Origin of the sequence: Rhizobium sp. CF142, from assembly GCF_000281145.1 — a bacterium.
GTDB lineage: Bacteria > Pseudomonadota > Alphaproteobacteria > Rhizobiales > Rhizobiaceae > Rhizobium.
Map to the genome: position 1 here is coordinate 1 of NZ_AJWE01000031.1, position 46,656 is coordinate 46,656.

Annotated in this window: 44 protein-coding genes and 1 pseudogene; 23 read left to right on the plus strand and 22 right to left on the minus strand. The window is 61.2% G+C overall.

Annotation, left to right across the window (positions count from 1 at the left end):
* The 11 genes from PMI11_RS09015 to PMI11_RS09065 form a co-directional block, all read left to right on the plus strand.
* Nucleotides 1-788, plus strand: a 788-nt coding sequence (locus PMI11_RS09015; RefSeq protein ID WP_007815804.1) for a sugar ABC transporter substrate-binding protein, incomplete at its 5' end; no start/stop codon positions are given.
* A gap of 60 nt (nucleotides 789-848) precedes the next feature.
* Complete coding sequence (locus PMI11_RS09020; protein ID WP_037071024.1) at nucleotides 849-2,399, plus strand: sugar ABC transporter ATP-binding protein; 1,551 nt, start codon at nucleotides 849-851, stop codon at nucleotides 2,397-2,399.
* Entirely contained in the window at nucleotides 2,389-3,408 is a 1,020-nt protein-coding gene (locus PMI11_RS09025; RefSeq protein ID WP_007815807.1) for an ABC transporter permease, read from the plus strand. The genes PMI11_RS09020 and PMI11_RS09025 overlap by 11 nt, the downstream gene beginning before the upstream one ends.
* A gap of 1 nt (nucleotide 3,409) precedes the next feature.
* Nucleotides 3,410-4,387: an ABC transporter permease gene (locus PMI11_RS09030; protein ID WP_007815810.1), complete on the plus strand. Its 978-nt coding sequence runs from the start codon at nucleotides 3,410-3,412 to the stop codon at nucleotides 4,385-4,387.
* Nucleotides 4,388-4,421: 34 nt separating this feature from the next.
* Nucleotides 4,422-5,822: an LLM class flavin-dependent oxidoreductase gene (locus tag PMI11_RS09035; protein ID WP_007815812.1), complete on the plus strand. Its 1,401-nt coding sequence runs from the start codon at nucleotides 4,422-4,424 to the stop codon at nucleotides 5,820-5,822.
* 124 nt (nucleotides 5,823-5,946) lie between these two features.
* Nucleotides 5,947-7,557 (plus strand): ABC transporter substrate-binding protein, encoded by a 1,611-nt coding sequence (locus PMI11_RS09040; protein ID WP_007815813.1) that lies wholly within the window; start codon nucleotides 5,947-5,949, stop codon nucleotides 7,555-7,557.
* Nucleotides 7,558-7,597: 40 nt separating this feature from the next.
* The gene (locus tag PMI11_RS09045) at nucleotides 7,598-8,587 is read left to right on the plus strand and encodes an ABC transporter permease (RefSeq protein WP_007815815.1); all 990 of its coding nucleotides are present in this window, start codon (nucleotides 7,598-7,600) and stop codon (nucleotides 8,585-8,587) included.
* Nucleotides 8,584-9,414, plus strand: a complete 831-nt coding sequence (locus tag PMI11_RS09050; protein ID WP_007815818.1) for an ABC transporter permease — start codon at nucleotides 8,584-8,586, stop codon at nucleotides 9,412-9,414. The genes PMI11_RS09045 and PMI11_RS09050 overlap by 4 nt, the downstream gene beginning before the upstream one ends.
* Entirely contained in the window at nucleotides 9,411-10,193 is a 783-nt protein-coding gene (locus PMI11_RS09055; protein WP_007815820.1) for an ABC transporter ATP-binding protein, read from the plus strand. The genes PMI11_RS09050 and PMI11_RS09055 overlap by 4 nt, the downstream gene beginning before the upstream one ends.
* Nucleotides 10,190-10,969, plus strand: coding sequence for an ABC transporter ATP-binding protein (locus PMI11_RS09060; protein ID WP_007815822.1), 780 nt, complete (start codon nucleotides 10,190-10,192; stop codon nucleotides 10,967-10,969). The genes PMI11_RS09055 and PMI11_RS09060 overlap by 4 nt, the downstream gene beginning before the upstream one ends.
* Nucleotides 10,970-10,980: 11 nt before the next feature.
* Nucleotides 10,981-12,075 carry a pyridoxal-phosphate-dependent aminotransferase family protein gene (locus tag PMI11_RS09065; RefSeq protein WP_007815824.1) on the plus strand — a complete coding sequence of 365 codons (1,095 nt, stop codon included), beginning with the start codon at nucleotides 10,981-10,983 and terminating at the stop codon, nucleotides 12,073-12,075.
* 4 nt (nucleotides 12,076-12,079) lie between these two features.
* Here the strand turns inward: PMI11_RS09065 and PMI11_RS37260 are convergent, their stop codons facing one another.
* Nucleotides 12,080-12,244 carry a hypothetical protein gene (locus PMI11_RS37260; RefSeq protein WP_007815826.1) on the minus strand — a complete coding sequence of 55 codons (165 nt, stop codon included), beginning with the start codon at nucleotides 12,242-12,244 and terminating at the stop codon, nucleotides 12,080-12,082.
* A gap of 259 nt (nucleotides 12,245-12,503) precedes the next feature.
* Here PMI11_RS37260 and PMI11_RS09070 point away from each other — a divergent pair, with 259 nt between their 5' ends.
* Nucleotides 12,504-13,358 (plus strand): glycerophosphodiester phosphodiesterase, encoded by an 855-nt coding sequence (locus PMI11_RS09070; RefSeq protein WP_007815828.1) that lies wholly within the window; start codon nucleotides 12,504-12,506, stop codon nucleotides 13,356-13,358.
* Here the strand turns inward: PMI11_RS09070 and PMI11_RS09075 are convergent, their stop codons facing one another.
* From PMI11_RS09075 to PMI11_RS09105, 7 genes are all read right to left on the minus strand, one after another.
* On the minus strand, nucleotides 13,359-14,174 hold the full coding sequence (locus PMI11_RS09075) for an inositol monophosphatase family protein (protein ID WP_007815831.1): 816 nt from the start codon (nucleotides 14,172-14,174) through the stop codon (nucleotides 13,359-13,361).
* Nucleotides 14,174-15,181, minus strand: coding sequence for a LacI family DNA-binding transcriptional regulator (locus tag PMI11_RS09080; protein ID WP_007815833.1), 1,008 nt, complete (start codon nucleotides 15,179-15,181; stop codon nucleotides 14,174-14,176). The genes PMI11_RS09075 and PMI11_RS09080 overlap by 1 nt, the downstream gene beginning before the upstream one ends.
* On the minus strand, nucleotides 15,165-15,938 hold the full coding sequence (locus PMI11_RS09085) for a glycerophosphodiester phosphodiesterase (protein ID WP_007815835.1): 774 nt from the start codon (nucleotides 15,936-15,938) through the stop codon (nucleotides 15,165-15,167). The genes PMI11_RS09080 and PMI11_RS09085 overlap by 17 nt, the downstream gene beginning before the upstream one ends.
* 3 nt (nucleotides 15,939-15,941) lie before the next feature.
* Complete coding sequence (locus tag PMI11_RS09090; protein ID WP_007815837.1) at nucleotides 15,942-16,991, minus strand: ABC transporter ATP-binding protein; 1,050 nt, start codon at nucleotides 16,989-16,991, stop codon at nucleotides 15,942-15,944.
* Nucleotides 16,991-17,833 carry a carbohydrate ABC transporter permease gene (locus tag PMI11_RS09095; RefSeq protein ID WP_007815839.1) on the minus strand — a complete coding sequence of 281 codons (843 nt, stop codon included), beginning with the start codon at nucleotides 17,831-17,833 and terminating at the stop codon, nucleotides 16,991-16,993. The genes PMI11_RS09090 and PMI11_RS09095 overlap by 1 nt, the downstream gene beginning before the upstream one ends.
* A gap of 3 nt (nucleotides 17,834-17,836) precedes the next feature.
* Nucleotides 17,837-19,138 carry a carbohydrate ABC transporter permease gene (locus PMI11_RS09100; protein ID WP_007815841.1) on the minus strand — a complete coding sequence of 434 codons (1,302 nt, stop codon included), beginning with the start codon at nucleotides 19,136-19,138 and terminating at the stop codon, nucleotides 17,837-17,839.
* Between the two features lie 69 nt (nucleotides 19,139-19,207).
* Nucleotides 19,208-20,554 carry an extracellular solute-binding protein gene (locus PMI11_RS09105; protein ID WP_007815843.1) on the minus strand — a complete coding sequence of 449 codons (1,347 nt, stop codon included), beginning with the start codon at nucleotides 20,552-20,554 and terminating at the stop codon, nucleotides 19,208-19,210.
* Between the two features lie 582 nt (nucleotides 20,555-21,136).
* Here PMI11_RS09105 and PMI11_RS09110 point away from each other — a divergent pair.
* Nucleotides 21,137-21,325, plus strand: a complete 189-nt coding sequence (locus PMI11_RS09110; protein ID WP_037071021.1) for a hypothetical protein — start codon at nucleotides 21,137-21,139, stop codon at nucleotides 21,323-21,325.
* A 98-nt stretch (nucleotides 21,326-21,423) separates the two neighbouring features.
* On the opposite strand, the gene PMI11_RS09115 is transcribed toward PMI11_RS09110, so the two are convergent.
* The 6 genes and pseudogenes from PMI11_RS09115 to PMI11_RS09140 form a co-directional block, all read right to left on the minus strand.
* Nucleotides 21,424-22,254: a sugar phosphate isomerase/epimerase family protein gene (locus tag PMI11_RS09115; RefSeq protein WP_007815846.1), complete on the minus strand. Its 831-nt coding sequence runs from the start codon at nucleotides 22,252-22,254 to the stop codon at nucleotides 21,424-21,426.
* Nucleotides 22,251-23,456, minus strand: coding sequence for an NAD(P)/FAD-dependent oxidoreductase (locus PMI11_RS09120; RefSeq protein ID WP_007815848.1), 1,206 nt, complete (start codon nucleotides 23,454-23,456; stop codon nucleotides 22,251-22,253). Before PMI11_RS09120 ends, PMI11_RS09115 begins: the two co-directional genes overlap by 4 nt.
* A 60-nt stretch (nucleotides 23,457-23,516) precedes the next feature.
* Nucleotides 23,517-24,450, minus strand: a pseudogene (locus PMI11_RS09125) (substrate-binding domain-containing protein).
* A gap of 73 nt (nucleotides 24,451-24,523) precedes the next feature.
* Nucleotides 24,524-24,835 carry a MocE family 2Fe-2S type ferredoxin gene (locus tag PMI11_RS09130; protein WP_007815854.1) on the minus strand — a complete coding sequence of 104 codons (312 nt, stop codon included), beginning with the start codon at nucleotides 24,833-24,835 and terminating at the stop codon, nucleotides 24,524-24,526.
* The gene (locus tag PMI11_RS09135) at nucleotides 24,832-25,866 is read right to left on the minus strand and encodes a sterol desaturase family protein (protein WP_007815855.1); all 1,035 of its coding nucleotides are present in this window, start codon (nucleotides 25,864-25,866) and stop codon (nucleotides 24,832-24,834) included. The genes PMI11_RS09130 and PMI11_RS09135 overlap by 4 nt, the downstream gene beginning before the upstream one ends.
* A 169-nt stretch (nucleotides 25,867-26,035) precedes the next feature.
* A complete protein-coding gene (locus PMI11_RS09140; protein WP_037071026.1) occupies nucleotides 26,036-27,037 on the minus strand; it encodes a LacI family DNA-binding transcriptional regulator in 1,002 nt (333 codons plus the stop codon).
* Nucleotides 27,038-27,262: 225 nt separating this feature from the next.
* Here PMI11_RS09140 and PMI11_RS09145 point away from each other — a divergent pair, with 225 nt between their 5' ends.
* Nucleotides 27,263-27,721: a YbaK/EbsC family protein gene (locus PMI11_RS09145; protein ID WP_007815860.1), complete on the plus strand. Its 459-nt coding sequence runs from the start codon at nucleotides 27,263-27,265 to the stop codon at nucleotides 27,719-27,721.
* Between the two features lie 81 nt (nucleotides 27,722-27,802).
* Nucleotides 27,803-28,816, plus strand: coding sequence for a Tim44 domain-containing protein (locus PMI11_RS09150; protein WP_007815862.1), 1,014 nt, complete (start codon nucleotides 27,803-27,805; stop codon nucleotides 28,814-28,816).
* Here the strand turns inward: PMI11_RS09150 and PMI11_RS09155 are convergent.
* Entirely contained in the window at nucleotides 28,813-29,844 is a 1,032-nt protein-coding gene (locus tag PMI11_RS09155) for a hydroxyacid dehydrogenase (RefSeq protein WP_007815865.1), read from the minus strand. The two genes, PMI11_RS09150 and PMI11_RS09155, sit on opposite strands and share 4 nt — an antisense overlap.
* Nucleotides 29,845-30,089: 245 nt before the next feature.
* On the opposite strand from PMI11_RS09155, the gene PMI11_RS09160 reads away from it, so the two are divergent.
* The 7 genes from PMI11_RS09160 (at nucleotide 30,090) to cydX (ending at nucleotide 37,868) form a co-directional block, all read left to right on the plus strand.
* A complete protein-coding gene (locus PMI11_RS09160) occupies nucleotides 30,090-30,689 on the plus strand; it encodes a HupE/UreJ family protein (RefSeq protein ID WP_007815867.1) in 600 nt (199 codons plus the stop codon).
* 249 nt (nucleotides 30,690-30,938) lie between these two features.
* Nucleotides 30,939-31,514, plus strand: coding sequence for a GbsR/MarR family transcriptional regulator (locus PMI11_RS09165; protein ID WP_007815869.1), 576 nt, complete (start codon nucleotides 30,939-30,941; stop codon nucleotides 31,512-31,514).
* A gap of 4 nt (nucleotides 31,515-31,518) precedes the next feature.
* Entirely contained in the window at nucleotides 31,519-33,225 is a 1,707-nt protein-coding gene (gene cydD / locus PMI11_RS09170; protein WP_007815871.1) for a thiol reductant ABC exporter subunit CydD, read from the plus strand.
* The gene (locus PMI11_RS09175; protein ID WP_007815873.1) at nucleotides 33,222-34,913 is read left to right on the plus strand and encodes an amino acid ABC transporter ATP-binding/permease protein; all 1,692 of its coding nucleotides are present in this window, start codon (nucleotides 33,222-33,224) and stop codon (nucleotides 34,911-34,913) included. The genes cydD and PMI11_RS09175 overlap by 4 nt, the downstream gene beginning before the upstream one ends.
* Before the next feature lie 78 nt (nucleotides 34,914-34,991).
* The gene (locus PMI11_RS09180; RefSeq protein ID WP_007815875.1) at nucleotides 34,992-36,572 is read left to right on the plus strand and encodes a cytochrome ubiquinol oxidase subunit I; all 1,581 of its coding nucleotides are present in this window, start codon (nucleotides 34,992-34,994) and stop codon (nucleotides 36,570-36,572) included.
* Nucleotides 36,573-36,578: 6 nt separating this feature from the next.
* Entirely contained in the window at nucleotides 36,579-37,733 is a 1,155-nt protein-coding gene (cydB, locus tag PMI11_RS09185; RefSeq protein ID WP_007815877.1) for a cytochrome d ubiquinol oxidase subunit II, read from the plus strand.
* A 12-nt stretch (nucleotides 37,734-37,745) separates the two neighbouring features.
* Nucleotides 37,746-37,868 (plus strand): cytochrome bd-I oxidase subunit CydX, encoded by a 123-nt coding sequence (gene cydX / locus PMI11_RS36155; protein WP_007815879.1) that lies wholly within the window; start codon nucleotides 37,746-37,748, stop codon nucleotides 37,866-37,868.
* Between the two features lie 60 nt (nucleotides 37,869-37,928).
* On the opposite strand, the gene PMI11_RS09195 is transcribed toward cydX, so the two are convergent.
* Genes PMI11_RS09195 through PMI11_RS09205 form a run of 3 tightly spaced genes read right to left on the minus strand, consistent with a single transcriptional unit; the run spans nucleotide 37,929 to nucleotide 40,468 of the window.
* Nucleotides 37,929-38,339, minus strand: a complete 411-nt coding sequence (locus PMI11_RS09195; RefSeq protein WP_007815881.1) for a VOC family protein — start codon at nucleotides 38,337-38,339, stop codon at nucleotides 37,929-37,931.
* Between the two features lie 10 nt (nucleotides 38,340-38,349).
* Nucleotides 38,350-39,447, minus strand: coding sequence for a Gfo/Idh/MocA family protein (locus PMI11_RS09200; RefSeq protein ID WP_007815883.1), 1,098 nt, complete (start codon nucleotides 39,445-39,447; stop codon nucleotides 38,350-38,352).
* 10 nt (nucleotides 39,448-39,457) lie between these two features.
* Nucleotides 39,458-40,468: a Gfo/Idh/MocA family protein gene (locus PMI11_RS09205; RefSeq protein WP_007815885.1), complete on the minus strand. Its 1,011-nt coding sequence runs from the start codon at nucleotides 40,466-40,468 to the stop codon at nucleotides 39,458-39,460.
* Between the two features lie 370 nt (nucleotides 40,469-40,838).
* Between PMI11_RS09205 and PMI11_RS09210 the strand changes: the two genes are divergently transcribed.
* Entirely contained in the window at nucleotides 40,839-41,999 is a 1,161-nt protein-coding gene (locus PMI11_RS09210; protein WP_007815887.1) for a fumarylacetoacetate hydrolase family protein, read from the plus strand.
* Between the two features lies 1 nt (nucleotide 42,000).
* On the opposite strand, the gene scpA is transcribed toward PMI11_RS09210, so the two are convergent.
* The 4 genes from scpA to tauA form a co-directional block, all read right to left on the minus strand.
* A complete protein-coding gene (gene scpA / locus PMI11_RS09215) occupies nucleotides 42,001-44,136 on the minus strand; it encodes a methylmalonyl-CoA mutase (protein ID WP_007815889.1) in 2,136 nt (711 codons plus the stop codon).
* Between the two features lie 99 nt (nucleotides 44,137-44,235).
* The gene (locus tag PMI11_RS09220; RefSeq protein WP_007815891.1) at nucleotides 44,236-45,066 is read right to left on the minus strand and encodes an ABC transporter permease subunit; all 831 of its coding nucleotides are present in this window, start codon (nucleotides 45,064-45,066) and stop codon (nucleotides 44,236-44,238) included.
* Nucleotides 45,063-45,857, minus strand: a complete 795-nt coding sequence (locus PMI11_RS09225) for a taurine ABC transporter ATP-binding protein (protein ID WP_007815893.1) — start codon at nucleotides 45,855-45,857, stop codon at nucleotides 45,063-45,065. The genes PMI11_RS09220 and PMI11_RS09225 overlap by 4 nt, the downstream gene beginning before the upstream one ends.
* A 62-nt stretch (nucleotides 45,858-45,919) precedes the next feature.
* The coding region (gene tauA / locus PMI11_RS09230; protein WP_007815895.1) for a taurine ABC transporter substrate-binding protein at nucleotides 45,920-46,656 on the minus strand (737 nt) is incomplete at its 5' end.

Here is a 46,656-nt window from a genome sequence, read left to right on the forward strand (position 1 = left end):
GGCTCGGCGGCGAGCCGATAGCCGTTGATGCCGGCCGTAACGACGGCAAGCTGATTGCCCAGCTTCAGACACTCGTCGCCCAGAAGCCGGATGCGCTCGTCCAGATCCTCGGCACGCTTAGCGTCATCGATCCCTGGCTGAAGAAGGCCCGTGACGCAGGCATTCCGGTGCTGACCGTCGACGTCGGTTCGACCAATTCGATCAACAACACGACGTCGGACAATTGGGGCATCGGCAAGGATCTCGCCCTGCAACTCGTCTCCGATATCGGCGGCGAAGGCAATATCGTCGTCTTCAACGGCTTCTATGGCGTGACACCCTGCGCCGTCCGTTACGACCAGCTCGTCAACGTCATCAAGTATTTCCCGAAGGTGAAAATCCTCCAGCCGGAACTGCGTGACGTCATCCCGAATACGGTCCAGGACGCCTTCGCGCAGATCACCGCGATCCTCAACAAATATCCGGATAAGGGCTCGATCAAGGCCGTCTGGTCGGCCTGGGATATTCCGCAGCTCGGCGCCACGCAGGCGATCGCCGCTGCCGGCCGCAACGAGATCCGCACTTATGGCGTCGATGGCAGCCCGGAAGTTCTCCAGCTCGTTGCCGATAAGAACTCGCCGGCTGGCGCCGATGCTGCCCAGCAGCCCGCAGAGATCGGCCGTGTCGCAGTGCGCAACGTCGCCCAGCTGCTCGCCGGCCAAACGCTGCCGCGTGAGACCTATGTTCCGGCGCTGCTCGCCAACAAGGAAAACGTCTCCGAGATCATCAAGAAGCTCGGCATCGGCTGATATCAAGGCGGACCTTGCGGCTAGCGCCGCAGAGTCCGCATGTCCCTGGAAAGCGGCATCATGACTGAACCCGTCCCGACGCAAGCGACCGACAATGACGATGTCATCATTCGCTTCGATCACATCGTCAAGCGCTTCGGCGGCGCCCAGGCGCTCGCCGACGCATCGCTCGCTATACACCGCGGCACCGTCCACGGACTCGTCGGACAGAACGGCGCCGGCAAATCGACACTGATCAAGCTGCTCGCCGGGTTGCATGTTGCAGACGAGGGCGGGATTGAAATCGAAGGCAAGGCCTATGATCGGCTGACGCCGCATCTCAACGAAGAGCTCGGCATCCATTTTATCCATCAGGAAAGACTGCTGGTGCCGACATTCACCGTTGGCGAGGCCTTGTTCCTCGGCCGTGAGACGCGGCTTGCGAAAACTCCCTTCCTCGATCGCCGGGCGATGCAGAAGCGCGCCAGCGAGCTCCTTGCCAACTATTTCGGGATCAATCTGCGGAAGAACGCCCTTATCGGCGAGCTCTCGACCGCCGAAAGGCAGATCGTCCAGATCACCCGCGCACTGCTTCACCAGCCGAAAGTTCTCGTCTTCGATGAGCCTACCGCAGCCCTGGTGCGGCGCGAGGCCGAGATCCTCTTTCGCCTGATCCGCCGACTGCGCGACGAAGGCGTGACCATCATCTACATCTCGCATTACCTCAACGAGATCGAAGAACTCTGCGATCACGTCACCGTGCTGCGCAACGGCCGGGATGTGGCCTCGCTGCCGATTGGCGAAACTTCGGCCAAGGCGATCGCCAGCCTGATGATTGAGCGCGACATCGCCGAAATGTTCCCCAAGCGCCAGGTCGATCTCGGCGAAGCGATCCTGAACATCCGCGGACTTTCAGCGCCCAACCGGTTTGACGATGTCAGCTTCAGCCTGCGCCGCGGCGAGGTGCTCGGCATCACCGGTCTGCTCGGCTCCGGTGCCAAAGATTTGATCCGGACACTCTTCGGCCTGGAGCAGGCCGCAAGCGGCGAGATCGAAATCGAGGGCCGAGCAGCACAGCCGCGCAGCCCGGCAAAGGCCGTCGACCGTCGGCTTGCACTTGTTCCTGAGGATCGGCGCGGGCACGGCGTCGGCCTCGATCTCAGCGTAACAGAAAATGTCACGCTCCCAAGCCTTGCCCGCTACAGCCGTTTCGGTTTCCTCGATCGCAAGCGTGAACGCTCCGATACCGATGACCTGATCAGGCGGCTGCAGATCAAGACGGCCGGGCGCGATGAGCTGGTCCGCACACTCTCGGGCGGCAATCAGCAGAAAGTGGCGATCGCCAAATGGCTGAGCCGCCAGTCGGAAATCTACCTGCTGGACGAGCCGACCGTCGGCGTTGATATCGGCTCGAAGGTCGAGATCTATGCGCTGATCGGCGAACTTGCCGCCCGCGGGGCCGGCGTCATCGTGCTCTCCTCCGACCTGCCGGAGCTCGTCGGCATCACGGACCGGATCCTGGTGTTCTTCCGCGGCAGGCTGATCCGGGAGCTAGACTCCTCCAAAACCACAACGGATGAAGTCCTGTCGATCTCGACCGGCGCTTCGGAAGGATTGCGCCATGTCGGCTGACGTTCACTTCGCTCCTCTTTCCGCCGCGTCCTCGGAACCCGTGACGCAATCGAAGGGCGCGGCAGCCGTCGCGGCGCTCCGCTTCGGCTCGTTGCTTGCTTTTGCGGCCATCCTCGTCGTGTTCTCGCTGACGGCGCCCTATTTCCTCTCGGTCGGCAATATCGGCAATGTTCTCGGCCAGTCTGCCATTTCGGGCGTGCTGGCGATCGGCTTGACCGTGGTGCTGATTGCCGGCGGCTCGAATGTCGTCACCGGCGGCATCGACCTGTCGCTTGCCGCCAATATGGGCCTGAGCGCTGCAGTCTATGCGACACTAATCCAGCTCGGTTATGGCGACGCAACAGCGGCAGCCGCGGCCTTGCTGACCGGACTTGCGATCGGCGCGGTCAACGCTGTCGCCGTCGTGCTCGCGGGCATCGTCCCGCTGCTAGCAACGCTCGCAGTGATGAATGTTGTCGCCGGTCTCGAACTCGTCCTGACGCAGAATACCGTTGTGCCCGCTTCGACCGATTTCCTCACGACGGTATCGGCCTCGGATAGTTTCGGCATTCCCGTTCTCGCCTACGTGGTGATCGGCTTTACAACAATTGCCACCGCCATCGTGCAATACACGCCGATCGGGCTCCGGCTCTATGCCGTCGGCGAGTTTCCGGATGCGGCGCGCGCCGCCGGGCTGCCGCTCAAGCGGCTGCTTGCCGGGGCCTTCATTGCCAGCGGGCTCTGCGGTGGTTTTGCCGGCATTCTCTCGGTTTCCTATCTCAGCGGCAGCACGACCGGTTCGGGCGAAGCGCTGCTGCCCGTCGTCGTCATCGCGTTGCTCGGCTCGGTCTTTTCGCGGCGGCTGGTGCCAACTGTTCCGGGAACACTGATATCGGCACTGTTCATCGGCTTCCTTACCAATGGCTTCCAGCTCCTGAACCTGCCGAGCACGCTCGTCAGCGGCGTGCAGGGCCTTCTCATTCTGATTGTCGTGTCGGCCACGACATTGCTGCGCAAGCGGGAGATCTGACATGTCCGCCTCGACTTCAACCGGACGCTCGCTCGCGGGGCTCGCACGCTTTGGCCTGATCGTAGCACTCATCGCAGTTTTCTCTGTCTTCTCTATCCTGGCGCCGACATTCCTGACACCAGGCAACCTGCAGAGCATTCTGGTCAACAATTTCACGCTGCTCGCCGTCATCTCGATCGCCATGACCTTCGCCGTCTCCGCAGGCGGCATCGATCTGTCGGTCGGCACTGCCGTCGATTTTGCAAGTTTCGCCTTCGTCTCCCTCGTTCTGGCGGGCCAGCCGGTGCCGCTCGCGTTGCTCGCCGGCCTTGCAGCCGGCGCACTGGTCGGCGCGTTCAATGCCGTTCTTGTATCTGTGATCGGCGTTGCACCATTTCTGGCGACACTCGGCACCCTGTTTATAGGCCGTAGCATCCAGCAATTGCTGACCAATGGCGGAAATCCGGTCTATCTGCCGCCCTCGGGCGTGCCGGACGCCTTCCGCTTCGTCGGTCACGGCACGATCGCCAATGTGCCGGTTCCGCTGGTGATTGCCGCGGTCGTCATTGCCGGTGCTGCCGCCGTGTTCGCCCGGACGCGTTTCGGGCGGGTGGTGGTCTCGATCGGCATTCAGCCAAGCGTCGTGCGCTATTCCGGCATCGGCCTTGGCGCTCCTGTTGCCGCCACCTTCATTCTCGCCGGGCTGATTGCCGGTGTTGCCGGCCTTATCCTGACGGCGACTGTGACAGTCTACATCCCCTCCTCCGGCAACGCGTTCCTGCTGAACGCCATCGGCGCGACCTTTATCGGCACGACGCTGTCGCCGCTCGGCCGGCCCAATATCCTCGGGACCGTCCTCGGTGTCCTGCTCCTCAGTGTCGTTGCCAACGGCCTGCTGCTGACGGGCCTGAACTTCTACTGGCAGCAGGTCGGCACCGGCACGCTCATCTTTGCCGTGCTCGCCTTCAGCTTCATCAACAGAAAAACAGTCGGCGCCTGAATCGCACCTCGCCGACCGATGCAGGAAGAATAAAATGACCCGTGAAATCAGGCTCAACGCCTTCGACATGAATTGCGTCGGACACCAGTCGCCAGGGCTGTGGCGGCATCCACGCGACAAGTCCTGGACCTACAAGGATCTCGACTATTGGGTGCATCTGGCAAAGACGCTGGAGCGCGGCAAGTTCGACGGTCTCTTCATCGCCGACGTGCTCGGCGTCTATGATGTCTTGAACGGCAATGTCGATGCCGCATTGCGCCATTCGGCGCAGTTGCCGGTCAACGATCCGCTACAGCTCATCCCAACCATGGCCTACGAGACCGAGCATCTCGGCTTCGGCCTGACGGCTTCGCTCTCCTTCGAACACCCCTATACGTTCGCCCGGCGCATCTCGACGCTAGACCACCTGACCAAGGGCCGCGTCGGCTGGAACATCGTCACCTCCTACCTGAATAGCGGCGCGCTCAATATCGGCCAGGCCGCGCAGACCAACCATGACGATCGCTATGATCTCGCCGACGAATATCTCGAGGTCTGCTACAAGCTCTGGGAAGGAAGCTGGGAAGACGATGCTGTCGTGCGCGACCGTGAAACCGGCATCTTCACCCATCCGGAAAAGGTCCATCCGATCAACCATTCCGGCAAGTATTTTAACGTTCCCGGCATTCACCTGAGCGAGCCCTCACCGCAGCGCACGCCCGTGCTCTATCAGGCCGGCGCCTCCAGCCGCGGCAAGGATTTTGCCGGCGCGCATGCCGAATGCATCTTCGTAGCTGCGCCCTCCAAGACAGTTCTGAAGCGTTATGTCGCCAATGTTCGCCAGGCAGCTGAGCGGCTGGGTCGTAACCCGCGCGAAATCCTTGCCTTCAACCTGCAAACCGTCGTGCTTGGGGAGACCGATGCCGAGGCACAGCGCAAGTTCAACGAATATCGCGAGTACGCTTCCTTCGAGGGAGCGCTGACGCTGATATCAGGCTGGACGGGCATTGACTTCGGCCAGTTCGGCCCGGACGAGGTGTTGCGCCACCGCTATACGAATGCCGTGCAATCGGCTGTCGAAACCTTCACGACCATCGATCCGAACAAGGAATGGACGGTGCGTGAAATGGCGGACTGGGTCGGCGTCGGCGGTTTCGGCCCGGTCTTCGTCGGCTCGCCATCGACAGTCGCCGATCTAATGCAGGAATGGGTCGAGGATACCGATGTTGATGGCTTCAACCTTGCCTATGCAGTGACGCCCGAAAGCTTCGAGGACACTGTCGACTTGCTGGTGCCAGAGTTGCAGAAGCGCGGCGTCTACAAGACCGAATACCGGCAGGGTACGTTGCGCGAAAAGCTTGGCGGTGCGGGGCCGCGGCTGGTTGCTCCGCATCCGGGAGCGGCCTATCGCAACCTCGGCATTGACGCGCCGCGGTTCGCCGTTGGCGGCCGTTGAAAAAATAATGGCTGGGTGACAAAAAATATCTCGCCCAGCCATCCTGTTCGAATTTAATTCCTGTCACACTTACGGTTTCAGCTCGAATATAGTTCATTGAATTTCTTGGGTATCAGGAGGGGGCATGACTATTGCAGATATCTCTCGGCGCGGCCTGCTGAAGGGCACGGCGCTGCTGCTTGGAACGACGGCGTTGTCGCGCATTGTGCTGGCGCAAGATGTGCCGGCCGGCGGACGCCTGATCGTCGCGGCCGACTCCGAGCCGAAGAACCTCAATCCCGCCATCGTCGCCTCGAATGGCGTCTTCTTCATTTCAAGCAAGGTGATCGAACCGTTGGCGGAAGCCTCCTATGAAGGTTCGGATGGTCTCGCACCGCGTCTTGCAACGTCATGGGAAGGCTCGCCGGACGGGCTCTCCGTGACCTTCAAGCTGCGCGAAAACGCCACCTGGCACGACGGCAAGCCGTTCACCTCGGCTGACGTCGCCTTCTCGGCGCTCAACGTCTGGAAGCCGCTTCAGAATCTCGGCCGCCTGGTCTTTGCCAATCTGCAGGCGGTCGACACGCCCGACGACCACACGGCGATCTTCCGCTTCTCGAAGCCGACGCCCTTCCAGCTTATCCGCAATGCGCTTCCGGCCGTCACCAGCGTCGTTCCCAAGCATATTTTTGAGGGCACGGACATCGCCAAGAACCCGGCCAACAACACGCTTGTCGGCACCGGCCCCTTCAAATTCGCCGAATACAAGCCTGGTGAATATTACCGGCTGACACGCAACGAGAACTATTGGCAAAAGGGCGAACCGAAGCTTAATGAAATCGTCTACCGCGTGCTGCCGGACCGTGAATCGGCCGGAGCCGCACTCGAAGCCGAAGAGATCCATCTCGCTGCATTCTCGGCCGTACCGCTCGCCGATCTCGACCGTATCTCCAAGGTCGACGGCATCAAGGTGATCTCCAAAGGCTATGAAGCTCTGACCTATCAGCTCGTCATCGAGATCAACCATCGCCGCAAGGAACTGTCAGATCTAAGAGTTCGTCAGGCCATTGCCCACGCGATCGACAAGAAGTTCGTCGTCGACACGATCTTCCTCGGCTATGCGACGGAATCGACCGGCCCCGTTCCGAAGAATTCGAAAGAGTTCTACACCGCCGACGTCGCGAACTATAATTTCGACGTGCAGGCGGCAAACGATATCTTGGACCAGGGCGGCTACACGAGAGGTCCTGATGGCAACCGTTTCCAGCTGAAGCTGCGGCCGGCGCCCTATTTCAACGAGACGCGCCAGTTCGGCGACTATCTGCGCCAGGCGCTTGCTGCCGTCGGCATCGACGCCGTTATCGTCAACGCCGATGCCGCCGCTCATCAGAAGGCCGTTTACACCGACCACGACTTCGATATCGCGGTCGGCCCGCCGGTCTTCCGCGGCGATCCGGCGATTTCCACAACGATCCTCGTCCAGTCCGGAACGCCCGACGGCGTGCCCTTCTCCAACCAGGGCGGCTATGTCAGCGCCGAACTCGACAAGATCATCGCGCAGGCAGCCGTGACGGCGGATACCGTGGCGCGCACCGACCTCTACTACAAGTTCCAGCAGCTTGTGGTGGCCGAACTGCCGCTGATCAATGTCGCCGAATGGGGCTTCATCACGGTCGCTCGCGATACGGTGCTGAACGTCTCTGACAATCCGCGCTGGGCGGTTTCGAACTGGGGCGATACCGCGCTGCAATCGTGATAGGGTCGAATGCGGATTTCCCTCAGAGGCCTCGTCCGGCGTGAAACGTGCACTTCTCCTCCTGAGACGCAGGATCGTTAGCAGCATTCCGGTGCTGTTGATCGTTGTGATCTTCAGCTTCTTCCTGTTGGAATCCGCCTCCGGCGACGCCGTTGATGCCTATCTCGGTTCGATCGGTGGCGGTGATGCCGCACTCATCAAGTCGCTGCGGGAAAGTTACGGCCTCGATCAATCAGTCTTTGCCCGCCTCTGGCTCTATCTGTCTTCACTCGCCCGCCTCGATCTCGGTTGGTCAGTGGCCTTCAACCGTCCGGTGCGGGATCTGATCGCCGAGAGGCTGCCGAACACGCTGCTGCTGATGGGAAGTGCCACAGCGCTCTCCTTCGGTCTTGGTTCGGCACTCGGCATTCTGGCCGGCGCAAGGCCGGGGAGCCTGCGTGATCGCTTCCTCTCGATCGGTTCGCTGATCATGTACGCCATTCCGAGCTTCTGGCTGGGGCTGGTGCTCAGTATCCTCTTTTCGGTCAAGCTGCGCTGGCTGCCGATTGCCGGAATCGAGACTATCGCCTCCGGCAAATCAGGTCTTTCGCGGGCACTCGATATCGCAGAGCATCTGGCCCTGCCGGTCGGGGCGCTCGCCTTCATCTATCTCGCGCTGTTTCTGCGCGTCATGCGCTCCGGCATGGCGGAAGCCTGGAAGCTCGATTTCGTGCTGTTTGCCCGGGCAAAGGGCCTGTCGCGCAGCCGCATCGTGCTTCGGCATGTGGCGCGCAATGCGCTGCTGCCGCTCATCACCATGCTCGGCCTGCAGTCCGCGGCCATGCTCGGCGGCAGTGTGGTGATCGAGAGCGTCTTTGCCATTCCCGGCTTCGGCAGGTTGGCGCAGGAGGCCGTCAACGGCCGTGACGCGCCACTCCTGATGGGCATTATCCTCACCAGCGCCGTTCTCGTCATCTGCGTCAATTTCATCGTTGATCTCGTTTACGCCACCCTTGATCCACGCGTCGGCGCATCGGAGGGCCGGGCGTGACCCTGCTGCGGCGTCTTCTCAAAACACCGGAGGGTGCGATCGGGCTTATTATCCTCGCAACCCTTCTAGTCGCCGGCCTGCTGGCGCCGGTCATCTCGCCGGGAGATCCGCTACGGATTGCCGGCCGTGCCATGCTGGCGCCATTCACCGATCCGAGCCTGCCGCTCGGCACCGACCGGCTGGGGCGCGATGTGCTTGCCGGGCTGCTCTATGGCGCACGCACCTCTTTGGCCGTCGGCATCGCCGCTGCGCTGTCGGCCATGGTGCTCGGGCTTTTTGTCGGCATGGCTGCCGGTTTTGCCGGTGGCATGATCGACGAAGCACTGATGCGCATCGTCGATGCCTTCCAGATCGTTCCGGGCTTTCTGCTAGCACTCGCCTTTGTCAGCATCATCGGGGTCTCGACGCCCGTCGTCGTCTTCGCCATTGCGCTCGGGACTTGGGCCGATCCCGCGCGGCTGACGCGGGCGCAGGTGCTGTCCATCCGCGAACGGGATTATGTGGCTGCCGCACACGTGATCGGAATGCACCCGGCCGAGATCGCCTTCAAGGAAATCCTTCCAAACGCCCTTCCACCGGTCCTGGCGCTGTCGGCCACAATCGTTGCCGGCGCGATCCTGACCGAAGCCGCCCTCTCCTTCCTCGGTCTCGGCAATCCCAATCTCGCCACCTGGGGATCAATGATCGCTGAAGGCCGTAGCGTGCTGCGCTCGGCCGCCTATCTTTCCGTGCTACCCGGTCTGGCATTGGCAATCACCGTTCTCGGTATTCACCTTTTCAGCGAGGGCCTGACCAAGGCTCTCGACAGTGGTGGAGGGCCGCGATGACTGCTCCCTTCTGCAGCGTGAGAGGGCTTTCGGTTCGCTATGGACAAGAGGCGGCGCTGAAATCCATCAACCTCGATATCATCGGGGGAGAGAGGCTGGCGATCATTGGCGAAAGCGGGTCCGGTAAAAGCACGCTTGCGCGAGCCCTCGCGGGTCTTCTGCCTGAGCGCACAAAGATCGAAGGCAATATAACATGGCCGACGCTCGGCTATGCTCCTCTCCCCGGTCGCGATTTCGGTTTTGTTTTCCAGGATCCCAGCACCAGTCTCAATCCGGTGCTGACGATCGGTGAGCAGATTGCGGAGGCTGCCCAGCGGCACCTGGGCTTCGGCTGGCGGCAGGCCTATGCCCGCGCAGAAGAGCTTCTGACGCGGGTACGCCTACCGCAGCCGACAAACGCCATGCGCGCCTTTCCGCATCAGCTCTCGGGCGGTCAACGGCAGCGCGTTGCGATCACGGCGGCGATTGCGGCCAAACCCGCCCTGCTGATCGCCGATGAGGCGACCAGCGCACTCGATGTCGTGGTTCAGGCAGAGATCGTCAGACTTCTCGACGGGCTGGTGCGTGAGGAAGGCATGACGCTGCTCTTCATTACCCATGATATCGCGCTCGCCTCCGGCTTCGTCGATCGCGTCGCCGTCTTCCACAATGGAGAGTTGGTGGAAGCAGGCCCCATTCGGTCGGTACTGTCGTCGCCCACCGACAGTTATACCGCTGCTCTGATCGCCAGCCATCGCGATCTCTCCACACCGCCACTGATTGCAGAGGTGGCCTCATGACCGAGCTTCTGACCGTAGATGCATTATCCAAGGCTTACTCCAGTTCCCGCCGGCAGGTTGCAGCTCTCGACGCTGTTTCCCTGACAATCACAGCCGGCGAAACCCTGGGCTTGGTTGGAGCGTCGGGCAGTGGAAAATCGACGTTGTCGCGCGTCCTTCTGCGTCTGCTGGAGCCCGATTCCGGCTCCATCCGCTTCGAAGGGCAAGATTGGTTCGCGCTTCGCGGAGCCGAACTGCGCCGCCGGCGCGCGCATATGCAAATGGTGTTTCAGGACCCGCTCGCAGCCTTCAACCCACTGGCCTCTGTCGCCTCGGTTCTCGACGACCCGCTGCGGATCCATGTGATTGCGAACAGGAAACAGCGGCCGGCCGAAATCGCCGCCCTGCTGGAACGCGTCGACTTGCCCCCGGCCCTTGCCTCCCGCCCTGTTCGCACACTCTCGGGCGGACAGCGCCAGCGCGTCGCCATCGCCCGCGCCATCGCAACACGGCCGTCTCTGCTGGTGCTGGATGAAGCCGTTTCTGCGCTCGACGTGACCGTTCGCGGCCGTATTCTCGAATTGCTGGTCGAGTTGCAGCGCGAGCGTGGCCTTGCCTATCTCTTCATATCCCATGACCTCGCGGTGGTGCGCGCGGTTTCGCATCGTATCGCGGTCATGGATGCCGGCCGCATCGTCGAGGAGGGACCGGCAACGGATATCGTTAATGCCCCGCGATCCGATGCAGCGCGCCGGCTCGTCGCGGCTGTGCCGCGCCTTATAACCGAACCCGTTTGAAGGAGTTGCCCATGATCGAAGTCGCCTGGAACCCGTTCTATGGTGCGCCGGTCTATCCGGCCGAACGTTACGCCGCTCTCGCCCACCGCATCGGCGCGATCCTGAAGACGGACAACGACGTTCTGCTGGTGCAGGCCGAGGCTGTGGTGGCGCTCGAAGCCGTCGCGACCAGCCTTGCCAGACCTGGCTTTTCCGCACTGAACGTCGTCACCAGCGCCTATGGCGGCTGGTTTGGACAATGGCTGCGGCGCGGCGGTACTCACGTCGTCGACATCGTCGCTCAGCCCGGCCTGCCTATAGAGGCCAGAGCAATCGCCGTCGCGCTGGATGCCAATCCCGATGTCAAGATACTCGCGCTCGTCCACGCGGAATCGGCAAGCGGTATCCTCAATCCGTTGCCGGAGATTGTCGCTCTCGCAAAGGCGCGAGGCATTGTGACGATAGTCGATGCCGTTGCCTCCGTCGGTGGCCACGCGCTCGATGTCGACGCGTTGGGCATCGATATCGCCGTGATCGGCCCGCAGAAAGCACTCGGCGGGCCGGCCGGCGTTTCGGCCCTATCGGTCAGCCAGCATGCCTGGGAACTGGTCCTCCATGACAGTGCGCCGCGTGATTCCATCCTGTCGCTGACCGACCTGAAGGCTTGGCTGGATGCCGGCCGCGGCGCGTTGCCAGGAACGCCGGCACCGCTGGAATTCTTTGCGCTGGAAGCTGCCCTCGACCGGGTCGAGGCGGAAGGCCTCGGGCAGATCGTCACCCGCCATGAGAGAGCAGCTTCGGCGAGCCGGGCCGGCCTTGCAGCACTGGGCGCCAGCCTCTGGGTTCCGGCAGAACAGGCATCGAACCTCGTGACAACGGTCTCCCTGCCATCAGGAATTGAATCCACCTCTGTGATTGGTTTTGCGGCAGGGTTGGGCGTCGAGCTGACATCAGGTGTCGGGACAGGCTCGTCCCACCTCATGCGTATCAACCATACAGGGGCGCGGGCAACCTTCCAGACCGTTCTCGCAAATATCGTTGCCTATGGCGCCGCGCTTCGGCAGGCCGGCTTCCCGGCGAATATCGGCGCCGCGTCGGAAGCTATCGCGAAGACCTATAACACCTGATCGCTCAGTACCAGGAATTCGGCGTCGGCTGCCAGAAGAGTTCTTCCTCACGCAGGCTACGCAAACGGCTTTCGGCATCCTCTTCGGTCGCGCGGGCATGTGTTTCGAACACCGGTAGATCACGGCTCCCGAAAAGCTGCGCAAGGAAAGTTTTGAATGCCGCAAACATACGTCACCTCCTGAAAAACCGAGCCACGATCTTCGCACGGATCGCCGAAACAGGAAATATTGTCTATAAAATTAGTATTCTAATTTGCACTATCGGGTCGCATAGAGATACTGCCGGAACACTGGTTCGCGAAAAAGGAGTTTGTTCGAAGAAGGCGAAGCTCCTGCCGGGAGATCGCGCCTAATCTGTCACCGGCCCTTGAGAATCGGATGTTTCCGATGCACGAAGAGGCCGAGACGAATAGGTCGAGGATCAGGGAATGAAGGATGCACCCGGACTTCAGATAGAGTTTGAAGGCCATTCGACCCTGCTGAAATGGCACCGGTTGCGCCGGCGTATGGCCGACTCGCTGTTTTCGGCCGAGGTGATGGCAGAAGGCTTCAGGGCCGGTGCCTCGATGGAGCTCGACCTCCGGGTGCGCGCCGATGGTGGTTTCGTCGTGCTGCATGATAAAGAGCTGGAAGGCGAGACGACCGGGCGTGGTCTCGTTGCCCAGAAGAGCCTTGCGGAGCTGCGCGACCTGCGGATGAGGGAGGGCAATCGTCCCCTGCTCTACAGCGAGGATCTTGCAGCCATGCTGCAATCGGCCCATCCGGACGCGCTGCTGCAGTTCGATATGAAGGACGATTACGAGGCGATCGGCGAAAAGGGCATCGCCCATCTTGCCGAACACCTGCAGCAGATTTCCGCCTCCGTCATCGTCAGTGCCGGAAGTCTGGAGCTGATCCTGGCCGTCAAAGAGAAGCTGCCGCATCTGCGCCGCGGCATCGACCCCACCGACAAGCTCGGCGATATCTACAAGGCCGAAGGCTGGAAAGCGGTCGAAAAGGAACTGCTTGCCGATCTGCGTGGCCCGACGGAGCCAGAAACAGTCTATCTTTATTGGCCAATGCTGCTCAATGCGGCAAAGGCCGGGCTCGACATGATCGCGCTCTGCCACAGCGAGGCCAAGCTGGTCGACGCCTGGACCTTCACGCTGAAGGATCCCGAGGGCGGCTTCAGTGATGCGGAATGGACGAACTTTTCGGCACTCGTCGCCCTGAAGCCGGATCAGATCACCACGGACGAGGCCCCGGCGACCGAGCGGGCATGGCTGAAGCGCATGGCGGGCTGATCAGCCCGCCAGACCTTCGAACTCAACAAGGAAAGCGAATTCTTCCGCCAACCCGGGCGAATGGGCGATAACAGGACCGCCAACCTCCAACAGTGTATCGACAGGCGGAATGGCGACCTTCGCGCCGGCCTCGGCGGCGATCAGCGCGCCGGCCAGCATGTCCCATGCATTGAGGTGGCGTTCATAGAAGAGATCGGAAACACCTTCCGCCACACGCACGAGATCGACTGCCGCCGCCCCCATGCGGCGATAATCCATGCCGCGTTCGTGGAGCCGCTTGGAGAGCGCCGCATAGTCGTCAAAGCTCGTCTTGCGCGAATGACCGAGCACGACGATCGCATTGGCGGGATCGGTAGTAGGCGCGGCGTGGATCGACAGGCCTTCCTTGAAGGCGCCCTGACCGCGGATCGCGGAGAAAACCTGATCGTTGGCCGCGTCATAGACGACGCCGATCTCTACTTTGCCGTCGAAAACGAAAGCAATGGACACACCCCAGTGGCGGAAGCCTCTGATATAATTGGTGGTGCCGTCGATGGGATCGACGACCCAAGTGCCGGCCGCGCCGGATTCGCCACCAGTTTCCTCACCCATGAACGTATCGTCGGGGAAATGCGCCAGCAGCCCTTCGCGGATTGCCTGTTCTGCCTGCCTATCTGCGACAGTGACGAAATCCTGCAATCCCTTGTTTTCGACATGCAGCGCGCCCGGGTTGCCTTCACGCCTGAAGCGCGCAGCCTCGCGTCCAACCTGGCGGGCCACGTCGATTGCGAGCTGCGCCCGCGCGGCGAGCGCGGAGGCATCGAATGCGGAATTCATCAAGCAGTCCTTCTTTTAATCAGCGTCACGGGGGTAAATTCGACGCGGGCGGTCATATCCGGTTCGGCCATGCGGGTCATCAGTAGATCGACCGTTTGTTCGGCCTGGAAATCGCAGGGCTGCCGGATTGTTGTAAGGTCATAGGCTGACCAGCTGGCCTGCGGAATGTCATCATGGCCGATGATACGTACGGGCGGCTCGTCCTCGCGGCCGAGCCCCTTCATGATCCGATCGACCACGCCGCAGGCCATGTAATCATTGGCGCAGAACAGGCCATCGATGCCGAGCGAGGCAAGGTCGGCGGCTGCGTCGTAGCCGCTCTGATAGTCGTTGATTTTCAATTCGATCATGCGCGGTTCGAGGCCGAGCTGCCGACAGGCCGTCATGAAGGCTTCACTGCGCCGCCTTGCCGTATAGGAAATCGCGGGGGCGGCCATGACCGCTGGCGCCCTGACGCCGCTTTCGATCAGATGCGTGGCAGCAAGATGGCCCGCCATGCGATCATCGGAAATGATGCGGTCGACGAAGGGAATATCGTCGCCCTTGTTGATCAGCACGATCGGCACGCCTTCGGCAGCACATTGCTCGCAAATCTCCGTCGGCGGAGCGTCTGATGTGACGATGACGCCGGAGACGGCATAGTGCAAAAGCTGGCCGATGACAGCAGAGGTGTCCGCCTCCTTCGAGGTCGGCAACAGGATCGGACGAAAATTGCGGGCGATCAGCACCCGCGCCAGATGCTCGATCTGCAGCGTGCGGAACGGGTTGTCGAGGCCGGCGGCGACGAGGCCGACGAGATCGGAGCGCTTGTTGGTGAGGCTGCGGGCCAGATAATTCACCCGGTAGCCGAGATCCTTGGCCGCCTGATAGACCTTCTCGCGCGTCTTCGGCGAAACACTGGCATCCGGGGTGAAAGCGCGCGAAACGGCAGCGCGCGAGACGCCCGCCACACGCGCCACGTCGAAGGACGTGACCTTCCTCGGTCCCTTGTTATCCTTGTCTGCCATGCTTTTCATCCCTGGCGGCCGGGCGCATCAGATCGGGCAGGTCCGTACAGATTCCGAGTACCGGTAGCTTCATGATGTCGGTCAAAATGGCTGGCCGTTCCTCGTGCCAAAGCACGATCTCACGGCTTTCGCCGAAGGCTCGCTCCATCAGCTCTTCTGTGACGAGATCCTGCGGGCGCTCGCCGGCCCTTTCCCAGCAAAGGTGCAGGATATCGGCGCCGGCTTCATCGCCAGCTGCATGCGGATCGTGACCAACACGGACCAGTACCGAGAGCGGGTAATCGCAGCCCGCGTCACGAAGCTCTCGCACTTGCGCGGTACCGAAAGAGCCGAGGCAGGCAAAGCGCTGGTTTTTCTCAATAAGATGCTTCCAGCACCAAAGCCCCGTGCCCGGCGCCTTGAGCTCGATATAGAGGCCTGTATTGGTGCGCCGCCCAAGGGCTGCGACCGCCTCAAAGGTCGGAACGTTGACGCCCTCGAGGGCAGCAAGCTCGGCTGCCGTCATCTCGGAAATTCGGCGGTCGATGCCGAAGACGCGTTCGAGATGATCGTCGTGGGAGACGACAACCACACCGTCTTTCGTGAGTTGCGTGTCGAGCTCCCACATTTCCGCGCCGAGTTCGGCGGCGCGCTGGAAGGCTTCAAGCGTGTTTTCCCGCTCATGGCCACTGGCGCCGCGATGGCCGATGCAGAACGGCAGGCTTCCCTTGCCCGAGGGCCAACCGTAGTGTTCGAAGAAAGAAGAGAAATCACGCATCGTTCAGAGCCTCCGGCCGTCTTCGTCGAAGACGAACACGCCCTTGCTGTCGATCGCCCACTTCACCTCGTCGCCGACCGTGATGTCACTGCGGACCGGCTGGATGGAGCGCAGCAGCGAACCACCGGCAAGCTGGACGTCGTAAAGGTTTTCGCGGCCCTGCGTTTCGGCAAAGGTGACCTTGCCGGCAACGGCGATGTCGCCGGCCGGATTGAAATGTTCGGGCCGCACGCCGAGCGTCAGCTTGGTGCCCTCGGCAGCCTGGACCGATACCGGCACGCGGATCTCGCTTTCCGGCATGGCAAAGGCGCCATCCTTCATCACGCCGCGCAGGAAGGTGATCGGCGGATTGCCAAGGAAGCCGGCGACGAAGGCGGTGCGTGGGTCGCTATACATTTCGGCCGGCGTCGCGATCTGGACGATCTCGCCTTCCTTCATGATGGCAATGCGGTCGCACATGCTCATCGCTTCCACCTGATCATGGGTGACCAGGATGGCGGTGATGCCCGTCTCGCGCTGGATGCGGCGAATTTCCGAACGCATTTCGAGGCGAAGCTTGGCATCGAGATTGGCAAGCGGCTCGTCGAGCAGCAGCACATCCGGCTTGCGGATCAGCGCACGGGCAAGGGCCACACGCTGCTGCTGGCCGCCGGAAAGCTGCGCTGGTCGTCGCTCCATCAGATTGCCGATCTGCACGAGGCCGGAAATGCGCTCGACCTCTTTGCGGATATCGGCCGCATTGACGCCCTTGACCTTCAACGGAAAGCCGATGTTCTCGGCAACCGTCATATGCGGATAGAGCGCATAGGACTGGAAGACGACGCCGACATTGCGCATCTGGCTCGGCAGATCGGTGACGTCGCGGTCGCCAAAGAGAATGCGGCCACCTGTCGGACGATGGATGCCGCATATGGCAAACAGCGTCGTCGACTTGCCGCAGCCCGAGGGCCCGAGAAGCGCCAGCATCTCGCCGCTGCCGACTTCGAGCTTCATGTTCTCGATGACCTTGGTGGAGCCGAAGCTCTTCGAAAAATTGTCGAGGAGGATACGCATCAGCCTTTGCTCCCGCCGCCATAGATGTTCATGAGATATTTGTGGAAGAGTGCGTAGGCGATCAGAACCGGAATGACGTAGAAGAGGCCGACCGCCTTGAACATGTTGAAATCATAGTTGTTATCGTCGCCGAGGAAGCCGGCGAGATAGACCGAGAGCACCTGCACCTGATTGCCGGGCGCCAGCACCTGCGGCAGGATGAATTCGCCCCAGCCCGACAGGAACGAGAAGAGGCCGAGCGCCATGATGCCCGGACCGACCTGCGGCAGAACGAGGCTGCGCCAGACACGGAAGCGCGAAGCGCCATCGACGACGCCGGCCATCTCGATTTCCCAGGGCACGGTGTCGTAAAAGCCCTTCATCAGCCAGATGCCGAGCGGCAGGTCGATCGCAGCCTTCACCAGGATGACGCCGATCAGGGAATTATAAAGGCCGATCATCTGCAGCACGATGAAGATGGCGATGATGAGCGTTACCGACGGAAAGGCGTGCAGCACCATGACGCCGGCAAGGAAGAAGCCGCGCGCAGGTACATTGAGCCGCGAGAGCACATAGCCCGCCATCGACGAGACGATGACGACCACGCTCGTCGTGGAGGTGGCGAAAAGCAGCGTATTGAGCGTCACGATCCAGATGTTCGGCTTGCCTTCGGTCGTCTGCCACAAGAAGCGCCAGTGCTGAATGGTGAAGCTGGAGGGTATGAGCGAGCCGGCCTCCTTCACCGTGACCGTGTCTATGAAGAAATAGGCGTACATCAAAAGCAGCGGCAGGCTGACAACGGCGAGCACGGCAATGACCGGCCAACTGCTGAAATTCGCGGAAGGTTGCGCTTTTTCGGCCATAAGTCAGTCCTCGATCAGCGGCTTGGAGACAAGCGCGCCGTAGTTGAAGATGCGCAGATAGATCAGCGACAATGTTACGCCGATGACCACAAGCACGAGGGCCATGGCAGCACCGAGACCATATTCCAGGTTGCCGGCGTAGTTGTTGAGCGCCGTATGGTAGGCGGCGAGCGCCCAGATTTCGGTCGCCCTGCCGGGTCCGCCGTTCGTCGAAAGCAGGATTTCGTTGAAGGAGGCGAGCAGCGAGAGCGTCTGGTAGCAGGTGACGAAGAGGATCGGCCAGCGCATCTGCGGCAGGATGATGTAGCGAATCTGCTGCCAGCGTGACGCGCCGTCGACCTCGCTCGCGTAGAACTGGCTCTTCGGAATAGCCTTCATCGCCGACGAGAAGACCAGCATGCCCATGGAGGCGCCGATGAAGCCGTTGATCATCACAACGAAAACCCAGGCATTATAGGCGTTGTCGAGCAGGTAATTCTTCGGCGGATAGCCGAAATTGCCCATCAGCGTGGAAATGAAGCCGGTGTCCCAGGCAAGCCATTTCCAGAGCATGACATAGATGACGACGGGCGTGATGCGCGGCAGCAGCCAGACACCCCGGAAGAAGGAGGCCGATGCTGCCGGCATATAATGCGTCCAGATGGCGAGCAGCAGCGCATAGCCGACATTGAAGATGACCAGCACCAGCGCGACGTAGAGCACTGTATTCAGCAGCACGCGAGCCATATCCGGCGAGGAGGCCATGCGTGAGAAATTGTCCGATGTCCAGATCCAGCCGGTATAGGCTGCCTTGGCGACCTGTTCCTTTTGGTCAGCCGTCAGCTTGAAGCCGAGCGTATCGAGAGCGGAAAAAAGCTGGTCTTTGCTGTCGAAGCGGGCGTTGACGACCGAGCGGTTGAACTGGTCGGAGATCTGCTTGACCTCGCGCGTCGAGGGACGCTCGTTCAGGTCCTTGATCATGCGCTCGATTTCGCGGCGTGATGGGAAGACCTCGTTCATATGCTTTTCGCGCAGTTCCGAAACGATGGCTGATGAGAGGCTCAGGCCTTCGACGGCCTTGAGGCCGGCTTCATCGATCGTGTAGCGCGGCTCGCCCAGCTGATCGGCGATATCGGGCATAGTCGACTTGAGCGTGATCAGCGAATTCGGCGCGACCTGGTAGACGCCGCCGGAAATGCCGGTCGCCGTCGTCATGTTCGTCATAGAGAAGACGGCGGTCAGAACGACCGGTAGAAGGAAGAACAGAATGATCATGATCGCCGCAGGTGCGATCATCACCAGCCCAAGCGTTCTGGACGATTTCATGGAAGTCCCCTCATGGACGACGCTCCGGAAGGCGGCGTTGCGGCCGCCTTCCGGCAGAGTGCGTCGCTCTTAGCGGATGACGATCTTGTCGCCGAGCGTGCTCTTCAGCTCGCTCTCGGCATCGTTGACGGCGGCATCGACAGTCTTGGCGCCGGTCCAGGATGCTTCAAGGTTCTTCCACATGATGTTCCAGTAGGTGCCGAAGTCGGAGTTGTTCGGCATCGCATTGGCGTAGGGCAGCAAGCGCTCGGTGGCTTCACGGGCCCAGCGATTGGCGGCATAGAAATCAACGGCCGCTTCGGACTTGGAGACACCGAGATGCGCCGACTTGATAGCGTGCAGCGCGTTGGTGCGCGGCTCTGAAGCGATCGTGATCAGCTGGGCGGCAATCTGCGTGTCCTCGTCGCTGTGACCCGATGTCAGCAGATAAACGAGAGGGTGCGTCAGCGTGTTCGCCTTGCCGCCTTCACCAGCCGGAATCAGCGTGAAGGCGATGTTGCCAAAGAAGTCCTTCAGGCCCTCCTGGTTGACGAGGCGGGCATAGTGCCAGGTGCCGGCGTCCCAGATGCCGGCCTTGCCGGTGGCAACTTCCTTCCACCACTGGTCGCCCGGCATGCCGATATGGTTCTTCTTAGTTACGCCGGTCGAAACCGCATCGGCGAAGAACTGGTAGGTGCGCTTCATGGCAGCCTTGTCGAAAACGAGCTTGCCGTTTTCTTCCATGACGCCGCCGAAGGAGGTGTAGAACTGCCAGTAGTCAGGGCCGTTGCTGGTGCGCGGATAGAAGCCGTAGCCGGGCTGCACGAGGCCCTTGTCCTGCATCTTCTTGGCGTCTTCGAGCAGGTTCTTCATCGTGTACTTGCCGTCCATGACGCTCTTCGGCAGCGCGTCGAGGTCGGCGTCGCTGTAGCCGATAGCCTTCATGTAGGGCTTCCAGAACAGCATCGGGCGGGATTCAGCGTCCTGCGGGATGCCGTAGACCGAGCCGTTATAGGAAGCGATCTGCATCAGGTTTTCGTAGATGTCGTTGAGCGGCCAGGAATCGAGGTCGACATAGTCTTCGACCGGAACGATGAGGCCGGCCTGCGACCAGGGAGCGATGTCTTCGTGGCCGCTGACGACGATGTTCGGAGCCTTCTTGGCTTCGGCAGCAAGCGTCAGCGCCTGCTTGAAATCGTCCCAACCGGAGTAAGGGGTCTTTTCAACAATGATCTTGAGGTCTTCACCTTTCAGCGCCGCTTCGCGCTCGAGCTGGCGAGCAGCAATGTCGATGGCGTCGACGCGGTAAACGTCATTCGGGCCGGTACCACCAGCCCAGACGCTGATGTGAACGTCCTTGGCAAGCGCAAATGCAGAGGTCGAGGCCAGGATTGCGGCCGCAACGGTAAGGGATTTCAGTGTCGGCAAAATGGTCATCTTCTTCGTCTCCCTAGAAGAGCAGTGTGAGGCCTCTTGACGGGTCATCACTGGTGTTGATGGCCGTTCCGATAGCCCCACGAAAACGTGGCATATCCCGCTCTAGGGGGCGAACGTAACGACCGAATGACAAAATTGAGCACGTGTGCAAAATTATTATGACGATGTTCCGGGCGCGGTCAATCGCTGATGGAAAGGCCAGTTCGGTTGCCAGTGGAATCGGCATCGAAAGGTACCGGGCAACGTCCAGAGCCGCGACATAGGCCCGCCATGATCACGCCGTCGACCACTCCGAAGAGCTCGAAATTCGCGCTCTTGCCTGTGTTTTCGCGATCGGCTAATAATTGCGCCGGAGCAACTCAATAATGGAGGCGTGCAATGACAGATATTTCTTCGTCCAACGCCTCTTTGGCATAGGCTTTCGAAGCTCCTAACCCTCGATCATATCCGAGACCTTTCAAGCTTCACCACCCAAAGATGGCACTCATTTTCGCTCGCAGCGTCTGGGCACGGTAACGCCCGCGCGCATGGCGCTGCGCACTCTCAGCTTGAAAGAGGGGCGGTTTGGAATTCCGACCGCTGATGATCATGACCAATCAACACGCCGGCGAGAGCCTGGCGGCATCCATGAGCGAGCTTTGCTCGCGATTTAGCTTCAGAGAGATTCTCGTCGCAACCATCGTTGCCCGGTGGAGACGTCGTCGCATGGTGAACGGCTTCGACACCTTCCCATCCTGGCTGCGCCGTGACCTCGCTTTGTCCGATGAATAGATCGGACCCCTCGCTGATGTTACCGGGGGAATATCCGGCAGGAATGGTTTCGAGACGAGATCATCCCTGCCGGGTCGCGGCAAAAGGGGCCATAGCGATCAAATCCCAGCCCAGAGATCACGAAGCATCTGTCGAAGCAGTAGTGCCTCTGCCCATCGATCGGTGGTGTCGTTACCGTCTCGCCCGGTAATCGCATAGGGCTGCGGCCCCAGCTCACAGGTGAAGACCAGTTCGGCGTTCGAAGCGGCGCGACTGCGCCAATCGCGCATGCCGTAGTCCCACCATTGAAGGAAGAGGTCGACCCAGGGCCGATGGTGAGGAAAAGAGATTTCGATCTGCACCTGTTCGCACGATGCGACCCTGCCATGAAAGGCATGAGCATTGCTGAGGATGCGATGGATCATGGCATGGGTTTCGGCATCGACCAGATCGGCAAGTTCGCGCGCGACCGTGAAGTGTGAGAGGTCGGCGAGCAGCGGCAGATCCGGCCTCTTCTCCAGCAGGTCGAGCGTAAAGAACAGATCCGTCGTCATCCGGTTGCGGTGGGTTTCGATGAAGACGGGAACGCCGGCATTCTCGGCAAGCTGCATCCAGCCATCCAGGATCGGCAGGCAATCCTCGACGCGGCGCAGGCGGATATCGGGCTGCAGGTCGATATGGCTGACGGGAAACTCCGTGGCAAGCGCGAGCGGCAGGCGTAAATCCTCGACTGTGCGAGGAAAACAGACGCCTTCGATCTTCAATCCGGTGCCGCGGATCGCGTCATTCAGCCTGATAACGTCGGCGCGGTTCGTATAGTGGGCGCTAATGCCGTCGAAGCCTGCCTCCACGATCGTCGCGATGTTCTCGTCGAGGCTGCGCTCGTATCCATCCGTGTGCCGGCGCTCCATCGCCCAGAGCGACTGGAAAATCAGCAGCTTCTGCATCATGCCGCGCTTGCGCTCTTCAGGAGCGCCTTGAGGTTCATGTTCGGATCGGCGAGAGCGGCGGGATCGGGGTGAACGCCGGCTGCAATCAGCAGCTCGGCAAGCTTGATATCCTTGGCAAGACCGTTGCCGACACCAAGTCCGGCTGCGGCCACGAGACGCCCGCCTTCCAGATAGAATTCTAGCTCGTCGTCGCCAAGCGAACGGACCACGCTTTGATGCTCCGGCTGCGGGAGGCCGGCCACCTGGAGGCCGAGGTCATATTGATCGGACCAGAACCAGGGAATCGCGGCGAAAGCCTCTGCCGCACCGATCATGTTGCGCGCCGCAACCTCGGCCTGGGCTCTCGCATTCCGCCAGCTTTCGAACCGGGCGTGACCTCCACCGGGCTGGCTCACTGCTGCGCAGTCGCCTGCCGCGAAGATATTTGGCGCGCTGGTGCGAAGATGGGCGTCCGTCAGGATGCCGTTGCCTGTCGCCAGCCCGGCTTCCTGCGCCAAGGTGATCTCCGGCGTGACACCGATAGCGCTGACAATGAGTTGCGCTAGAACCATGCTGCCATCCGTCAGAAGGACGCCATCATCGCTGACGGCAACAACACCCCGATCGAGGTGGAAGCCGACGCCTTCTGCGATGTGCCTCGCATGCAGCTTTTCGGCAAATCGCGGCGGAACGGCGCGTCCCAGAATTTTCGGCGCTGCTTCAATGACACTGACCGCGACACCCTTTCCGCGAAGGACGGATGCGAGCTCCATACCGATCAGGCCGCCGCCGATAATGGCGACGCTTCGGCTTGGCCTGGCATTGGCGAAAATCGCCTCGGCATCGGCATGGGTGCGGAAGTCGAGCGCGCGCTCGGCGCCCGGACAAGCAAGCCTTCTTGGGCGCGCGCCGATGGCAAGCAGCAGCTTTTTATAGGGCAGGACCTGACCGTCGCTCAAGATGACGGTAGCAGCATCGACGTCCAGCTTCGAGGCTGACACCCCCTTCAGATAGTCGATACCGGCGGCTGCCAGCACATCTTCGGCACAGATCAACTTCATCTGCGCTGCGCCATCCATCGGCTTCGACAAAGGTGGCCGTTCGTATGGCAGATGCGGTTCGGCTCCCGCCAAGGTTATCGATCCGGAATATCCCGCTTCCCGCAAAGCGAATGCCGCGCGCGTTCCGCATTCTCCCGCACCGATGATGACAATGCCGCTCATAAAGCTCTCCGTAAAAAGGGAGGCCGGCGCTCGTGAGGAAGAGACGCCGGCCAGGGAGGATCAGTTCTGGTGGGTGTAATCGGCCATGTTGGTCGGCGTGACGAGTTCGAACGGCACCATGATGATCTGCTTGTCGACGCTGTGGCCACGGGCAAGGGCGACCGCCGCATCCATCGCACCTGCGGACTGCCCCTTGGCATTCTGGAATACCGTCACGTCAAGATCGCCGTTCGCCATCGCAGCCAGGGCATCTTGCGTCGCGTCGATGCCGACAACGACGACGCTGTCCATCGACACGCCGGCAGCCTTCAGCGCCTGGATAGCACCGATCGCCATTTCATCATTATTGGCAAAGACCGCATCGATCGGACGGCCGGCTGTGATCCAGTTGGTGGTCAGGTCCATGGCATTCGTGCGTGTCCAGGCAGCCGATTGCTCGTCGGCGATGGTCACGCCCTTGCAATCGCCGGCCGCGAGCGTTTCCTTGACCGATGAAGTTCGATCGCGCAAGGTCTCCCATCAGGATATAGGCCTGCGCATCGTCGGCCTTTCCATTCTTCTTCAGGATTTCGCAGGCAGCTTCGGCGCCCAGCCGGCCGGAATCAGTTTCCTTCGAGCCGACATAAGCCTGATTTTGAGGAAGCTTGTCGACATTGTCAGGCTGCAGATTGAGATAGACGAGCGGAATGCCGGCCTTCTCGGCTGCCGCGCTGATACCGGGCGCGGCGGACGTATCAGCCAGTGTCACGATGATCGCATCCACACCCGCGGCGATGAAATTGTTCACCTGATTGAGCTGCTTGGAGACATCGGTCTGCGCGTCCTCGATCTGCAGAGTGACCCCGCCCACATGGGATGCTCGCGCGCTCAAGCCTTCGCGCAGCAACGTCTGAAAATTATTGTCGAAGCTCTGCATCGAGACGCCGATGGTTTCGGCCGAGGCAGCACTTGCCGTCAGGGCGGCCAGGATGGCCGCCACATAAAAAGACTTCATGATTTCCTCCCATTGGGTGCCGGGCCACCCCGATGCATTCCGGAGGCCGTTCAGGCCTGCTGGTGTCGCAGGCTCAGGCGAGAGCCACGCGAACTTCACCGTCGATAACCTCGGCGGGATAGGTCTTCAAATTCTCGCAGGCCGGAAGCCTGAGGGCTTCGCCGGTGCGGTAATCGAAGGCTCCGGAATGTTTGGGACATTCCACTTCGAAATCCATGACCAGCCCATCGGCGAGATGGATTGCCTCGTGCGTGCAGAGGCCGGTGGTGCAATAGACGCTGTCGTCAGGACCGCGGTAGATGGCATAGGTGCGGCTGCCGTGATCGAAGCGGATGGCGCCTTCCTGTTCGATGTCATCGAGTTTGCAGGCGGTGATCCAGTTCATTCGGCGGCTCCTTTGACTTCCATGCCGGCCTTGCGCGCGGCGAGCTTTTCCTTGCGGCGGCGGTAGCGCTCCTGCATGCGGGCTTCGCCTTCCGGCGAGCCGTCATGCCAGGTGCCGAACCACTTATCGAGCGGGATCAGGGCATCGCCGTAATTCACCTCGAAATATTTGTGATGCAGGTAATGCGCATAGGCATGGCTATCGACCAGCTTGTCCTCGCCGACCTCCACCTTGTCGAAACCGACGTGACCCGGAATGGCACCGAAGCCCGCATAATGCAGCTGATACAGCATGAGGATCGGATTGGACGGCAGGATCAGGTGATAGAAGGCCGTTCCGAGATAGAGCAGGTGCTCGACCGGATGCATCGACAGCGAAGACCAGGGCGACGGATTGACCGAATTGTGATGAACCGAGTGCACCCACTTGTAGAGCAAGGGCGTATGAATGAGCCGGTGGATGCAGAAGAAGTGGAATTCATGAATGATCGGCACGACCAGCGCGACGAGCGCGAGCGTCCAGTAATGTTCGGCAAAACTCAGCCACGGCGCGTAACCATTGGCATAGGCCCATAACATGCCCGCCTCAATCGCCGTCCAGATCGTCACCCCCGGCAGGAAGGTGCGCAGCATATTGTCGAAGTTCTGGTTTTCGAACCAGAAGGCCTTGCTCTTCTGCTCGGACGGGAATTTTCCGTTATACTTGAAGCGGTTTTCCTGCCGCTTCAGCACATAGAGATGCAGCTCGAAAGCGCCGTAAAACAGCAGCACACAGATCGCATTCACGGCATAGAGCCAGGCAATCCATCCAATGGCGAGCGTCTGCATCGTCTCGATCGGCGGGATGACCCAGGCCCAGTAGGCGACGGCCGAAGCAGCGAATATCGCATTCCACGGAAAGAAATAATGCGGCAGCCATTTCAGGATGGTCATCAGCCGCGGCGGAAACACAAACAGCGGCGCGGTCTCAACCGGCTGGTTCGGCGCCCAGTCGCCGCGCTTGTTGCGCGTGCCGAATTTCAGATCGTCCATTGCACTCTCCTTCGGGCAGACAGAAATCGCGTCCGCGCAGGTTCTGTTGAAGGAGAGCGCCTGGTGCGCCCTATCCGGTGTCGCTCCTCTCGACGCTCCGGCTCTCCTCCCTGCTTTGAAACTAACAGGGGACCGTCGTGGCGCCGAAGCCATTCTTGATCAAATTAGATCAAAGCCCTTCCTTGGTGATGGTAATGAAACGGATAGGCGCACGATCCGGCTCGATATCGGTCAGCCCGATACGACGCAGGACGAGATCGAGCGATCGTCTGGCCTGCGCTTCCGGCGCCTGATCCAACACCACGTCCATGATGTCGTCCTGCAGGGCTTTGCGCGTGTAATCGGTCAGTTCGTGACCGACGAAGAAGATATTGCGCTCACGCGCCTGGCGGCGGAGCACATCGATCAAGGCGGAATTGGCGCCTCCGGCATTATAGAGGCCGGCGAGATCGGGGTAGGTCTTCAATGCCGAGGCCAATAGCTCGGCGCTGTAGTGTTCCTCATCGAGACCGAAGCCCAGCCATTGGAAGCTGTTGGCACCGGGATGCTCCAGAAAATACTCCGAAAATCCGCGGATGCGATCGCGGTGAACCTGATAGATCGGGTGACAGATTGCAATGACCGGGCCTTGCCGGCGGGCCATGCGGCTGATGAAGAGCGCAGCCGTCCGGCCGGCGGCATAATTGTCGATGCCGACGAATTCGCCTGCGCGATCAGAGGCGCGGGTAACGACGTGGACCACCGGCAAGCCTTGCGCGATGACCTTCTCCACCGCTGCCCGGATCACCGGACTGCTCGGCACCGCAAGGATGAGGCCCGCGCGCGGAAGGTCCGTCGAGAGAATGCGCCGGGCAATCTCCTCTGGCTTCATCTCTTCAGTGAAACTCCGATGCACGACGACCAACGGATCCAGCGTCGCCGATATCCGCTCGAAGGCTTTGGACAGCCGCTGATAAAAGGTCGTCTCGGGACGCACCATCAGCACTTCTATGCGCAGCAGACCGCGATGGGTATCGGGAAGCGTGCGCGGGTACTCCAGGCTGCGCGCAGCAATGATCACTTTCTCGACCAGTTCGGGGCGAACACCGCCGCGGCCGTTCAAGACGCGTTCCACGGTTGCCGTCCCCACGCCCGCCTGGCGGGCGATATCCCGATAGTTCGGCTTGCCCACCATGTTATCCTCGCCGCGAAACTGCCAGTTTTTCCAGCAATATCCATGACTTAGAAATCGGGAACAATCCAGATTGCCTGTCCGAACGCATGGAAATGATCTATCGGGAACTAAGCGATTGAATTTTCTGAAATTTAAATATTAAGTTGGGCCGCGAATGCGTGAATTCCATGTCCGCATCATCATGCGGCCCAGCCCGGTTGTCCTCTCACAAGTATCTATCCCATGAGCCTCGAATCCGTCCGCGCCTTCTTCGCCGCCAACGCCCCCGACATTGCCATCATCGAAACGGCCAGCAGCTCTTCGACAGTCACCCTCGCCGCAGAAGCGCATCGCGTCGAGCCGGCACAGATCGCCAAGACGATCTGCCTTCGCGTCGGTGATCGCATCATGCTGATCGTGGCGAGCGGCATGGCACGTCTTGATAACAGAAAGTTCAAGGACACCTTTGGCGGCAAGGGGCGCATGCTCGACGCGGAGGAAGTGCTGGCGGTGACGAGCCACCCGGTCGGCGGCGTCTGCCCCTTCGGCCTGCCGGCACCCTTGCCTATCTATTGCGACATGTCGCTGAAGCAGTTCGATGAGGTCGTTCCGGCCGCCGGCTCGACCAATTCCGCGGTGCGCATCCCCACCGAAAGACTGGCGGAAATCACCCGAGCCGAATGGGTCGACGTCTGCCAGTAGCAGCGCACAACTTCACAGCGCAGAAAGAATACCTATATTAGGTCCCGACATGCCATTCAGCGCATGATAGGAGATGAAAGAATGTCCACTGCCGTTTCGCGTTTTGCCAGGATAGCGGCGATTGCCGTTCTTGCGAGCGCTACCGTCTTTGCTTCGATCGGTGATGCCGATGCGCGCCGCGCCGGCAGCTTCGGCGGATTCGGAAGCCGCGGCACGCGTACCTTCAGCGCGCCTCCCGCCACGCAGACTGCTCCTGCCCCGGTTGCGCCCATCGAGCGCTCGATGACGCCGCGCCCGCAGACAACTACGCCCTATAACACGCAACAACCCGGCTATGCCCAGCAGCGCCCCGGCTTCTTCGGCGGCTTCGGCCGTTCGATGATCGGCGGCCTGATTGCCGGCGGCCTGCTCGGTATGCTGCTCGGCCACGGTTTCGGCGGCGGCTTCGGTTTCCTCGGCATGCTCCTGCAGATCGCGCTGATCTTCGGAGCGATTACCCTTGCCATGCGTTTCTTCGCCAATCGCCGCCAGCCGTCCTACGGCGCAGGCGGCCAGAGCTATGGCGGACCGCAGTCCTATGGCATGTCGCCGGCCAATGGCGGTTCGACCTTCCACATTCCGGCAATCGGTTCGGGCTCCAGCGGCCAACAGCAGCGCAACGCACGCCCGAGCGATGAGATCGGCCTTGCTCAGGCCGACCTCGATCAGTTCGAGGAATTGCTGACCAAGATTCAGACCGCTTATGGCGCGGAGGATTACGGTGCGCTGCGCCGTCTGACGACGCCGGAAGCCATGTCCTACCTTGCCGAAGAGCTTGGAGAGAACGCCACCAACGGCGTGCGCAACCAGGTTACCGACGTCAAGCTGCTGCAGGGCGATATCGCTGAAGCCTGGCGTGAAGACGGTCTGGAATATGCGACGCTTGCAATGCGCTACTCCTCGATCGACGCCATGGTCGAGCGTAACAGTGGCCGCCTCGTCTCGGGCGACGACCGCCGCCCGAGCGAAAGCACGGAGGTCTGGACCTTCGTGCGCAAGTCCGGCGCCGACTGGAAGCTTGCCGCCATCCAGGGCACCGGCCAGCGCGCTGCTTAATTGACTGAAACGGGTTTGGAGCGCATGCGGGAAACCGTTTCGCGCTCCGCTCGCTTGCAGCGCATCGGCGGCAGACCACGATCCATCAGATCCATATCCTCAAGCACCATGTCGCCCATCTTCTTGAAGGCGCTATCGAGCGCACCGGCCCGATGGGCCGAGCGGATGAAGCCCTTGAGGTTCCGCACCGGATGGTCTGACGGCAACGGCTCCTGCGGATAGACATCGCTTGCCGCAACGATATGGCCTGACGCGACTGCTGCCATCAGCGCGTCGAAATCCACGACATCGGCGCGACTGAGGAGGATGAAGGCGGCGCCCTTGCGCATGCTGGCAAACGCATCCGCGCCAAGGAAGCCCCTGTTCTCGCTGGTGACCGATGCTACGACGAAAACGAAGTCGCTCTGCGTCAGTACTTCGTTCAGGCTCGCGGGCTGCACACCATTTTCCTCCAGGATCGAGCGAGGCATCCAGGGATCGAAAACCCTGATCCTGGCGCGAAAGCCCGACAGAACCCGCCGCAGCGCCTTGCCGAGATCGCCGAAACCGACAATGCCGATCTCCGAACCCGCTATCAGTCGGGCGCTTGTATTGCCTTCACCACCCCAGAGTTCATTGCCCTCCCGGAAAGCCACATCGGCATCGACGATGCCGCGTGCGAGGCTTAACGCAAAACCGAGGCCGATCTCCGCCACTGGCTCGGCAAAGACCTGTCCGGTCGTGACCACATGAATGCCGCGCTGGAAGAGGATCTCGTAGGGCATGTTGTTGAGGAGATTGCTCTCGACATTGAGGATCGAGCGGAGCTGCGGCATACGACCAAGCGTTTCCGCCGAAAGCGGTGGCTGGCCGATGATGTAGCGCGCCTTGCCGATGACATCATCGCTCAGGCCAGCGATGTTTTCGGGATCGGCCTCGACGATCTCATATTTGGCGTTGAGTTCGGCTCGTGCCTTATCGCTGAAGATCAGGTCGAGCGTACGCGGCTCCGGCGCGCTGATCGCCAGCGGCCTTTCGGTATTCGTCATGGGGTCCTCCTCGAGAGGCGGCGGCTCTCGCCTCTGCAAGATGATTGATAATCCGGTTAAGCGCTCCTTGTGAAGCCGCCTTTCAAAAAGGCAACTGCCTATGATATAAGCAATTGAAATTCCTATCTATTCTCATGCTTTTCGTTGACGACAAAATCTCGCTGGACTAGCTTGGGGAAGCGACTTGAAACCGTGCCTGAGGGGTCGGCGGCCGCAGGATCTAAAAGCTCAGAGGGAATTGCGTAATGAAATCAATCTTCAAGAGCGGCGTTCTCGCGCTTGCCGCCGCAGCGCTTCCGGCAGTCGCCTATGCCCATACCGGCGCCGGCGAAACCTCCGGCTTTATGCATGGTTTCAGCCATCCTGTCTCCGGCCTCGATCACATCCTTGCCATGGTCATGGTCGGCGTTCTCGCCTTCCAGCTTGGCGGCCGCGCTGTCTGGGCCGTGCCTGCGACCTTCGTGCTCGTCATGGCCCTCGGTGGCGCGCTCGGCATTGCCGGTATCAATCTGCCTTTCGTCGAGACCGGTATTGCGCTTTCCGTCATCGTGCTCGGTGCCGTCGTCGCACTGAACATCCGTGCCTCGACGGCAGTCGCGATGGCGGTTGTCGGCCTGTTTGCAGTCTTCCACGGCCACGCGCATGGGGCCGAGATGCCCGAGAATGCCGGTGGCGCTGCCTATGCAGCAGGCTTCATGATTGCAACGGCCCTGCTGCATGCGGTCGGCCTCGGCGTCGGCTTCCTTATTGCCCGCTTCGGTGAACGGCAGGGTACCTTCGTCGTGCGTACCGCAGGCGGCCTTGCGGCAGTTGCCGGCGTCGGCCTCCTGACCGGGCTGATCTGAGGCTCACGCCTCTCCAATAAATTTATAGGGCATTTGGCGCCCGGCAGACACGTGTCTGCCGGGCGTTTTATGTTTGCGAGATTTGACTCAAGTCAATTCCAGGCACGCAACGCCGGTCTATGAAGAAACAGGCTACCGAAGCACGTATCCAAATTGACGCAGGTCAAGCTCGGCAATTGCGGTATAAGCGCGAAAGTTTGTATAGTGATTTCAGAAATTTCTGAAATCACAGACATAACGGAAATAACAATGAACCTTCCGCCTCTCGTTCAGTCCTTTGTCCTGCACTTTGGCGAAATGGGTTCCCGCTGGGGCATCAATCGCACGGTCGGCCAGATCTATGCCCTGCTCTACGTCTCGCCATCGCCGCTTTGCGCAGAGGAGATCGTCGATGCGCTCGGCATATCGCGCTCGAATGTCTCCATGAGCCTTCGCGAATTGCAGGCCTGGAACCTAGTGCTTCTGCGCCATAAGCCGGATGACCGGCGCGACTTCTTCACTACACCCGACGATGTCTGGCTGATTCTCAGAACGCTTGCCGAAGAGCGCAAGAAGCGCGAGGTCGATCCGACATTATCGGTGCTGCGCGAGATCCTTATGCAGCGCCCGGCGAGCGAGGCCGAGCGCCATGCGCAAGAGCGCATGAGCGAGATGCACACGCTGATCGAACAGCTGACGCATTGGTATGAAGACGTAAAACAACTTGAAACAGAAAGGCTTGCGACGTTACTCTCGTTAGGTGCGAAAGTGACCAAACTGCTGGAGGCCAAGGACAGAGTCGTTTCGCTTGGCCGCCGCCGTCCCAATCCTGCGAACAAGAGTTAGCGCCATGTGTAGTGCTTTCTTCGACGTGAGAGACCAGCAGTTGGCCGGGATGTCGGATCGCAAGGTCGCGGCACGCAAGCCGTCCAAGACCAAAAGCCGCCTACGCGGCGCCTCGATGCTGCAAGCGTTTGCGGCTGCCCTCTGGATTCCCCAGGCAGGCCTGCTCGCGTGGTCCGTCGGCCGGCTCGCCGATGGTCGAAGCCCTGCCGATATCCTCTGGCCCGCGGTCTTCATCCTGTTGCTCGGCATCGTCAAAAGCTGTCTCGATGCGGCTGGCGGCCGCCTTGCTTTTCGCGCAGCACGCGCTGAGCTCAGCGAAAAACGCGCCACCGCCATCCGCCTGCTTGCCCATCTTTCGCCTGTTGATGTCGGGCGCCCTGCGTCCGGTGAGGCCGCCAGCGTTCTCGGCGAACAGGCTGAGCTGATCGTGCCCTATCTCTCCCGTTTCCAGCCGGCGCGGATAAAGGCAAGCCTCGTGCCGCTCATCATCCTTAGCTGCATCTTTCCGATCTCCTGGATCGCCGCACTCGTGCTGCTGTTTGCGGCGCCGCTCATTCCAATCTTCATGGCGCTGATCGGCTGGCGCGCGCAGGCTACGAGCGAAAAGCAACTCGTCGCAACGGGCGGCCTCAACGCTTTCCTGCTCGACCGCCTGCGCGGTCTTGCGACGATCCGCTCTCTCGACGCGGTCGATACCACGGCGCGCAGGCTTCGCGCGGAAGCAGAATCGCTTCGCACACGCACCATGGCCGTGCTGAAGATCGCTTTCCTGTCTTCGGCTGTGCTCGAACTCTTTTCGGCACTCGGCGTGGCGATGACCGCCGTCTATGTCGGCTTCAGCCTGCTCGGCGAAATCCGCTTTGGCGCCTGGTCGGGCGGCCTTGACCTTTCGCAGGGCCTGTTCGTCCTGCTGCTGGCACCTGCCTTTTTCGAGCCATTACGTGAACTCTCCGCCGTCTGGCATGACCGTGCCTCGGGCGAGGCCGCGCTGAAGGCGCTGGATAGGCTCGCTGCCGGAGGCATGGCGCTTCCCGATTGCGAAGTGGCAGGAGCCTTTGCGGCAAACGGGGCCTTCAATATCCACCTGGAAAATATCAGCTTTCGCTATCAGCCGGATCATTCGCCGGTCCTTGATGGCTTCAATCTCGATATTGCTGCCGGCGAACACGTAGCGCTGCTTGGCGCGAGCGGCACCGGCAAATCTACATTGTTGTCGCTGATCGCCGGTCTAGCGCCCTGCAATGAGGGCCAGGTTCTGATTGGCAGTACAGCGACAGATCGCGGCAAAATGGCCTGGATCGGCCAGAAGCCGCATATTTTCGCAGGCACCGTTGCCAGCAATATTGCGCTGGGACGACCCGGCATCACCAAGACAGAAGTCTCCAAGGCGCTCGATCTCGCAAAGCTTGGCGGTGTCGCGAATGCCTATGGACATCGCCCGCTCGGTGAAAGCGGCATCGGTCTTTCTGGCGGCGAGGCGCTGCGCCTTGCGATCGCACGAGCCGCCTGCGACCCCGATATCCGCATCATCCTCGCTGACGAGCCGACCGCACATCTCGATGCCGAGACGGCCGCCGAGATCACCGAGAGCCTGCTTGCTCTTGCGGAGGGCCGCACACTGATCGTCGCAACGCACGACCCGCTGTTGGCCGCACGTATGCACCACGCGATCCGCCTTGGTACGGAGCGTCTTCAGGAGGCTGCTGAATGACCACCTTCCTTAGAGACATCAAGCCAGTCCTACGCCTGTTCATGCAAACGCGTCGCAAGGAACTACTGCTCGGCGCCGCACTGTCGGCGGCGACCGTCACGGCTGGTATCGCCCTGCTCGGCCTATCCGGCTGGTTCATTACCGCAACCGCGCTTGCCGGTCTCTCGGTAACCGTTGCCGCGACCTTTGATGTCTTCGCGCCATCGGCCAGCATCCGTTTCCTTGCCATCCTGCGCACGGCTGCACGCTATGGCGAAAGACTGACGACCCACAACGCGACGCTCGCCGTGCTCGCCGCCCTTCGTGAGCGCCTGTTCCGCGGCTGGGCCTCCGCCGGTGCGGCGCGCGCACTTCTCAATCGTCCGGCCCGGCTGCTCTTCCGGCTGACCGCCGATATCGATGCGTTGGATTCGCTCTATCTTCGCATCCTTGTGCCGGCAGCCGTAGCAGTCGGCATGGCACTTGTTGCCAGCGTGACACTCGGCCTGATGCATCCGCTGTTCGGCCTGCTCTTCGGATCTTGCCTCGTTCTGGTCGGGCTTGGCCTGCCGCTCGCCGCCGGCCGGCTGGCACTGAAGCACGCTCGCCGCCGCGCCTACGGCATCGAAACCATCCGGTCGCGGACCATCGATCTCGTCGCTGGGCAGACCGATCTTCTCATGGCAAACCGCCTTGCCGCACAGCAGCAGGCAATCGCCGCCGCGGACGCCTATACCGCAAAGGCAGACGACCGGCTGAACCGGATAGAGACCGGCGTGAGCTTCGGCTTCGGGCTCGTCTCGACCGCCCTGCTGGTCGCGGCATTGCTGACATCAGCGACGCTATTGCAGACAGGTACGATCACCGCACCCGTTGCGGCACTCGGCGTGCTCGTCGCCTTTGCCGCAACAGAACCCTTTGCCGCATTGCGCCGCGGCGCGATGGAATTCGGCAGGACCATGCTGGCGGCGAAGCGCATCGCACCACGTCTTTCGGCCGTTCAAGCGGATTTCACGCTCAAAGCTCCGGCGCATGAGCTCGCCTTCGCGCTGCAGAATATAGCCGTCGCCCATGACGGGGCGGCACTGCCGGCCTTGCGGGAGGTGACGTTCGAACTTCGCCGCGGCGAGCACATGGCCGTGGTCGGCAGCAGCGGCGCCGGCAAATCGACCCTGCTGTCGCTACTATCAGGTGAACTGCCGCCAACTGCCGGCATGGCCGCAGCGCTCGACGCAACGCTGCTCACCCAGCGCACCGAGCTTTTCCAGGATACGCTGCGCGGCAACCTGCTGCTCGCAGCGCCCGATGCTGATGATGACCAACTGCGAGACGCGCTTGCCGCCGCCGGCCTGCTTGCCGATGTCGATGCGCTACCATCAGGCCTCGATACGCCGCTCGGCGAAGGCGGCATGGGGCTTTCCGGCGGCCAGTCGCGCCGGCTGGCACTCGCCCGCCTCTTCCTACGCGACACGCCGCTCTGGCTGCTCGACGAGCCGACCGAGGGACTTGACGGCCGCACCGCACGCGATGTGCTGCATCGCCTCGCGCTGAGAGCTGAAGGCCGCGCGCTTGTCATTGCCACACATATTCGCCGCGAAGCGGCGCTCGCAGACCTGATCGCCGTCATCGACGACGGCCGTATCTCAGAAGTTTCGCGCCGTGGAGAGGCGGCGTTCGAAAAGGCGCTCGATCGGCTTCGGCCGGATTGAGCGAACAGGCATGCTCCGCGCGGCCAGCCGGCCATGCGGAAACTTCTTGATACCCCGTGGGACCGTGGGAGTAAGACAATGGAACTAGACATCGTAGCGCTATCGCGCTTCCAATTTGCGCTGACTGCACTTTATCACTTCCTGTTCGTGCCCCTGACGCTCGGCCTTTCCGTGCTGCTTGCCATCATGGAGACGACCTATGTCATGACCGGCCGCCAGATCTGGCGACAGATGACGAAATTCTGGGGCACGCTGTTCGGCATCAATTTCGTGCTGGGCGTCGCAACCGGCATCGTCATGGAATTCCAGTTCGGCATGAACTGGAGCTATTACAGCTATTATGTCGGCGATATCTTCGGCGCGCCGCTAGCAATCGAGGGCCTGATGGCCTTCTTCCTCGAAGCGACCTTCGTCGGCCTCTTCTTCTTCGGCTGGGACAAGCTGTCGAAGGTCGGCCATCTGGTCGCCACCTGGGCCGTCGCGCTCGGCTCAAATTTCTCCGCGCTCTGGATCCTGATCGCCAACGGCTGGATGCAGAACCCGGTCGGTTCCGCGCTCAATCCGCAGACGATGCGCATGGAGATAACAAGCTTCTTCGACGTGGTCTTCAATCCCGTCGCCCAGGCGAAGTTCGTCCATACGGTCTCGGCGGGATACGTCTGCGCCTCGATCTTCGTGCTCGGCGTTTCGGCCTGGTACATGCTGAAGGGCCGGCATATCGAGCTTGCCAAGCGCTCGATGACGGTCGCCGCCTCCTTCGGCCTCGCTTCGGCGCTGTCCGTGGTCGTGCTCGGTGACGAAAGCGGCTATCTCGCCACCGAAAACCAGAAGATGAAGCTCGCTGCGATCGAAGCCATGTGGAAGACGGAGCCGGCTCCGGCCGCCTTCACTGCCTTCGGATTCCCGGACCAGGAAGCACGCGAGACACATTTCGCCGTCCATATCCCCTGGGTCATGGGCCTGATCGGTACGCGCTCGCTGACGACGGAAATTCCCGGTATCGACAAGCTGGAACAGCAGGCCGAGATCCGCATCCGCGACGGCATCAAGGCCTATGACGCGCTGATGCAGATCCGCGCGGCACCCGCCGCCCAGAATAAGGTTGCCGAGGAAGTCCGCAGCTCCTTCGAGGATCTCGGCCATGACCTCGGTTATGCCCTGCTCCTGAAGCGCTATGTCGACGATCCGCGTCAGGCGACCGACGAACAGATTGCCCAGGCGGCCCGCGACACAATCCCGCATGTGCCGACGCTCTTCTGGTCGTTCCGCATCATGGTCGGCCTCGGCATGTTCTTCATCGTTCTGACGGCAACCTTCTTCTGGCTGTCGGCCCGCCGACATCTGGACAAATATCCGCTGCTACTGCGCATCGCGGTCTTTGCCATCCCGCTGCCCTGGATCGCCATCGAGGCCGGCTGGGTGGTTGCCGAAATCGGCCGTCAGCCCTGGGTGATCGAAGGCGTGCTGCCGACGGCGGTCGCCGTCTCCAATCACGGTGCCTGGGCAGTGCTGCTCACCATCATCGGTTTTGCTGCACTCTACACGACGCTGATCATCATCGAGATGAGCCTGATGCTCAGGGCGATCCGCCAGGGGCCGGAACCGGACCACGAGCCGGAAGCCAAGCTCATTTCCGAAACCCTCGTTCCCGCGGAGTGACCTGTCATGATCCTTCACGAACTCATCGATTATGGAACCCTGCGCCTCATCTGGTGGGTGCTCCTCGGTGTTCTCCTGATCGCCTTCGCCGTCACCGACGGCTTCGACCTCGGCGTCGGAACGCTACTGCCCTTCGTCGCCAAGACCGATGCGGAACGCCGTGTCGCCATCAACACGATCGGCGCCACCTGGGAAGGCAATCAGGTCTGGCTCATCCTCGCAGGCGGCGCGATCTTCGCCGCCTGGCCGCCGCTCTACGCGGTCTCCTTCTCGGGCTTCTATCTCGCGATGTTTGCGATCCTCTTTGCACTCATCCTGCGCCCGGTCGGTTTCAAGTACCGCTCCAAGCGTGACAGTGCACGCTGGCGCAACGGCTGGGACTGGGCGCTCTTCATCGGCGGTTTCGTGCCGTCGCTGATCTTCGGCGTTGCCGTCGGCAACGTGCTGCAGGGCGTTCCCTTCCGCTTCGCGGACGATATGCGGATCTTCTACGAAGGCTCGTTCTTCGCGCTTCTGAACCCCTATGCCCTTCTCTGCGGGCTGCTCTCCGTCGCTATGCTCGTCATGCATGGCAGCGCATGGCTCGTGCTGAAGGCAACGGGGCCGGTTGCCGATCGCGCCCGACGCTTCGGCAGCATCGCAGCGCTTGTGGTCATCGTGCTCTTTGCGCTCGGCGGCCTGTGGCTCTGGACCGGCGTCAGCGGTTATCGCATCACCAGCGATATCAGTCCGGTCGGCCCGTCGAACCCACTTCTGAAGACGGTGGCGCTGGAAAGCGATGCATGGCTTGCCAATTACGGCACCCATCCCTGGATGATCGCCGCTCCGGTACTCGGCTTCCTGGGTGCGGCGGCCGCCTTCCTTACCATGCGAACACGGCTGGAAGTCATGACCCTGCTCTTCAGCGACCTCTCGATAACAGGCATCATCTCGACGGTCGGCCTGTCGATGTTCCCATTCATCCTGCCCTCTTCGCTCGATCCGAGGTCGAGCCTGACGGTCTGGGATGCGTCGTCGAGCCACCAGACGCTCTTCATCATGCTGGTGGTTACGGTCATCTTCCTGCCGATCATCTTTGCCTACACCGCCTGGGTCTACAAGGTGCTGTGGGGCAAGGTCGACGAGAAGAGCGTCACCGACAAAAACAGCCACGCTTACTGAGGAGACGAAACGATGTGGTATTTCGCATGGATACTCGGCCTGCCGCTGGCAGCCGCCTTCGCCGTCCTCAACGCCATATGGTACGAGCTGGTGGATGACGAAGCCAAGAAAAAGGCATCGGGCGAACGCCGATAAAGAATTGAAGGGCGCGGCCAAACCGCGCCCTTTTTCTTTCAGCTCATCGCCGCACAGCTGTCAGCCAAGCCGGTTCTGCGACCGCTCCGCAAGCTCGACAATGATGCCATCGGGATCGCGGACAAAGGCGATCCTGTTCAGCATCTCCGAATGGACGGCAAAGCGCGGCAGCTCCTTGATTTCGACGCCTGCCGCTTCCAGCTGCGCGAAGGTTTCTTCGACATTCTTGAAATGGAAGGTGATGTGCTTGACGCCTGCCGTTCCTTCGGGAAGATCGACCGCGCGAGCGGCCCCGCCAGACGGGGCGAAAACTTCCAGCATGCCGCCGCCAGCGTCGAGGAAGGCAACCTGCATGCCATCAGGCATCTGCTTGCGCAGCTGCAGTTTTAGCCCGAGCAGACCGCAATAGAACTCGATGGCACGATCCATATTGCTGACGGTCATACCGATATGTTCGAATGATTTCAGCATCTTCACTACCTCAGACGCCTGCCGCAACGCGCCGTTCTTCTTCCGGCAGCCAGGAACGATACAGCGGATGATCGGCCGTGATCGGCATCGGCGTCGGTTGGCCCGTACGCTGCGAGTAATAGGCGGCTGTTACGAGTTCAAGCGAATTGCGCGCATCCTGCAAGGTGACCGGCGGATCCTTGCCCTCCATAAGGGCCTGATGGAACAGCTCGAACTGGCGCGTATAACCGTCTTCCTTGGCTTCGTAGCCGGCAAGCGCTGCGTCGATGCGGGCCTGATGTTCCTCGGTCCCAGCGATGAAGGTCCAGGGATCGCGGCCCATCGTGTAGGGTTCCAGAATGCTCTCGGCAACGAGATCCCTGAAGCAGAAACGCAGTCTGGATATCTCCTTGCGTGAGCCGAGCGTCATGGACAGCGTAGCGAGGGAGCCGTTCTGCATCTTCACCGACAGCGCGGCGGTATCTTCCACCTCGATCGGATTGACCAGCGTCGCGCCATAGGAAAACACCTCGGCGCATGGGCCGTGTACATAGTTCAGCATGTCATGGGCATGGATCGCATGGCCGAGCAGGCCGCCGCCGAGTTCCGTCGCCCATTTTCCGCGCCAGGGCACGGCGTAATAGTCCGGCCCGCGCCACCAATGGGTCTCGATGGTGGTGAGGAAGGGCTTGCCAGCCAGGCCGCGCTCGATCAGAAGCTTCAGCTTCTGCAGGCCGCTGCCGTAACGGTACTGGAAGATCGGCATCAGCTTGCGGCCGTTCGAACGCGCCAGGATGCGCGCCATCTCGTCCACTTCGGCGATTGAGCCGAAGAGCGGCTTTTCGCAGATCACGTGCTTGCCACTTTCGATCGCCTTCCTGCAAAGCTCGAAATGCGAGCTCGGCGGCGTGGCGATATCGATGATATCGAGATCGTCGCGCGTGAAGAGCGAATCCGTATCCTGGGTATATTCAGGAATCTTGTGCTCCTCGCAGAGCGGCTGGCCGCGATCCGCGTCGAGAGAGCAGAGAACAGGAACCTCGAAAAGATCGCGGTTCCAGCCGAAGCCTGTCAGATGCCGTTCGGCAATGCCCGCGCCGATGACGCCCACGCGCAGTTTCCGTGTCATGATGTTTTCCTCAGCGGGTGCCGATGCGGGCGGCCTTGGTCTGTGCTTCGATTGAAAGGCGGCAGACCTCGTAAACGTGGCCTTGCGTCATTGCCGTTTCGGTGCGGTCGCGTACATCGGCGGCAAAGGCGTCGAAATAGTCGAGCTTCTCGCCGCTGCAATCGATATGCGTCATCTCCTTGCCGTTGACGAGGAAGAGATGGTCCTTGCCAGGGCGACCAGCAATATCGATATATTTGCGCAGCTCGATATAACCCTCGGTGCCGAGAATGGTCAGGCGTCCATCGCCCCAGGTGGGCAGCGCTTCCGGCGTGAACCAGTCTACACGGACATAACCGCTTGCCTTGTTGGACCGCAGCAGCACTTCGCCGAAATCCTGGAATTCAGGCTTTTCCGGCATGCCGAAATTGCCGACAGAGCTTGCGACCACCTCACCCGTCGTCGAGCCGGTGTAGAACAGGAACTGGTCGACCTGGTGCGAGGCGATATCGACGATGATGCCGCCGAAGGCTTCCGGGTCAAAAAACCAGTCCGGCCGTGTCGGCAGCTGCAGCCTGTGCGGCCCCATGCCGAGCGTCTGGATGACCTTGCCGATCGCCCCTTCCTTGACGAGCTTGCCGGCCTTGACGGCGGACCGTACGCAATGGCGCTCGGAAAAGCAGATGGAGAAGATCTTGCCGGTCTCGGCAACGGTACGCTTGACCTCTTCGAGCTGGGCGAAGGTGGTCACGCCCGGCTTGTCGGTCATCACATCCTTGCCAGCCTTCATGGCGCGGATGGCAAGGCCGGCGCGGTCGCGCGGAATGGCGGCAATGCAGATGACGTCGATCGAGGGATCGGCAAAGATCTTCTCGCGATCGATCTGCGGCGCATCCGGATAGGTCTTCTCGAACATTTCTCGGATTGCGGGCACAGTCGTTTGCGGGCAATAACCGACGAATTCGGCACCAGCGGCCAGCAATCCCTTCACATGATCGAACGTGTGCCCATGGTCGATCCCGACGACGGCAAATCTCAGCATCGCAGTATTATCCTCCCGGGGAAGTTTCTCAGGTCGGCCTACGCCGACCCTTCTCCATGGAGCAAAACAGACAGCGAAAGAGAGCCCCTGTCAAGGCAAGATAGGCGGAAAAACTCTTTTGCCTCTTTTGTAAATATCTGAAATCGAACGGTTATTTTGTATCTAAATAGTTATAAGTTATGACAAAATGCCGCTGACACACTCTATTATCTCTCAAGTGCCCACTGCAGATACGAACCGCTTTTCGCCTGTTGAGACTTGCTCTTGCCCGGTGAATATGCTCGATTTTCGGGAGCCGTCGGGTAGGAGGACGGCAGCTATCCCTTTCTGCAGGAGCGCTCCCCGCTCCGCCCTGTGACGGAAGATCACCATGTCCCAATCCCTCCTCGATGCTGCCGCTTCGGGCGGCCTGTTTGTCGGCCGCGTCTGGAATCCTGATGTTGCCGGGCCGAGCATCGTGACGCTTCGCGACGGCGCACTTGTCGATGTCACCTCCGCCGAAGCGCCGACGCTGAGCGCGCTGCTGGAACGAGCCGATGCGGCAGAGTTCGTCCGCGCCGCCTCCGGCAGGGCGCTCGGCACGCTCGAAGCAATCGCCGCCAACAGCACAGGCAAGCCCGATGCGAGCAAGGCCTATCTCCTGGCACCGGCCGACCTGCAGGCAATCAAGGCCTGCGGTGTAACCTTCGCTCAGTCGATGATCGAACGTGTCATCGAGGAAAAGGCGGCCGGCAATCCAGACCGTGCCGCCTCGATCCGCGAGCGCGTCAGCACGCTGATCGGCGGCAGCCTGACCAATATCAAGGCGGGCTCGCCTGAAGCTGCCAAGGTGAAGCAGGCGCTGATCGAGGAAGGCATCTGGTCGCAATATCTCGAAGTCGGTATCGGCCCCGATGCGGAAGTCTTCACTAAATCTCCAGTACTTTCCTCCGTCGGTTGGGGTTCGGATGTCGGCCTTCACCCGATCTCGACATGGAACAATCCGGAGCCGGAAATCGTCCTGGCGGTCAACAGCCGCGGCGAGATCAAGGGCGCGACACTCGGCAATGACGTGAACCTGCGCGACGTCGAGGGCCGTTCCGCGCTGCTGCTCGGCAAGGCGAAGGATAACAACGCCTCCTGCTCGATCGGGCCTTTCATCCGCCTGTTTGACGCGAGCTACAGCCTTGACGACGTGCGCAAGGCCGAGCTGGACCTCAAGGTTACCGGCCAGGACGGTTTCGTGCTGCACGGCAAGAGCTCCATGTCACAGATCAGCCGCGACCCGACCGATCTCGTCAAGCAGACGGTTGGCGCTCACCATCAGTATCCTGATGGTTTCATGCTGTTCCTCGGCACGCTCTTTGCGCCGACGCAAGACCGCGATGCAAAGAACCAGGGTTTTACCCACAAGGTCGGCGACGTCGTGGAAATCTCGTCGGCCGGTCTCGGCGCGCTGCTCAACACCGTCGGGCTGTCGACCGAATGCCCGCCCTGGACCTTCGGTATCTCGGCGCTGATGAGCAACCTCGCAAAGCGCAGTCTGCTCTAAGCTACTGGTTTCGCCTTATGCCCTGCAGCAGGTCGAGAACGGAGTTCGCCGCCTCGAGCACATTGGTACCCGGGCCGAACACGGCGGCAACTCCGTGTTCGTGCAGGAATTCATAATCCTGCCGCGGAATGACGCCGCCACAGACAACGATGATATCGCCGCCGCCCTGCTCCTTCAGCCGGTCGATCAGCTGCGGCAATAGCGTCCGGTGGCCGGCCGCCAGCGACGAAACGCCGATGACGTTGACCTTCTCGCCGAGCGCCATGCCGGCCGCCTCCTCCGGCGTCTGGAACAGCGGACCGGCAAGAACATCGAAACCGACATCGCCGAAAGCCGAGGCGATGACCTTGGCGCCGCGGTCATGCCCATCCTGGCCGAGCTTGGCGACCATGATCTTTGGCTTGCGACCCATCGCCTCGGTCACTTCAGCCATGCGGGCTTTCAGAACATCCAGTTCCGGCTCATCGCGATAGGCGGTTCCATAGACGCCGCGGATGACCTTGGGTGTCGCGAAATGATCGCCGAAGATCTCACGCATCGCATCAGAGATTTCGCCAACGGTGGCCCGCGCCCGCGCGGCTTCGACGGCGGCGGCGAGCAGATTGCCATTGCCGCTGCGGGCAATGTCCGAAAGCGCGGCCAGCGCCTCCTTCACCTTCATGCCGTCACGGCGACGCTTGGTTTCCTCGATCCGGCGGATCTGCGCAGCACGCACCGCGCTGTTGTCGATCTCGAGAATGTCGATCGGCTGTTCGGTCTCCAGCCGGTATTTGTTGACGCCGACGATGACCTCGTCGCCCTTGTCGACCGCGGCCTGGCGACGGGCGGCGGCTTCCTCGATCAGCCGCTTCGGCAAGCCTTCATTGACGGCCTTCGTCATGCCACCGAGCGCCTCGACCTCTTCGATCAGCGCCCAGGCCTTGTCAGCCAGTTCCTTCGTCAAGCTCTCGACATAATAGGAGCCGGCGAGCGGGTCGACGACGTTGGTAACGCCGGTCTCGTGCTGCAGAATGAGCTGCGTATTGCGAGCAATACGCGCGGAAAACTCCGTCGGCAGCGCGATCGCCTCGTCGAAGGAATTGGTGTGCAGCGACTGCGTACCGCCGAGCACCGCCGACATCGCCTCAAAGGCAGTGCGGATGATGTTGTTGTAGGGATCCTGTTCCTGCAGCGACACACCCGATGTCTGGCAGTGGGTGCGCAGCATCAGCGAAGACGCTTTCTTCGGCTGGAACTCCTCCATGATGCGGGTCCAGAGCAGGCGGGCGGCGCGAAGCTTGGCCGCCTCCATGAAAAAGTTCATGCCGATCGCGAAGAAGAAGGAGAGCCGGCCGGCAAAATCATCAACATTCAGCCCCTTGGCGATCGCCGCACGCACATATTCGCGCCCGTCGGCGAGGGTGAAGGCAAGCTCCTGCACCAACGTCGCGCCCGCCTCCTGCATGTGATAGCCGGAGATCGAGATCGAATTGAATTTCGGCATCTCTTTTGCCGTATATTCGATGATATCGGCGACGATGCGCATCGAGGGTTCCGGCGGGTAGATATAGGTGTTGCGGACCATGAACTCCTTGAGGATGTCGTTCTGGATGGTCCCGGAAAGCTCGGCCTTCGAAACACCCTGCTCCTCGCCGGCGACGATGAAATTCGCCAGAATTGGGATGACGGCGCCGTTCATGGTCATGGAAACGGACATGTCCTGCAGCGGAATGCCGTCGAAGAGAATCTTCATGTCCTCGACGCTGTCGATCGCAACACCCGCCTTGCCGACATCGCCGACGACGCGCGGATGATCGCTGTCGTAACCGCGATGAGTGGCAAGGTCGAAGGCGACCGAGAGCCCCTTCTGGCCGGCAGCGAGATTGCGGCGATAGAAGGCATTGGATTCCTCGGCGGTCGAAAAGCCGGCATATTGCCGGATCGTCCAGGGACGGCCAACATACATGGTGGCGCGCGGGCCGCGGGTGAATGGTGCAAAGCCAGGTAAGCTATCCGCGTCAGTGCCATCGAGATCGGCGGCGGTGTAGAGCGGTTTGACGTCGATGCCCTCGGGCGTGTGCCAGGTCAGCGTATCTGGTGCTGCGCGCAGCTCCTTTTCCGCCAACGTCTCCCAGTCCGACAGCGTCTTCTTCGCCATATCATCCTCCGCATCGTCTGCGCGCCACGCTACCACCATGCGGCGACGCGGCGCGATACAGCCTTAGGATAATTTGATCGGCAAGGCGATGATAGACGTTCAGCGATGCGCAGCCCAGGGCACGAAAACCCGTTCGATCAGTCGTGCCAGGATCTCCAGCAGGAAAGCGATTGCAGCAATCACGATGATCCCGCCGATGACGATATCGGTCACCAGGAACTGCGCAGCAGACTGGATCATGAAGCCGAGACCCTGGCTTGCCGCGACGAGCTCGGCCGCGACCAGCGTCGACCAGCCGGCGCCGAGCGCGATGCGCGTGCCCGTCAGGATCGACGGAATGGCGCCCGGAAGAATGACGTGCAGCAGCACCTGCAGCCGGCTCGCCCCGAAGGAGCGGGCAGCGTTGACGAAATCGCCGGGGGCGGATTTGACGCCTGATGCCGTCGACAGGATGATCGGCGGCAGCATGGCGAGCGAGATGACCGTAACCTTCGATGCCTCGCCGATGCCGACCCAGATGATGATCAGCGGTAGATAGGCCAGCGGCGGCAGGGGCCGCAGGAATTCGACGATCGGGTCAAGGATGCCCTTGCCGATACGGCTCGTGGCGATCGCAAGACCTGCCGGCACACCGATGATGAGCGAGACGGCGAGCGCTGCAAAGATGCGCAGCAGGCTCGCGAGTGTATGTTCGGCGAGCGTGGAATCGACGAAGCCGTTGACTGCGACGTTGGCGAGCGATTTCGCCACGACAAGCGGCGACGGCAGGAAGACCGGCGAAACGGCGCCATAGGCCGATGCCAGGCTCCAGCCGGCGATAATGACGGCGATGGTTGCAAGCGAGATCGGCAGTGTGCCGCGGCGTTTCGGCCGCGCCTCTACCGGCTGATCCGGCACTCTGGTCGCCAGTGCTTCCGCCTCGACGCTCATGCGGCAATCTCCTCTTCATCCGCATGGATAAGTGCGGTCAGCTCGTCGTGCAGATTTTTAAACGCAGTGAGCGCCTTGATCTCCTTGACGCTTTTGCCGTCGAGCAACGCCTTGCCAAACTCGGTCCTGATGTCGGCGACGATGCGGCCGGGATTGGGTGCCAGCACGATGACGCGTGTCGCGAGCAACAGCGCCTCATCGATGCTGTGGGTGATCAGCAAGGCACCGGTTTTGCTTTCCGCCCAGACATCCAGCAGGAATTTCTGCATGCGGCTGCGTGTCAGCGCGTCGAGCGCACCGAGCGGCTCATCAAGCAGCAGGAAACGAGGGCCGGAGGCCAGGGCGCGGGCGATGCCGACGCGCTGGCGCATGCCGCCTGAGAGTTCCCAGATATTCTTGTGACCCGCACCATCGAGCCCGACTTTCTCCAGCAGTTCTTCTGCGCGGCGCTGTCTCTCGCCTTTCGGGATGCCCTGAAGCTTCAATGGAAAGGCCACATTGCCGGCGGCGGTCAGCCAGGGATAGAGCGCGTCGTCTTGAAACACCACGGCCCGGTCTACGCCCGGCCCGTCGATCTCTTTTCCGTCGACCAGTACACGCCCCTCGCTGGGCTCAGTGAAGCCTGCAGCAATATTGAGAAGGCTTGTCTTGCCGGAGCCCGAACGGCCGATGACCACCACGAACTCATCGGAGGCAATATGCAGGTTGATGCCATCGAGCACACGCCTCTTCCGACGACTGCCTGCCTCGGCGTAATCGAGCGACAAGGACTGTAATGAAAGTATGCTCATGAGCATCACCTGTTTGAGAAAAAACCGGCGCAGCCGAAGCCGCGCCGGGACCCTTGGGAGGATCAAAGACCTGCCTTGGCTGCTTCCTTGACCCAGCGGTCGGAAACATAGGGGCTGTAGTCCTTCAGGACGCCGGGGATCTTGCCCTGCTCCAGAAGGAAGGCCGAGGTTTCGGCAACAGCCTTGACCGTGCCGCCACCGAGGAGATCGGCGCTGGCCTGTTCCTTCAGGCTCGGGAACGTGTAGCCCTTGAGAAGAGCCGGCACTTCATCGGTCTTGGCGCCGGTGAGCTTGGCGATCTTTTCGGCTTCCGGTGATTTCGCATTCCAACTATCCGGATTGGCGAGGTAGGAGGCGTAAGCCGCACCCGTGACCTTCACGAAGCCGATGACGACTTCCGGATGGGCCTCGGCAAATTTCTTGCTGACGATCCAAGCATCGAAGGTCGGGCCGCCCCACTTGGCGACATCGGCGGAGGTAGCAAGCACGCTGCCGCTCTTTTTCAACTGCGCCAGGACGGGATCCCAGACATAGGCGCCGTCGATGTCACCGCGCTCCCAGGCAGCAGCGATTTCCGGCGGACGCAGATTGAGGATCTGCACCGACTTCGGATCGACCTTCCAGTGCTTCAGCGCCGTCAGCAGGCTGTAATGCGCAGTCGAAACGAAGGGCGTGGCGATCTTCTTGCCCTTCAAGTCTTCTGGCTTGGCGATGTTCTTGACCGCAAGCGCTTCAGCGTCGCTGATGAGGCCGACGACATAGATCGTCTCGATCGGCAGTTCGCGGCTGGCGGCAGCCG

Coding starts and splice junctions, on each gene's coding strand:
- PMI11_RS09115 (WP_007815846.1), bottom strand. CDS start 22,254: ATGATGCAGAAGCTGCTGATTTTCCAGTCGCTCTGGGCGATGGAGCGC.
- PMI11_RS09070 (WP_007815828.1), top strand. CDS start 12,504: ATGAAGGATGCACCCGGACTTCAGATAGAGTTTGAAGGCCATTCGACC.
- PMI11_RS09155 (WP_007815865.1), bottom strand. CDS start 29,844: ATGACGAATACCGAAAGGCCGCTGGCGATCAGCGCGCCGGAGCCGCGT.
- PMI11_RS09180 (WP_007815875.1), top strand. CDS start 34,992: ATGGAACTAGACATCGTAGCGCTATCGCGCTTCCAATTTGCGCTGACT.
- PMI11_RS09060 (WP_007815822.1), top strand. CDS start 10,190: ATGACCGAGCTTCTGACCGTAGATGCATTATCCAAGGCTTACTCCAGT.
- PMI11_RS09100 (WP_007815841.1), bottom strand. CDS start 19,138: ATGAAATCGTCCAGAACGCTTGGGCTGGTGATGATCGCACCTGCGGCG.
- PMI11_RS37260 (WP_007815826.1), bottom strand. CDS start 12,244: ATGTTTGCGGCATTCAAAACTTTCCTTGCGCAGCTTTTCGGGAGCCGT.
- PMI11_RS09135 (WP_007815855.1), bottom strand. CDS start 25,866: ATGGACGATCTGAAATTCGGCACGCGCAACAAGCGCGGCGACTGGGCG.
- PMI11_RS09175 (WP_007815873.1), top strand. CDS start 33,222: ATGACCACCTTCCTTAGAGACATCAAGCCAGTCCTACGCCTGTTCATG.
- PMI11_RS09210 (WP_007815887.1), top strand. CDS start 40,839: ATGTCCCAATCCCTCCTCGATGCTGCCGCTTCGGGCGGCCTGTTTGTC.
- PMI11_RS09085 (WP_007815835.1), bottom strand. CDS start 15,938: ATGCGTGATTTCTCTTCTTTCTTCGAACACTACGGTTGGCCCTCGGGC.
- PMI11_RS09220 (WP_007815891.1), bottom strand. CDS start 45,066: ATGAGCGTCGAGGCGGAAGCACTGGCGACCAGAGTGCCGGATCAGCCG.
- PMI11_RS09160 (WP_007815867.1), top strand. CDS start 30,090: ATGAAATCAATCTTCAAGAGCGGCGTTCTCGCGCTTGCCGCCGCAGCG.
- PMI11_RS09065 (WP_007815824.1), top strand. CDS start 10,981: ATGATCGAAGTCGCCTGGAACCCGTTCTATGGTGCGCCGGTCTATCCG.
- cydX (WP_007815879.1), top strand. CDS start 37,746: ATGTGGTATTTCGCATGGATACTCGGCCTGCCGCTGGCAGCCGCCTTC.
- PMI11_RS09025 (WP_007815807.1), top strand. CDS start 2,389: ATGTCGGCTGACGTTCACTTCGCTCCTCTTTCCGCCGCGTCCTCGGAA.
- PMI11_RS09150 (WP_007815862.1), top strand. CDS start 27,803: ATGTCCACTGCCGTTTCGCGTTTTGCCAGGATAGCGGCGATTGCCGTT.
- scpA (WP_007815889.1), bottom strand. CDS start 44,136: ATGGCGAAGAAGACGCTGTCGGACTGGGAGACGTTGGCGGAAAAGGAG.
- cydD (WP_007815871.1), top strand. CDS start 31,519: ATGTGTAGTGCTTTCTTCGACGTGAGAGACCAGCAGTTGGCCGGGATG.
- PMI11_RS09200 (WP_007815883.1), bottom strand. CDS start 39,447: ATGACACGGAAACTGCGCGTGGGCGTCATCGGCGCGGGCATTGCCGAA.
- PMI11_RS09030 (WP_007815810.1), top strand. CDS start 3,410: ATGTCCGCCTCGACTTCAACCGGACGCTCGCTCGCGGGGCTCGCACGC.
- PMI11_RS09120 (WP_007815848.1), bottom strand. CDS start 23,456: ATGAGCGGCATTGTCATCATCGGTGCGGGAGAATGCGGAACGCGCGCG.
- PMI11_RS09095 (WP_007815839.1), bottom strand. CDS start 17,833: ATGGCCGAAAAAGCGCAACCTTCCGCGAATTTCAGCAGTTGGCCGGTC.
- PMI11_RS09105 (WP_007815843.1), bottom strand. CDS start 20,554: ATGACCATTTTGCCGACACTGAAATCCCTTACCGTTGCGGCCGCAATC.
- PMI11_RS09090 (WP_007815837.1), bottom strand. CDS start 16,991: ATGCGTATCCTCCTCGACAATTTTTCGAAGAGCTTCGGCTCCACCAAG.
- PMI11_RS09040 (WP_007815813.1), top strand. CDS start 5,947: ATGACTATTGCAGATATCTCTCGGCGCGGCCTGCTGAAGGGCACGGCG.
- PMI11_RS09110 (WP_037071021.1), top strand. CDS start 21,137: ATGATCATGACCAATCAACACGCCGGCGAGAGCCTGGCGGCATCCATG.
- PMI11_RS09080 (WP_007815833.1), bottom strand. CDS start 15,181: ATGGCAGACAAGGATAACAAGGGACCGAGGAAGGTCACGTCCTTCGAC.
- PMI11_RS09205 (WP_007815885.1), bottom strand. CDS start 40,468: ATGCTGAGATTTGCCGTCGTCGGGATCGACCATGGGCACACGTTCGAT.
- cydB (WP_007815877.1), top strand. CDS start 36,579: ATGATCCTTCACGAACTCATCGATTATGGAACCCTGCGCCTCATCTGG.
- PMI11_RS09075 (WP_007815831.1), bottom strand. CDS start 14,174: ATGAATTCCGCATTCGATGCCTCCGCGCTCGCCGCGCGGGCGCAGCTC.
- PMI11_RS09165 (WP_007815869.1), top strand. CDS start 30,939: ATGAACCTTCCGCCTCTCGTTCAGTCCTTTGTCCTGCACTTTGGCGAA.
- PMI11_RS09020 (WP_037071024.1), top strand. CDS start 849: ATGACTGAACCCGTCCCGACGCAAGCGACCGACAATGACGATGTCATC.
- PMI11_RS09055 (WP_007815820.1), top strand. CDS start 9,411: ATGACTGCTCCCTTCTGCAGCGTGAGAGGGCTTTCGGTTCGCTATGGA.
- PMI11_RS09035 (WP_007815812.1), top strand. CDS start 4,422: ATGACCCGTGAAATCAGGCTCAACGCCTTCGACATGAATTGCGTCGGA.
- PMI11_RS09195 (WP_007815881.1), bottom strand. CDS start 38,339: ATGCTGAAATCATTCGAACATATCGGTATGACCGTCAGCAATATGGAT.
- PMI11_RS09130 (WP_007815854.1), bottom strand. CDS start 24,835: ATGAACTGGATCACCGCCTGCAAACTCGATGACATCGAACAGGAAGGC.
- PMI11_RS09225 (WP_007815893.1), bottom strand. CDS start 45,857: ATGAGCATACTTTCATTACAGTCCTTGTCGCTCGATTACGCCGAGGCA.
- PMI11_RS09145 (WP_007815860.1), top strand. CDS start 27,263: ATGAGCCTCGAATCCGTCCGCGCCTTCTTCGCCGCCAACGCCCCCGAC.